This is a genomic window from Pseudaestuariivita sp. (assembly GCF_052825805.1).
In genome coordinates this window covers 338,092-394,300 of the sequence record NZ_JBRBVB010000002.1, presented here as the reverse complement: position 1 = coordinate 394,300, position 56,209 = coordinate 338,092, and the positions used below count along the sequence as shown (strand labels likewise).

General features: G+C 65.2%; 50 protein-coding genes and 2 tRNA genes (2 of these 52 running past the window's edge). 11 read left to right on the top strand and 41 right to left on the bottom strand.

Going from position 1 to position 56,209, the window contains the following annotated elements; all coding sequences use genetic code 11:
• A protein-coding gene (locus ACU0B3_RS02945; protein WP_446259312.1) for a GNAT family N-acetyltransferase crosses the window boundary here: on the bottom strand, positions 1-495 show its 5' portion. 324 nt of this gene lie to the left of the window's left edge; 495 of the gene's 819 nt are visible here — the first part of the coding sequence; it begins with the start codon at positions 493-495; its stop codon lies beyond the left edge, outside the window.
• 121 nt (positions 496-616) lie between these two features.
• Complete coding sequence (locus tag ACU0B3_RS02940) at positions 617-811, bottom strand: DUF3553 domain-containing protein (RefSeq protein WP_446259311.1); 195 nt, start codon at positions 809-811, stop codon at positions 617-619.
• A gap of 33 nt (positions 812-844) precedes the next feature.
• On the opposite strand from ACU0B3_RS02940, the gene ACU0B3_RS02935 reads away from it, so the two are divergent.
• Positions 845-1,441: a histidine phosphotransferase family protein gene (locus ACU0B3_RS02935; RefSeq protein WP_446259310.1), complete on the top strand. Its 597-nt coding sequence runs from the start codon at positions 845-847 to the stop codon at positions 1,439-1,441.
• A gap of 489 nt (positions 1,442-1,930) precedes the next feature.
• On the opposite strand, the gene ACU0B3_RS02930 is transcribed toward ACU0B3_RS02935, so the two are convergent.
• The 14 genes from ACU0B3_RS02930 to ACU0B3_RS02865 form a co-directional block, all read right to left on the bottom strand.
• Positions 1,931-2,104, bottom strand: coding sequence for a DNA gyrase inhibitor YacG (locus ACU0B3_RS02930; RefSeq protein WP_446259309.1), 174 nt, complete (start codon positions 2,102-2,104; stop codon positions 1,931-1,933).
• Positions 2,105-2,107: 3 nt separating this feature from the next.
• Positions 2,108-3,130, bottom strand: coding sequence for a ribonuclease E/G (locus ACU0B3_RS02925; protein WP_446259570.1), 1,023 nt, complete (start codon positions 3,128-3,130; stop codon positions 2,108-2,110).
• Positions 3,127-3,705, bottom strand: a complete 579-nt coding sequence (locus tag ACU0B3_RS02920) for a Maf family protein (protein ID WP_446259308.1) — start codon at positions 3,703-3,705, stop codon at positions 3,127-3,129. Before ACU0B3_RS02920 ends, ACU0B3_RS02925 begins: the two co-directional genes overlap by 4 nt.
• A gap of 3 nt (positions 3,706-3,708) precedes the next feature.
• Positions 3,709-3,927, bottom strand: a complete 219-nt coding sequence (gene infA, locus ACU0B3_RS02915) for a translation initiation factor IF-1 (protein WP_005978431.1) — start codon at positions 3,925-3,927, stop codon at positions 3,709-3,711.
• Positions 3,928-4,029: 102 nt separating this feature from the next.
• Positions 4,030-4,908, bottom strand: coding sequence for a carbon-nitrogen hydrolase family protein (locus ACU0B3_RS02910; protein ID WP_446259307.1), 879 nt, complete (start codon positions 4,906-4,908; stop codon positions 4,030-4,032).
• 2 nt (positions 4,909-4,910) lie between these two features.
• A complete protein-coding gene (locus ACU0B3_RS02905; RefSeq protein WP_446259306.1) occupies positions 4,911-5,495 on the bottom strand; it encodes an N-acetyltransferase family protein in 585 nt (194 codons plus the stop codon).
• Positions 5,492-5,884 (bottom strand): ketosteroid isomerase-related protein, encoded by a 393-nt coding sequence (locus ACU0B3_RS02900; protein WP_446259305.1) that lies wholly within the window; start codon positions 5,882-5,884, stop codon positions 5,492-5,494. Before ACU0B3_RS02900 ends, ACU0B3_RS02905 begins: the two co-directional genes overlap by 4 nt.
• A 9-nt stretch (positions 5,885-5,893) precedes the next feature.
• Positions 5,894-6,364, bottom strand: coding sequence for an arsenate-mycothiol transferase ArsC (locus ACU0B3_RS02895; protein WP_446259304.1), 471 nt, complete (start codon positions 6,362-6,364; stop codon positions 5,894-5,896).
• Positions 6,365-6,367: 3 nt separating this feature from the next.
• The gene (locus ACU0B3_RS02890; protein WP_446259303.1) at positions 6,368-6,847 is read right to left on the bottom strand and encodes a UPF0262 family protein; all 480 of its coding nucleotides are present in this window, start codon (positions 6,845-6,847) and stop codon (positions 6,368-6,370) included.
• A gap of 80 nt (positions 6,848-6,927) precedes the next feature.
• Positions 6,928-7,572 (bottom strand): hypothetical protein, encoded by a 645-nt coding sequence (locus ACU0B3_RS02885; protein ID WP_446259302.1) that lies wholly within the window; start codon positions 7,570-7,572, stop codon positions 6,928-6,930.
• Complete coding sequence (hisD, locus tag ACU0B3_RS02880; RefSeq protein ID WP_446259301.1) at positions 7,572-8,870, bottom strand: histidinol dehydrogenase; 1,299 nt, start codon at positions 8,868-8,870, stop codon at positions 7,572-7,574. Before hisD ends, ACU0B3_RS02885 begins: the two co-directional genes overlap by 1 nt.
• A 160-nt stretch (positions 8,871-9,030) precedes the next feature.
• Positions 9,031-9,489, bottom strand: coding sequence for a DUF2948 family protein (locus tag ACU0B3_RS02875; RefSeq protein WP_446259300.1), 459 nt, complete (start codon positions 9,487-9,489; stop codon positions 9,031-9,033).
• Entirely contained in the window at positions 9,486-10,754 is a 1,269-nt protein-coding gene (gene murA, locus ACU0B3_RS02870; protein WP_446259299.1) for a UDP-N-acetylglucosamine 1-carboxyvinyltransferase, read from the bottom strand. Before murA ends, ACU0B3_RS02875 begins: the two co-directional genes overlap by 4 nt.
• Positions 10,754-10,933, bottom strand: a complete 180-nt coding sequence (locus tag ACU0B3_RS02865) for a hypothetical protein (RefSeq protein ID WP_446259298.1) — start codon at positions 10,931-10,933, stop codon at positions 10,754-10,756. Before ACU0B3_RS02865 ends, murA begins: the two co-directional genes overlap by 1 nt.
• Before the next feature lie 130 nt (positions 10,934-11,063).
• Between ACU0B3_RS02865 and ACU0B3_RS02860 the strand changes: the two genes are divergently transcribed.
• Positions 11,064-11,138 (top strand) — tRNA-Thr (locus ACU0B3_RS02860).
• Between the two features lie 32 nt (positions 11,139-11,170).
• Here ACU0B3_RS02860 and ACU0B3_RS02855 read toward each other — a convergent pair.
• From ACU0B3_RS02855 to ACU0B3_RS02845, 3 genes are all read right to left on the bottom strand, one after another.
• Positions 11,171-11,881 carry a hypothetical protein gene (locus ACU0B3_RS02855; protein ID WP_446259297.1) on the bottom strand — a complete coding sequence of 237 codons (711 nt, stop codon included), beginning with the start codon at positions 11,879-11,881 and terminating at the stop codon, positions 11,171-11,173.
• Positions 11,882-11,960: 79 nt separating this feature from the next.
• Positions 11,961-12,036, bottom strand: a tRNA-Val gene (locus tag ACU0B3_RS02850).
• 65 nt (positions 12,037-12,101) lie between these two features.
• Positions 12,102-13,619, bottom strand: coding sequence for a methyltransferase domain-containing protein (locus tag ACU0B3_RS02845; RefSeq protein ID WP_446259296.1), 1,518 nt, complete (start codon positions 13,617-13,619; stop codon positions 12,102-12,104).
• Positions 13,620-13,727: 108 nt separating this feature from the next.
• On the opposite strand from ACU0B3_RS02845, the gene ACU0B3_RS02840 reads away from it, so the two are divergent.
• Positions 13,728-18,875 (top strand): hypothetical protein, encoded by a 5,148-nt coding sequence (locus ACU0B3_RS02840; RefSeq protein WP_446259295.1) that lies wholly within the window; start codon positions 13,728-13,730, stop codon positions 18,873-18,875.
• Positions 18,876-18,962: 87 nt separating this feature from the next.
• On the opposite strand, the gene ACU0B3_RS02835 is transcribed toward ACU0B3_RS02840, so the two are convergent.
• The 3 genes from ACU0B3_RS02835 to dusA all read right to left on the bottom strand — a co-directional run bounded on the left by ACU0B3_RS02835 (position 18,963) and on the right by dusA (position 21,898).
• The gene (locus ACU0B3_RS02835) at positions 18,963-19,970 is read right to left on the bottom strand and encodes a calcium-binding protein (protein WP_446259294.1); all 1,008 of its coding nucleotides are present in this window, start codon (positions 19,968-19,970) and stop codon (positions 18,963-18,965) included.
• A gap of 141 nt (positions 19,971-20,111) precedes the next feature.
• Complete coding sequence (locus ACU0B3_RS02830) at positions 20,112-20,900, bottom strand: hypothetical protein (protein WP_446259293.1); 789 nt, start codon at positions 20,898-20,900, stop codon at positions 20,112-20,114.
• Positions 20,897-21,898, bottom strand: coding sequence for a tRNA dihydrouridine(20/20a) synthase DusA (gene dusA, locus ACU0B3_RS02825; protein WP_446259292.1), 1,002 nt, complete (start codon positions 21,896-21,898; stop codon positions 20,897-20,899). Before dusA ends, ACU0B3_RS02830 begins: the two co-directional genes overlap by 4 nt.
• A gap of 196 nt (positions 21,899-22,094) precedes the next feature.
• On the opposite strand from dusA, the gene ACU0B3_RS02820 reads away from it, so the two are divergent.
• Positions 22,095-22,931, top strand: coding sequence for a DUF481 domain-containing protein (locus ACU0B3_RS02820; protein ID WP_446259291.1), 837 nt, complete (start codon positions 22,095-22,097; stop codon positions 22,929-22,931).
• A 281-nt stretch (positions 22,932-23,212) separates the two neighbouring features.
• Here ACU0B3_RS02820 and ACU0B3_RS02815 read toward each other — a convergent pair whose 3' ends face one another.
• The 8 genes from ACU0B3_RS02815 to ACU0B3_RS02780 form a co-directional block, all read right to left on the bottom strand.
• Entirely contained in the window at positions 23,213-24,268 is a 1,056-nt protein-coding gene (locus tag ACU0B3_RS02815) for a Gfo/Idh/MocA family protein (RefSeq protein ID WP_446259290.1), read from the bottom strand.
• 27 nt (positions 24,269-24,295) lie between these two features.
• Positions 24,296-27,373: an alpha-mannosidase gene (locus ACU0B3_RS02810; protein WP_446259289.1), complete on the bottom strand. Its 3,078-nt coding sequence runs from the start codon at positions 27,371-27,373 to the stop codon at positions 24,296-24,298.
• Positions 27,370-29,097, bottom strand: a complete 1,728-nt coding sequence (locus tag ACU0B3_RS02805; RefSeq protein ID WP_446259288.1) for an ABC transporter ATP-binding protein — start codon at positions 29,095-29,097, stop codon at positions 27,370-27,372. The genes ACU0B3_RS02810 and ACU0B3_RS02805 overlap by 4 nt, the downstream gene beginning before the upstream one ends.
• Positions 29,098-29,332: 235 nt before the next feature.
• Positions 29,333-30,244, bottom strand: coding sequence for an ABC transporter permease (locus ACU0B3_RS02800; protein ID WP_446259287.1), 912 nt, complete (start codon positions 30,242-30,244; stop codon positions 29,333-29,335).
• 3 nt (positions 30,245-30,247) lie between these two features.
• A complete protein-coding gene (locus ACU0B3_RS02795) occupies positions 30,248-31,255 on the bottom strand; it encodes an ABC transporter permease (RefSeq protein WP_446259286.1) in 1,008 nt (335 codons plus the stop codon).
• A gap of 125 nt (positions 31,256-31,380) precedes the next feature.
• Entirely contained in the window at positions 31,381-33,114 is a 1,734-nt protein-coding gene (locus ACU0B3_RS02790; protein ID WP_446259285.1) for an ABC transporter substrate-binding protein, read from the bottom strand.
• Between the two features lie 84 nt (positions 33,115-33,198).
• The gene (locus ACU0B3_RS02785; protein ID WP_446259284.1) at positions 33,199-33,888 is read right to left on the bottom strand and encodes an MBL fold metallo-hydrolase; all 690 of its coding nucleotides are present in this window, start codon (positions 33,886-33,888) and stop codon (positions 33,199-33,201) included.
• A gap of 9 nt (positions 33,889-33,897) precedes the next feature.
• Entirely contained in the window at positions 33,898-34,728 is an 831-nt protein-coding gene (locus tag ACU0B3_RS02780; protein WP_446259283.1) for a phytanoyl-CoA dioxygenase family protein, read from the bottom strand.
• Positions 34,729-34,857: 129 nt separating this feature from the next.
• Between ACU0B3_RS02780 and ACU0B3_RS02775 the strand changes: the two genes are divergently transcribed.
• Positions 34,858-35,718 carry an AraC family transcriptional regulator gene (locus tag ACU0B3_RS02775; protein WP_446259282.1) on the top strand — a complete coding sequence of 287 codons (861 nt, stop codon included), beginning with the start codon at positions 34,858-34,860 and terminating at the stop codon, positions 35,716-35,718.
• 153 nt (positions 35,719-35,871) lie between these two features.
• On the opposite strand, the gene recG is transcribed toward ACU0B3_RS02775, so the two are convergent.
• From recG to sciP, 4 genes are all read right to left on the bottom strand, one after another.
• Complete coding sequence (recG, locus tag ACU0B3_RS02770) at positions 35,872-38,013, bottom strand: ATP-dependent DNA helicase RecG (RefSeq protein ID WP_446259281.1); 2,142 nt, start codon at positions 38,011-38,013, stop codon at positions 35,872-35,874.
• Entirely contained in the window at positions 38,010-40,226 is a 2,217-nt protein-coding gene (gene ligA, locus ACU0B3_RS02765) for an NAD-dependent DNA ligase LigA (protein WP_446259569.1), read from the bottom strand. Before ligA ends, recG begins: the two co-directional genes overlap by 4 nt.
• A 193-nt stretch (positions 40,227-40,419) precedes the next feature.
• Entirely contained in the window at positions 40,420-41,133 is a 714-nt protein-coding gene (gene ctrA, locus ACU0B3_RS02760; protein ID WP_446259280.1) for a response regulator transcription factor CtrA, read from the bottom strand.
• A gap of 102 nt (positions 41,134-41,235) precedes the next feature.
• Entirely contained in the window at positions 41,236-41,520 is a 285-nt protein-coding gene (gene sciP, locus ACU0B3_RS02755; RefSeq protein WP_446259279.1) for a CtrA inhibitor SciP, read from the bottom strand.
• Between the two features lie 153 nt (positions 41,521-41,673).
• Between sciP and mnmA the strand changes: the two genes are divergently transcribed.
• Positions 41,674-42,810 (top strand): tRNA 2-thiouridine(34) synthase MnmA, encoded by a 1,137-nt coding sequence (gene mnmA / locus ACU0B3_RS02750; protein WP_446259278.1) that lies wholly within the window; start codon positions 41,674-41,676, stop codon positions 42,808-42,810.
• A 75-nt stretch (positions 42,811-42,885) separates the two neighbouring features.
• Here the strand turns inward: mnmA and ACU0B3_RS02745 are convergent, their stop codons facing one another.
• Together ACU0B3_RS02745 and ACU0B3_RS02740 are read right to left on the bottom strand one after the other, a co-directional pair.
• Positions 42,886-44,466 (bottom strand): thiamine pyrophosphate-binding protein, encoded by a 1,581-nt coding sequence (locus tag ACU0B3_RS02745; RefSeq protein ID WP_446259277.1) that lies wholly within the window; start codon positions 44,464-44,466, stop codon positions 42,886-42,888.
• Positions 44,466-45,914, bottom strand: coding sequence for a TrkH family potassium uptake protein (locus ACU0B3_RS02740; RefSeq protein WP_446259276.1), 1,449 nt, complete (start codon positions 45,912-45,914; stop codon positions 44,466-44,468). Before ACU0B3_RS02740 ends, ACU0B3_RS02745 begins: the two co-directional genes overlap by 1 nt.
• Before the next feature lie 256 nt (positions 45,915-46,170).
• Here ACU0B3_RS02740 and ACU0B3_RS02735 point away from each other — a divergent pair, with 256 nt between their 5' ends.
• The 4 genes from ACU0B3_RS02735 to ACU0B3_RS02720 all read left to right on the top strand — a co-directional run bounded on the left by ACU0B3_RS02735 (position 46,171) and on the right by ACU0B3_RS02720 (position 50,237).
• Positions 46,171-46,785, top strand: a complete 615-nt coding sequence (locus tag ACU0B3_RS02735; protein WP_446259275.1) for a class I SAM-dependent DNA methyltransferase — start codon at positions 46,171-46,173, stop codon at positions 46,783-46,785.
• Positions 46,786-46,809: 24 nt separating this feature from the next.
• Positions 46,810-47,637, top strand: coding sequence for a tRNA glutamyl-Q(34) synthetase GluQRS (gene gluQRS, locus ACU0B3_RS02730; protein ID WP_446259274.1), 828 nt, complete (start codon positions 46,810-46,812; stop codon positions 47,635-47,637).
• A gap of 112 nt (positions 47,638-47,749) precedes the next feature.
• Positions 47,750-49,159 (top strand): MBOAT family O-acyltransferase, encoded by a 1,410-nt coding sequence (locus tag ACU0B3_RS02725; protein WP_446259273.1) that lies wholly within the window; start codon positions 47,750-47,752, stop codon positions 49,157-49,159.
• A gap of 10 nt (positions 49,160-49,169) precedes the next feature.
• Positions 49,170-50,237, top strand: coding sequence for a hypothetical protein (locus ACU0B3_RS02720; protein ID WP_446259272.1), 1,068 nt, complete (start codon positions 49,170-49,172; stop codon positions 50,235-50,237).
• 18 nt (positions 50,238-50,255) lie between these two features.
• On the opposite strand, the gene ACU0B3_RS02715 is transcribed toward ACU0B3_RS02720, so the two are convergent.
• The 4 genes from ACU0B3_RS02715 to ACU0B3_RS02700 are packed head-to-tail and all read right to left on the bottom strand — an operon-like array spanning position 50,256 to position 54,545.
• Positions 50,256-51,464, bottom strand: coding sequence for a beta-ketoacyl-[acyl-carrier-protein] synthase family protein (locus ACU0B3_RS02715; RefSeq protein WP_446259271.1), 1,209 nt, complete (start codon positions 51,462-51,464; stop codon positions 50,256-50,258).
• 3 nt (positions 51,465-51,467) lie between these two features.
• Positions 51,468-51,746, bottom strand: coding sequence for an acyl carrier protein (locus ACU0B3_RS02710; protein WP_446259270.1), 279 nt, complete (start codon positions 51,744-51,746; stop codon positions 51,468-51,470).
• A gap of 30 nt (positions 51,747-51,776) precedes the next feature.
• Complete coding sequence (locus tag ACU0B3_RS02705; protein ID WP_446259269.1) at positions 51,777-52,868, bottom strand: UDP-3-O-(3-hydroxymyristoyl)glucosamine N-acyltransferase; 1,092 nt, start codon at positions 52,866-52,868, stop codon at positions 51,777-51,779.
• Between the two features lie 27 nt (positions 52,869-52,895).
• Entirely contained in the window at positions 52,896-54,545 is a 1,650-nt protein-coding gene (locus ACU0B3_RS02700) for a L,D-transpeptidase family protein (RefSeq protein ID WP_446259268.1), read from the bottom strand.
• A gap of 315 nt (positions 54,546-54,860) precedes the next feature.
• Between ACU0B3_RS02700 and ACU0B3_RS02695 the strand changes: the two genes are divergently transcribed.
• A complete protein-coding gene (locus tag ACU0B3_RS02695) occupies positions 54,861-55,427 on the top strand; it encodes a YcbK family protein (RefSeq protein ID WP_446259267.1) in 567 nt (188 codons plus the stop codon).
• A gap of 480 nt (positions 55,428-55,907) precedes the next feature.
• Here ACU0B3_RS02695 and ACU0B3_RS02690 read toward each other — a convergent pair whose 3' ends face one another.
• Positions 55,908-56,209, bottom strand: the end of a protein-coding gene (locus ACU0B3_RS02690; RefSeq protein WP_446259266.1) for a carnitinyl-CoA dehydratase. The gene runs 481 nt beyond the window's last position; 302 of the gene's 783 nt are visible here — the last part of the coding sequence; the start codon falls outside the window, past its right edge; its stop codon occupies positions 55,908-55,910.

Here is a 56,209-nt window from a genome sequence, read left to right as displayed (position 1 = left end):
CGCTGTGCCGAAGAGGATCTCGATCTGGTGCTCGGCCACGTAGCCTGCCAGCGCGCCCCAGAGCACGCGCATCGCGCTGCCGCCCCGGTAGTCCGGGTGCAGACAGGTGCGCCCCAGCTCCAAAAGACGCCGGCCCGAGGCGCAGAGCGGCGTGATGTCGAACTCGCCTTCGGTGTAGAACCCGCCCGCGCGCGCCGCCTGCTCCGCGCGCATCACGCGCGTTGCACCGACAATCGCCGGGGCGCCCGGTGTGCCGCGCGCCAGATCGCAGAGCAGCAGATGGTCACAAAAAGAGTCGAACTGGTCCCGCTCCCGCCGCGCGGCTTGGTCGACAAGCGGGCCCGTGCCGCCAAACTCCGCGACAAATACTTCGTAGCGCAACGCGTAAGCTGCATCGCGCTCCGCGTCAGTCTGCGCCCAGACCGCCTGGACTTGAGCGGCCTCCGGTTGGGCTACGGATGGACGCGTGCGCAGCGCCTGCGCGTCGACGCTCATGCTGAAGTCCGGGCCAAGATGTTGAGACCACAGCACTTAGGCGAACCTGCGACACTTTTACTTGCCTCAGAATTGCAATGCGAGACTTGTGCAATTATAGGTTGCATGCAGTACATACGAATTAATTAGTATCAGACGTATCGAATACGAGTTCCAGTGAAACGCGATCTGCCTGCATGACGACCTTGCCCTTCTCCCGGAAATTGATGGTCACCCGCCCGTCGACGTTCGACTGCACCTGCCCCACGCCCCATTCGGGGGCATCGGAGTTGCGCACGAGCATCCCGGGCTCGAGGATCGCCGCCAAATCGCTCACGCACACCACTCCCCATGACAAAAGGCGCTTTCCGTGACCCAGGCCACGCCCACACTCTCGGCCCTTCTGGCCTCCCGCATTTGCCACGACCTGATAAGTCCGATCGGCGCGATAAACAATGGCCTCGAGCTGATGACGATGACCGCCTCCGGTCCGGCCAGCCCCGAGATGGTGCTGATCCAGGACAGCTGTCGCAGCGCCTCGGCGCGCATCCGCTTTTTCCGTATCGCCTTCGGCCTTGCCACGATGAACCAGCGCATGGGCGCGGGTGAGCTGCGCAGCATCCTCGCCGACTTCACCGAAGGCGCGCGCCTTCGGGTCACCTGGGGCCCCGATGGCGATGCCGCGCGCGAGGGCGCCCAGCTGGCATTTCTCGGCATCCTGTGTTGCGAAACCTCCATGCCCTTCGGCGGCACGATCCGCGTCGACGAGTCGGGCGGACGGTGGAAGCTCAGCTGCGAGGCCACCAGCCTCCGCCACGATCCCGCCCTCTGGGCGGCGCTCGACGGCACGGCCGAGGTCGCAACGCCCGCGCATGTCCACTTCGCCGTCCTGCGCAGCTTTGCCGAAGCCGCAGGCCGCGCGATCACCTTCGAAGCGACGGAGACGTCGCTCCAGTTGATGATCTGAGCGCAAGAACATCTCGGCATTGCGCGTCTTCGTCACGCATCTGAAAGATCGTATTGTACGGTTGGTGAAACCCACATGTGGCGACAGCAACCAGGCCGTCGACATACCGCACCTGAACGTAGCGCGTCTCTCCATCCTCGAGGTAGGGAAACGAGTCCACCGTTGGCCTGAAAGCGAGAGGCGTGTGGGATTCGTAATCGTCTCCCAAGACTGAAATCACTTGATCACGCGTCATGCCGACAAAGACGCCGGGGATGTCCGTTTCTTTGACCTGAGCGGCTCTGGGAACGGAGCAACCTGCTCCGGCGCACTCCGTTTCGAGCGTTTCGGCCGCACATCCAGCCACCACTACCAAGACCGTTGGCAGGAAAACGGACTTCAATGACATCGCGCGCGCCCTTCGTTTGCGTGACCAAGCATGGTGCGCATTGTAACCTTAAATCTGCGAACCACGGTCGATGTAATAAGAACCCGATCCGCTGGAAGCCGTCACTGTATCTGGTCAGGCGCATCGTCCTCAGGCACGCCCTCTTCCTCCCCCTCGCGTCCCGGCACGACGTAGCGCTCTTGCATCCAGCGGCCCAGATCGATGTCGGCGCAGCGTTTGGAGCAGAACGGGCGATAGGCGCGGACCGTGTCTTCGCCGCAGATCGGGCATGCCATCGCCTACCCCTCCGGCAAGAGCGGCAGGGTCGGCACGCGCACCCGCGCGCGCTGCAGCTCGAGATGGCCGAGCGGCGTCCAGCCGGCCAGCGTCGTCTCGATCGTCTCCGCGCGCAGCGCCGCCTTGATCACGCTTTCGACCGTCTTGCGGTCCTTCTTCGGCATGGGCGCGAGGTCCACGACGACTTGACCGCCGAGCCCGCGCAGGCGCAGCGCCGCAGGCAGCGCGCGCAAGGCGGCGATGTTCGCCTTGGTCCCGGCGGCAAAGCTGGTGTCGGCGCCGGTGTTCACGTCCACCGTGGTCATCGCGCGGGTCGTCTCGACGAACATGTCCGCGCCGCCGGTCAGCGCCACGCGCGGGCTCTGGAGCGCGTCCAGCGCGTCAAGCACGCCGTAATCCTCGAAGGAGCCTGCTGCCGTCGCGACCTCCGCCGGGGCCGTCCAGTCGCGCCATGCGCAGACATGCGGTCCGTCGCCGGCGTGCAGCTCAGCCATCGCGTCCTGTGCGGCCAGCACCTCGCCCGCCAGCGCCTCCATCGCCAGGATGTCATCCGCGATCTCGGCATCCTCTGCCGCCTCGCAGGCGGATCGCAGGATCAGGCCGTGAGTGCCCTCAGTCGCCTCGTGCGCCAGCGCGCGCAGATCTTCGGCGCGGTCCTCGTCTCGGATGGCACGACTCACGTTGAGGCCCGGCGCGCCCGGCGTGACAATCGCGTAGCGGCTCTTGAAGAGCAGGCGCGTCGTGACCGGGATCGCCTTGCCCGGCTCGGCAAAGCCCGTCACCTGAACCTTGAGCATCTGGCCCGGCGCGATCCCCTTGGCTTGCCGCAAGAAGAGCCGCCCCGCCGGACTGTCGAGAAAGACGCCCCCCTGCCCCTTGGCCGGACGCTGCGCCTTGGCGCAATAGATCGTACCGGGCATGGGCGCATCGGGCGCGATCAGCAGATCGTCGAGCACGCCGTCCACCATCAGCGCCGCCGCCTCGCGCCCGCCGAGGTGGTCAAGGCAAATCACCCGCCCCTTCATCGCGTCCACACCGGGTGGCCGGCAGCTTGCAAGAGGTTCGCCGTCTCGTGCAACGGAAGGCCGACGATCGCAGTGAAGGAGCCGGAAATCCACGGGATAAAGGCCGCCGCCGGCCCTTGGATGCCCCAGCCTCCGGCCTTGCCGCGCCAGTCGTCGGTGGCGAGGTAGGCGGCGATCTCGTCTTCGGTCAGGACCTTCATGCGCACTTGGCTTTCGACCGGCTTGACCCAGGTCTGCGCGTCGTTCCTCACGGCAACCGTGGTGATGACCCTGTGCCTCCGGCCCGACATGAGCCGCAAAAAGCCGGCCGCCTCTTCGATGTCCGCTGGCTTGCCGAGGATGCGCCGCCCCACCGCGACGGTGGTGTCGGCACAGAGCACCACGTCGCCCGGTTCTGCGGAAACAGCGGCGACCTTCTCTTCGGCGATGCGGATGTTGTAGGGGCGCGGCAACTCTCGAGGACGCGGGTCCTCGTCGATATCGGGAGGGCGCACGTCATGTGGCACAACACCGATTTGCGCGAGCAATTCAAGCCGCCGGGGCGAGCCCGATCCCAGGATCAGCCGCGGCGTCACGGGTTACTTGAAGCGGTAGTTGATCCGACCCTTGGTCAGATCGTAGGGGGTCATCTCGACCTGCACCTTGTCGCCGGCCAGAACGCGGATGCGGTTCTTGCGCATCTTGCCTGCCGTATGTGCGATGATCTCATGGCCGTTTTCAAGCTCGACCCGGAACGTCGCATTCGGCAGGAGTTCCTTCACGACACCGGGAAATTCGAGCGTATCTTCCTTGGCCATGGTCTCTCCTTGGTATGGTTGCGCCGTCGGGCTTGCTTTCCTCGGGCGCGTGGGCGGTAAATGGGCCGGTTGGCGGTGTAAATCAAGGCAAAACTTGAACGATTAGCGCAGTTTGATTGGTGTGATCGGCGCCGGACCGGGCGCTTGCTCGTCCCAGTGGGCGCGGTTCAGCACCACGCCGTCCGCGCGGACATGGGCGATCTTGGCGAGGTCGATGTCGGCAAAGGTCCAGCCCGGCACGTCCATCTCGCCTTCCGCGATCACGCCTGTTGGCGGAAAGCCCGTGTCGGGCGGGCCAAAGACGCCGCCGCGCCCGGTGTTCATGTCGACCGCCGGAGACCAGTCAGCTGATCCAATGGTTGAAGACATGACCGTAACGCATTGATTTTCCAACGCACGAGCCTGCGCACCGATGCGCACTCGACTGTAGCCGGAGAGCGCTTCTGTGCAGGACGGCACGAGGATCACGTCGGCCTCGGTGACAGCGCGCCCGAGCAGCGGGAATTCGGCATCATAGCAGATGAGAATGGCGATCTTTCCAAGCGCAGTGTCGAATATTTTCATTCCGGGAGAACCCGTTACACGCCATTCTTCACGTTCGAAGCGAGTCATGATCTGCTTGTCCTGAAACCCACGGTCGCCTTTGGGGCCAAAGAGCCGTGCGCGGTTTGTGGGACGTTGCAGCGTATCAAAACAAGGCGCGGAGGCCGCGACGACATAAAGACCATGCTTTGCGGCGAGGTCTGCGTGCAAATCATCGACGTCAGCGAGGCGCTCGGAGACCGCGTGCAATGACGCTTCGAGGTCTCCGGCGATCTCGACGCCTTGCAGCGTCGCAAGCTCCATCGCGCCGTATTCGGGGAAAAGGCACAGGTCCGCGCCACCATCCTCGGCCGACTTCACCCATTGCGTGAGCTTTTCCGTGTAAGCCTGCCAATTGTCGAGAAAATCGAGCGGATAGGCAGCAGTTGCAACACGCATGGTCAAAGCCTCTTTGCCCAGAATTGCAAATCGTGAGACGTCTCGGCTTCGCCACCGATCTCGGTCCAGGAGAACGACGCAACGGCACCCTCGACCGGCGCGTAGCCGCGTTTTCGCCAGAACGGGTCGAGCGGCTTGTAGTCCGCTGGGCGGCGCGGGTCGGAAGGTTCTCGCACGACGCTGCAAAAGGTGGCATGTGTGAGGCCGAGGCTGCGGGCCTGCGCCTCGCGCGCGTCGAAAAAGGCGTGGCCGACACCCTGCCCGCGATACTGCGGCAAGAGCACGCTTTCGGCGCAATAGAATGTGTCATCGAGCGTCAGGTGTGAGCCCTGAAGCGCTGCGGCAAACTCATCGGCGTGGTGGCGGAGCGGCATGCCGGTTGCGGCGCCCACGATGCGCCCCTCATCGGTAGCCAGCGCGATCACCGCGCCATCGCTGGTGGCGTAATCCTCGAGGTAGCGCTCCTCATACGCCGCATCGCCGTCGTAGAGGTAGGGCCAGTCGCGAAAGACAGCGATCCTGAGGCGCGCGACATCGGGCAGAACGGCGCGCACCGCGGGTCCCGTGAGCACACGCGTGCGGATCACCCGCCCACCTGACGCGTCCAGTCGGCGAGGTTGTAGTAGGTCACCACGCGGGTGATCTTGCCGCCTTCGAGCGAAAAGAAAGAGCCTGCTGGCAGCTTGTAGGTCTGGCCTTGCGCCTCCGGCAATCCTGCGTCGGTTTTGAGGTAAGTGCCGTTGACGGTGTATTCGGCGGCGGCGCGGGTGCCGCCTTCGGCAGAAAAGATCACCATATCTGTGAGCTTCTCCGCGTAACAGACTGACATATGGTCACAAAATGCGCGGAAGGCTTCCGTGCCACGGCGCACTTGCCCTTCGTTCACATGGTGCGCGACGTCAGGGGCGAGGCACGCGATCATGCCGTCGATATCGCCGGCATTGAAGGCGTCGAAATAGCGTTGAATCACGTCCATGGCAGCTCCTCAGGGCGTTCCGAAGCGGTCGATCAGGCGGCCCCGGATCTGGTCGCGGGCGCCGCGGTACTGGGCGAGCTTGGCCTCGCGTGTCTCGCCCACACCGGTGGGATCCATGATCGGCCAGTATTCCACTTCAAGGTGGTAGTACCGCGTCAGTTCCAGCGCGCGGCGCTGGCTTGCGGGTGAAAGGGCGATCACCAAATCGAACGAACCCAGGTCGTCGCCCCATTGCTCCATCTCATCGAAGGAGCGCGAACGATGCCGGGAGAGCTCGACGCCGATCTCCTCGCAGACGGCGATGGCAAAGCCGTCAATCTCCAAGTCATTGTAAACGCCGGCAGATTGCACGTAGGTACCGGTGCCGTAGAGCTGCTTCATCATGCCTTCGGCCATGGGCGAGCGGATCGCGTTGTGGTCGCAGCAAAATAGGACGGAGGTGGGCAGTGTCTGGGGTTTGTCCGGGTCCTCGTCCTGCATCGCTCAGCCCCCGAAGTGCAGGACGCAGACGAGGGTAAAGAGGCGCCGGGCGGTGTCGTTGTCGATCTGCACCTTGCCGCTCAAGCGTTCCTCGAGGATGCGCGCGCCTTCGTTGTGGATGCCGCGGCGGGCCATGTCGATCGTCTCGATCTGGGCGGGGGCGGCGGTTTTTACGGCGTCGAAATAGCTTTCGCAGATCTGGTAGTAGTCCTTGACCACCTGCCGGAAGGGCGAGAGCGAGAGGTGAAATTCTGCAGCCGGATCATCACCTTGCGTCTTTACATCAAAGACGAGGCGCTTCTCGCGGATCGAGAGGTCCAGCTTGTAGGGGCCGTCCGGCACCGCGCGCCCGTCGCGGGGCGGCAGGGCAAAGGTGTTGTCCTCGAGGAGGTCAAAGATCGCGACCTTCCGCTCTTGCTCGATCTCGGGCGTGGGCGGGGCGAGGTTGCTGTCATCCAGCGCGATATGGGCGATGCGCGACATGGGCGGTGTCCTTTGGATCTTGCGGGTGGCCTAGCCGAGCGCGGGGCGCTTGGCAATCGCTACGCGCTGGCGGGCCTGCGTCAGGAGATGATGAGACCCGTGACAAGGAGTGCGATGCCGAGAAGGCGCGGGACGTGGTCGGGAAAGCTGTCCCGAAAGCCGCCGGCGAGCGGGTAGAGCTGCAGGATGAACGGCAGGAACACCATCTGGAAGGCCGGGTAGACCCCGTTCCAGCCGGCATCGGGCGGATCCAGAGCGGAGCCGAGGACGAGCGCAGTCGCGGCGAAGGGCCATCCGTAGGTGACAAACGCGCCGAGGCGGGTGTCGTCGGCGGGGCTGGAGAGGTCGAAGGGCGGTGCGAGCTTGGGTGTGCCTTCGGTTACGAACGCGAGCACTGCCCCAATCACCGCTCCGACCGCGAAGTTGAGCAATACCTGAGGGGGCGCGAGCCTCGGTCCTTCCCATTGGATCAGCGTCATTACTGCGAGATAGAACATCGCAAAAAGCCAGGCATAGAGCCAGCGCCGCAGATCTCGCAGCTTAGTGGCGCCGGTCAGCGTCGTGTTGCGCCCCGCTTGCGCGGCGTCGAGGCAGTCGGTCGCCAAAAGGACCAGGGCGATCCCGAGGAGCACGCGTGGCAGGCGGTCCGGCTGGTCCGGGAACACTGCAACCAGCCCGCCAAAAACCAGCGCAAGCGCCAGCCGGAAGAAGAGACGCGGCGCCATCAGTTGAGCTTGGAGAGGCGGGCTGTGACACTGAGGCCGTGTGCCTCGAGGCTTTCGGAGGCGGCGATGCGCTCGGCGGAGGGGCCGATGGCGCGGAGGGCGTCGGGGGACATCTTGGCCAGTGTCGTGCGTTTGACGAAGTCCATGACCGACAGCCCTGACGAAAAGCGCGCGGAGCGGGCGGTGGGCAGGACGTGGTTGGGTCCGCCGATGTAGTCGCCGATGGCTTCGGGCGTCCACTGGCCGAGGAAGATCGCACCCGCATGGGTGATCTCAGCCGCCAGTGCGTCGGGGTCCGCGACGCAAAGCTCGAGGTGTTCGGGCGCGATGCGGTCCGTGAGGGCTGCCGCCTCGGCGAGGTCCCGAACAGTGACGATGGCGCCAAAGTCCCGCCAAGAGGCGCCCGCGATGGCGCGGCGCGCGAGGGTTTCGAGGCGTTTGTCGACGGCGGCGGCGACTTTCTCGCCAAAGGCTGCATCGGTCGTGATCAGGATCGACTGGGCGCTTTCGTCATGTTCAGCTTGGCTCAGCAGATCGAGCGCGATCCAGTCGGGGTCGTTGTCTGCGTCCGCGATCACGAGGATTTCGGAAGGGCCGGCGATCATGTCGATGCCGACCTTGCCAAAGACGCGCCGCTTGGCGGCGGCGACAAAGGCGTTGCCGGGGCCGGTGATCTTGTCGACCGGCGCGATGGTCTCGGTCCCGTAGGCAAGCGCGGCGACGGCCTGCGCGCCGCCGATGCGGTAGATTTCGTCCACGCCCGCGGTCTGCGTGGCGTAAAGCACGAGCGGGTTGATGGCGCCGTCCGGGGTCGGCACAGTGATGGCGAGGCGCGGCACACCCGCCACCTTGGCTGGGATCGCGTTCATCAGCACCGACGAGGGGTAGGACGCGAGCCCGCCCGGGACGTAAAGCCCTGCCGCAGACACCGGCGTCCAGCGCCAGCCGAGGGTTGCGCCGGTCTCGTCCGTCCAGCTCTGGTCCTCGGGCAATTGCCGTTCGTGGTAGGCGCGGATGCGGGCGGCGGCGAGGTCGAGGGCGGCCTTGTCCTCTGCCGCGACCTTGGCGCATTCGGCGGCGATCTCTTCGGGCGTGAAGCGCAAAGACTTGGCCGTGAGCGCGATCCGGTCGAACTTTTCCGTCAGCTCCAGCACCGCCGCGTCGCCGCGCGCGCGCACGTCGGCGATGATGTCTGCCACCACCGCGTCGACGTCGGGGCTGTCCTCGCGTTTCGCGTTCAGGAGAATCTGGAAGCGCGTTTCGAAATCGGCGTCGGTGGTGCTGAAAAACTGCGGCATGGGCGTGTCCCTCTTTGCGCCGCGATGTAGCCCGGCGCGCAGGGGCTCGCAACCGTGCGTAAGGTGGGCAGGCGCGCGGTGAAAGCACGCATCGGCAGTGCCCACCTTACCGCTATGCGGCGCGGTCTACCTCTTCGGCAGTGCCCACCCTACCCGCGTTTCACTCGTGCGTCGGCGTCTTGCCCGAGGGGGCGGTGTAGGGGCGCGTGACGTCCTTGAGCCTCACGTCGAGCGCCTCGACCTCTGCCCGTATCGCGCCATCGCCTGCCAGCGTCAAAGTCACATGCCCGGTGCCGTCCTGGCCCGGCGTGAACTCGATGGCGAGGAGCGACAGCACCGTCTCACCATTCCCGCGCGTCACGCCCTGACTTGCCACACCCGTCACGTCCGAGATCACAAGGAGCGCGCGGGTGCGTTCGGTGGCGACGTCCCTATCCTCCCACCGGAAACGCCCGACCAGTAGCGCCAGCTGCCGGTCCTTGCGCCGGTAGGTCATGTCCGCAGCGGTGAAGACGGCGTCCTGCGCGAGCGCCGAAAGCACCTGCAGATCCTCTAGGTCGAGGGCCGCGATGTTCAGCGGGCGGGCATTGCCGTCCTCGAACCGGGCGTCCTGGCTCATATCCCGCGCACCCGCTCGATCTTGGCGCCGACGTTGCCGAGCTTGTCCTCGATCTTTTCGTAACCCCGGTCGAGGTGGTAGACGCGGTTCACAGTTGTCTGCCCTTCGGCGGCGAGGCCGGCGAGGATCAGCGAGACCGAGGCACGCAGGTCCGTCGCCATGACAGGTGCCCCTTTGAGCCGGTCGACGCCGGTGACCGTCGCAGTCCCGCCCTGCACGTCGATGTTGGCGCCCATGCGCACCAGCTCGGGCGTGTGCATGAAGCGGTTTTCGAAGATCTTTTCCTCCAGAACCGAGACACCGTCGGCGGTGCACATCAGCGCCATCATCTGCGCTTGCAGGTCGGTGGGAAAGCCGGGGAAGACCTCGGTGGTCACGTCCACTGCCGAGACGCGGCCATTCTTGCGTGCCACCTTGATGCCTGCGTCGGTCTCAGTGACCGAAACGCCCGCGGCGTCCAGCTTTTCGCAGAACGCCTCGATCAGCGAAATGCGCCCGCCGAGGCACTCGACCTCGCCGCCCGCGATGACCGGGGCGAGCATGTAGGTGCCAAGCTCGATCCGGTCGGTCACCACGGGATGCGTCGCGCCGTGCAAACGGTCGACGCCCTGGATTTCGATGGTCGAGGTCCCCTCGCCCGCGATCTGCGCGCCCATCTTTTTGAGGCACGACACGAGGTCGACGATCTCCGGCTCACGCGCCGCGTTCTTAAGCACAGTCGTGCCCTTTGCGAGCGTCGCCGCCATCACGAGGTTCTCCGTCGCGCCCACCGAAGGAAAGCGCAGCTCGTGCACCGCGCCCTTAAGCCCGCCACGCGCGACGGCGTGCAGGTAGCCGTCTTTGAGCTCGATCTCGGCACCGAGCGCCTCGAGCCCGATCGTGTGGATGTCCATGGGGCGCGCGCCAATCGCGCAGCCGCCCGGCAGCGAGACAACCGCGTGGTGCTCGCGCGCCAGCATTGGGCCGAGCACGAGGTTCGAGGCACGCATCTTGCGCACGATGTCATAGTCGGCGGTGTGGTTCGAGATCGTGTGCGAGGACATCGCCACCACCTGCCCCTGGCTGAGCGCCGAGACTTCGGTGCCAAGCGATGAGAGCAGCGCCGTCATGGTGCGGATGTCGCTCAGGCGCGGCATGTTGGTCAGCGTTAACGGCTCTTCGCTGAGCAGCGTCGCCGGCATCAGCGTCAGCGCCGCATTCTTGGCCCCGGCGATCGGGATCTGCCCCTCGAGCGCGCCGCCGCCCGTCACGATAATCGAATCCATCAGGTCTCTCGCTTGCTCGTGGAGGGCTCCGTGCCCTCCTGCCCCTCGGGTCGTGCCTTGGCGCGCGCTTTGGTCTGTGCCTTGCGCCGGCCGAGGTTGGTCTTGAGCGCGGCTTTCAGCCGGTCCTCGCGTGTCTGCGCGGGCTTTGCCTTGCCTTGTTTGTCGTCTTTTCCGCTCATGGGATCACCTGCTAGCGCAGGCGCGTCGCGGCGTCCAGAAGTGCGCGCCCGAGGTGCCGCGGATCGGCACGAATTTTCGCGCGCAAGCCGCTTGCACGGCCCGGCGTTTGCGTCTAACAGACCGCAGCGCGCTGCTGTAGCTCAGAGGTAGAGCACTCCCTTGGTAAGGGAGAGGTCGAGAGTTCAATTCTCTCCAGCAGCACCACTTGCCTAAGGCTACTTGGTTTGGTCAGATCGCTACTCGCCCAATTGCTTTTCTAAAGCCGAGCGTTTCTTTTGCTCGGAGGCCGCACGTGCTAAAGCGGCATTCAGTTCAGTCCCAAGCGACTGGATTTGAACGCGAGTTGCCGCATCGCGCGCTTTTGCATCGTCAAGAAGCGCCTGCAGTTGGCCAAGTTGTTCACGCAATGCAGAAATTTGATTCAGGAAAAACTCCGCTTCGCGAATAGCTTCAGTTGCCCTCTGTTCAAACGCATTAGCCCGTGCATTGGCGACGTCTCTTTCAGTTTTAATTTGCTCCAATTTGTCGGGGCTCGTTGTCAAATCGATCCGCTCAATCGCTTCAGTTAATTCAGAAGTCAAACGCCTGTTTTCGTCTTCTAGATTGATCATTCTTTGTCTTATGCTCGCGTGTTCTGCGGACAAGAACTCGTAGTCGGATATGGCCTCTTGCGACATATCGCGGAAAAACGTTTCGCGGAAGCGGACACCAGAGTCGTGGAGAAAGGCATGGAAACTCAGCTTCAGAAACCCGCACAATTCGAAATGGCGCGGCGACCCCGGGTCCATGTCGAAAGCTCGCAAACATGTTTGCGTGACAAAGCTTTCAACTTCGGTTTTCAGCCAAGTAGGTGAAGCAGCATCATTGGTCGCGCTCCACTTAGTGCCGTCTTCTTGCGCTGAACAGGTGCCTGCAAGAAAAATGAATGCCAATATTGAAAAGCGCATAGCGTAGCCTCGGTTACGGTTTTGGTAGGCTAGCAGTAAGGAAGCCGCCAAAGCAAAGAATGAGTTGTTAGGCAGTGGATGGTGGGTGATGAGAGACTCGAACTCCCGACATCTTCGGTGTAAACGAAGCGCTCTACCAACTGAGCTAATCACCCGGTGACGCTCGTCTAGCCAGCAGGGCGGCGGGGCGCAAGGGGTTTGGCGGTGCGGCAGGCGCGCGTCAGTGTGAGGGCGCCAAGAGGCCGAGCCGGCGCAGGTGCGCGAGGTACGCGGTGTTGAGCGCGGCGGCGCCACCGGGCGGCAGGGTGATCTTGAGTTCTGGGCGTTCTGTGGCAAAACGCTGCCAGGTGGCGATCAGGTCGTCTTGCGTGCGTGTGCCGTCGATCAGCGGGACTATGGTTTGTGCGATCGGGTCCAGCGTGACGGCGGTGTGCGACTGGCTGGTCACCCAGTCCTGACCTGCGGCAAGCTGCGCACGGGCGAGCGTCCAGACCTCGGGGCGATTGGTCTCGGCAGGCTGGCTTCGGTGGGGTGCGGTCGAGAGGTTGACGTGCCCGGCCATGGCAAGGCGCAGGGCGGCGCTTGCGAGGCGGTCCTGGCCGGCTTGGTCCTTGGCGTTTGCGATGAAGTCTTGGAACGGAATTGTGTCGGGCGTGCTGGCGCCGAGGGCGTCGAGGGCCTGGGCCAAGTCTGTGTCGTTGGTCTGGATGGCATGGCCGTCGGCGGTGCGCAGGTGGGTGCGGTCGGAGGCGGCTGATCGGTCGATCCGCAGAGTGGTCGAGAGGTGAAGGCCGGCAAGGCGGTTCGGGCTCGGAGCAATGTGGTCCGGCATGTGTGCCGCGTGTGCCAGAACGGATTGGCGGTGGGCCCGGCCAGTGGCGAGGTCCCGCAGGTGTGCGGCCGCGGTGAAATCGGTGCCAGACGTGACGGCGGTCAGGTCGCGGACATGCGACGCCGGCCGGGCGTCGCAGACGTAGGCGAGGCCATGTGTCTTTGCGGTGCTGACAAATTCAGGGAAGGCAAAGGGGCAGTTGTCCGCGGCCAGATACTCGGCCATCAGGTACGTTGTCGACGCGCCCACAAGCGCTGCGCTTTGCGCGCGCAGCTCTGCGCCGTAAGGCGTTTCGGCGTCCGAGGCTTGAACGACGTGTGCAAACCGGGCCTTGGCGGCGGCGACGCGTGCGTGCGGGGGCTCTGAGGGATCGTCCCCGGCGCGAAAGATGTCACGCACCAGCCCGCGGGCGTGCCATCCGGCGCGCACGTTGTAGCTGACATAGGCCAGCCCCGACGGCGCGAGGTGCCGCGCGATGAGCGCAAGTAGCGCTTGCTGCGTTGCCTCCGGCACCCAGCTGAAAACGCCGTGGCAAAGGATGTAGTCGAACGTGCCGGAGACGGCGCCAGGCGCGGCGATGTCGCCCTTCGTCAGCGTAAGGTTTGGCGCACCCACGGCATCCCTGAGCGCCCTGCCCTCCGCGACGTGCCGTGGGGAGAGGTCGATGCCGGTAAAGCTGGCCTCCGGAAAACGCAGCGCCAACGGGAGGAGGTTGCCACCCGACGCGCAACCAAGCTCGAGCACGCGCGCGCGCGGCACATCCGGCGCGGTGAGGCCGGCAAGCTGCGCCAAAGCCGCCAGATGCGCGGGCTGCGTTTCGGCAATCGGGTGCGAGACATAGGGCAGCGCCTCGTAGTCGGCTCCGGTGTCTATGGCGACCTCCCTCCCCTCTGTTTCCGCACCCATGCCAATCCGCGTGAGCGGCGCAAATCGTTGACTCACGCAAGGGCAACATGAAACATGCCGATAGGGACTTTTACCAATTCACATCACTTATTTTTCGGGGGACGTGCCATGTCCGGCAACCTTTTTCTGACCGCGGACGGCCTGAGAGGCGCTGCGCAAAACGCCAGCACAGATAATTGGGTGTCGCTGGGCGGCTATTCCTACGAGGTGAACCTCGACACGGGCGGGACCGCCGAGGTCGAGTCGATCACGCTCACCTTCAACACCGACGCGGCGCTTGCCTACTTTACCGGGCGCAACGGGGCGTTTGTCGAGGACCTCTTCATCTCGCAGATCGTGCCGGGCGGTGAGACGGGCGAGCAGGTCAAGATCGACCAAGCGCTGGTGGCGACGATCAACGACACGGATGAAGGCTTCAGCACGAATCTCGCCCTGACCGACCTCGGCAAAGTGGTGCCGCAGAAGGACATGAACGGCGGTGATTTGCCGTCGCTGACGGCCTCGGTGTCAGGTGATGAGGTTTCGGCCACGATCAACGAAGACCCTGCCAGCGAAAGTGTACGCCCGGTGGAGGGCGACGTGTCCTACTACCTGGCCATCGACGGGATCGCCGGCAGCGCCACCGATCCATTGGTGGGCGGGCTGCACGTGATCGAGGATTTCGACTACACTTTGACGTCGAGCGCATCCGGTGGCGGGAGTGGCTCCGGTCTGACGCCCATATTCACGGGGTCCGAGCTGTCGGTCAGCTTTGACCAGCTGACCGGGCTTGCCGAGATGACCGAGGCGCTGACGACGGGCGCAGCGATCCCGGAGGTGGCCATCGTCGGTGTCGCCAAGGATTCGGACGGCAAGGCGGTGATCGCGCAGGAGCTGGTGTTCGACACCGTGAAGCTGACGTCGCTCGACACAACGGGCGACGGCGCCACCGCTGCGTTCGCGTTCGGCGATTACGCCAGCTTTACACATGTGGAGAACGCGGGCACTCCGATCATAGAAGCGGCGCAGGTGCGCATGCCGGGTGACAGCGAACCTGAAGGGGAAGTCAGCGCCGATTGGTCCACAAGCCTGCCCACGCTGGCGGCAAACCCGGACCTGACGTATTTCCTGGAAATCGAAAACGGGCGCGGGGACAGCTCAACCAAGGGCCTTGAGCGCGCCTACGTGATCGACAGCCTCAACCTGTCGCTGAGTGCGGCGGACGGAACCGGCAGCGGGCCGGACCTCAACCTCGCGCTGACACTTGGCAGCGATCAGGGCGCAAATGTCCTCTTTGACGACGTCTTCAAGGGCGAAGTGGTCAAAGCGCGCATCGTCGGGCTCGAAGACGGGGACTTTGAAAAGAGGATCGTCACCTACGACCTCAAGGATATGGCCGTGACCTCGGTCACGGATACCGCGGATGGCGGCGTCGATCTGAGCATCGGCCTGACGGGCAACGGGGGCGTCACATTCGGGGCGTTCGATCTGACGACGCAGGCCGTGAACTCCAACAACCTGCTCGAGGCGACCGGACAGACCGGCTGGGACTTCCAGGCCAACGATGAGGTCGCTTTTGACAACGGCACGATTGCGGGTGCCAGCGATAGCACTGCAGCGGATTTGCCGTCGTCGGGGCTCACGTACTTCGTCAAGCTTGACGGCATTTCAGGGCCTGAAACGGTGGACGGCGCAGGCGGCTGGATCGAGGTGCCGGAGGCAGGCACGCTTTTGTCGGCCAAGGAGTCCGGCACTCGCGCGGCACTGGACCCGATTGGCCTGACGCTGGCCGCCTCCCCGGGTGTGGCCGCGCTCGGCGACGCGCTTGTGTCCGGCGCGGTCATAGACCACGTGCAGGTGCGCGGCGTCGACAGCGCGGGCCGTGTGGTGGATGCGACGGACCTCGCCAACGTGCTGATCTCCAAGCTGGAGCTCGGCAGCGCGGCACCCAAGGTGACGCTTGAGTTCAGCCAAGCTGTGTTCAACGACATAGGAACAGCGCCGCCGGACTTCACGCAAACGACCAAGCAAGGCGCGTCCGGGTTTGATATTGTGACGAACGAGACGCTGTCAAACACTCCCGGCGTGCCGTCCTCGGGGACCTCCCCGGGTCTCGCGACCCCGGACACCTACAAGCTCGCCTTCGAGACGGCGCCCGGCCAGCCGAGCTTTGCCGGGACCAGTGCCGGCCTCGATGTCGAGAGTTTTGACTACACGCTGGGGCGCGATGTCTCCTTCAGCGCCACTGGCTCTTCTGGCCCTACGGTCGGTGCGATGGATCAAACGATCCTCAACGTGACCTTTGCCGATGACACGGCGCTGACGGAATTCACCGCCGCCGCGGTCACGGGCGCGCGCCTGTCCGCGCTCGAGCTGGTAGGGAGCGCTCCTATTGGCACTGCTGGCGCGGACGTGCGCACCGTGCGCGCCAACGACCTGACCGTCACCGAGGTGACCGACACCGAGGATGAAGGCTTCACAGTCACGTTTGCCGTGAACGCCATCGGGGAGGAGATGATCCCCGTCCTGGCCAGCGGCGCGCTTCAGCCCGCGGTCAGCTTTGCCCATGTGCCCGGCGCGACCGGAGTGCCGGACTACGACGACCTCGTCTCTCCGGCCGGGACCGAAGGCGTCAAACACGCAACCGCCGACGCGACCTTCGTGCGCTTTGACGGGCTGCCCGGCGAGCCCGGGCTCACGGTTGACGGCGAGGCCGGGTTCTACGAGCTGGAGGGCTTTGACCTTGGCGCGGTGGCCGCGGCGCTTTCGGGCGGTGGCACCGCATCCGGGCCGGGGTCCTTCGACGGACTGCTGCTCAAATCCGTCTCCCCGGAGCTGCGCGCGCAGCTGATCGACGTGATGAGCGAGGGCGGATTTTTCGAGACCGTCGAGCTGCGCGGCACCGCTGGCGGCACGGTTGTCAAGCACATCGACCTGAGCCTCGTGCAGATCGCGCGGGTCGATACGGAGCAAACTCCGGACGACACGGACCTCAAGGCGACGCTTGAGTTCCGACAGATCGTGCTGCGCACGCTCGGGTTTGAAAACGGGGAACAGACGGACGAGGCCGCCTTCGGCTGGGACGTGACCCGCAACCAGCTGGTCGATCCCGGCCGGCTCGCGCTCGAGCTCGTGGACACGGACACCACCCCCAACGTGCTGGCGGAAAACACACCCATCGGCACCTACGCCGACGTCGACATGGCCTTTGGCGAAGGCGCGACCTTTTCCCTGTTGGACGGGCCGGATGGCGTCTTTGCCATCACCCGCGACACTGGCCAGATCGGCGTGATCGGCAACATCGACTTTGAAACGCTCGGGCCGTCGGTCGACGTCGTCGTCGAGGCGCGGTCCGAAGACGGCGAGTCCAAAGCGTCCAAGGTGATCACCTTTACCATCGAGGACGTGGCAGGCGCGCTCATCGAGGGCGACGACACCGATAACCTCCTGGACGCGACCGGTGCCGACGACACCCTGCGCGGTCTCGGCGGCAACGATACTTTGCGCGGTAACCTACAGGCGCAGCTGATCGAAGGCGGGGGCGGCGCCGACGAGATCTTTGCGCAAGCCGGCGATGACGTGGTCGACGGGGGCGCGGGCGCAGACCTGGCCCTCCTCGGCAATGGCAACGACCTTTATACCGACGACGAAAGCACCGGCGCCGATGGCAAGGACACGGTCGAGGGCGGCGACGGCAACGACACAATCCGCGGCGGCGCCGGCGACGACAGCCTGCTTGGCCAGAACGGCAACGACTGGCTCTACGGCGAGGACGGCAACGACTTCATCGCCGCGGCCAGCGGTCAGGACCTGATCTTTGGCGGCCTCGGCAACGACACGGTCTTTGGCGGATTTGGCGCGGACTATGCAGAGCTTGGTGGCGGGAACGACGCCTACACTGACACGGACGAAGGCGGCGAGGCCGGGCGCGACCTGGTGTTTGGCGGCGCTGGCCGCGACACGATCAAGGGCGGCGCCGGTCAGGACACGATCCGGGGCGGCGGGGACGGCGACGAGCTCTTTGGCAACAACGGCGGCGACTCGATCTTTGGCGATGACGGCGACGATACGATCTTTGCGCAGCTCGGCAATGACACCGTCGATGGCGGTCTCGGGCGCGACTTCGTGCGGCTCGGCCAGGGCGCTGACCTTTATGTCGACCGGGCAGAGCCGGGCGGCGCCGGGCAGGACACCGTCGCAGGCGGCGCGGGCAAGGACACCATTCTGGGTGGCGGCGGCAACGACAGCTTCATCGGGGGCGGCGGCGACGACGACATCTCGGGCGGCGCCGGCCGCGACACGCTGATCGGTGGCGCCGGCAACGACACGCTCCGCGATGCTGACGGCGGCGGCTTTATCGCGGCAGGTCAAGGCGCGGACCTGGTCGAGGTCTCCGGCGGTGCAACGACCGTGCTCCTCGGCGCAGGCAACGATGCGCTCGACGGGGGAATCTCTAGCTTTGCCCTCGACGCGGTCGGCGGGGTTGGCAATGACACGCTCGAAACGGGCGTGGGCAACGACACGATCGGCGCCGGGACAGGTGCGGATTTCATCAGAACGGACGACGGGAACGACTCGATCCAAGCCGGCGCGGGACGCGACACGATCTTTGCCGGTGATGGAGACGACACCGTGGTCGGCGGCAACGGGGATGACGACGTTCGGCTTGGCGACGGAGACGACCGGTTCCGCGATGCCTCAGCCAGCGGCGATCAGGGCAACGACACCGTCTTTGCCGGGGACGGAAACGACAAGATCTTTGGCAAGAGTGGCAACGACCAGTTCTTTGGCGAAGACGGCGAGGACGAGATCTCGGGCGGCGCCGGCAGCGACATCATCGACGGCGGGCGCGACGCGGACATGATCTTTGCCGGGTCCGGCAACGATACCGTCACGGACGGCGATGGCAGCGACCGGGTGTTCTTGGGGTCCGGCTCGGACGTCTTCGTGTCCGAGGAAGGCGGTTTTGAGTCGAGCGACAACGACACGATCACCGGCGGCGGCGGCGCGGACAGCTTTCTCTTTACCGGCCAGACTGGCGACGACCGGATCACGGATTTCGACGTGAGCCAGGACCGTCTGCTCATGGCGGAGAACCTGTTTTTGACCGGCGGCTCGGCGACGACGGCAGCGGAAGTGGCGAACAACTTCACCACCTACACCGGCGCAGGCGCGACCATCACTACCGACGGCGGCACGCTTTTCGTCAGGAACATTCGCAACGCGTCCGAGATGGAAACGGTCATCGAGATCATCGACCCCAGCCCGCTCTTCTAGGCGCTGCGGCATCACGGCCAAAGGCGCGCCGACCGGAGTCGACGCGCCTTTTGTGTTCTTGCCTGTAGACGTGAATTACGCGCGCGCCTAAGCGGCAGGCGCGATGGGCGAGTCCGTTGCGAGCAGCAGGATGTCGTCGGCGGTCAGGATGCCCCCTGCCCCTTCGACCACGGCCACCACTTGCGTGCCCATGCGGATCTCGGCGTCAGACATGTTCGAGCCGGTTGCGACCACCTCGAGGTCGTCCACACTTTCCTCGCCCTGCAGGACCACGACGAGGCTGTCGGCGCCCGGCGTGAAGTCGAGCACGCGAGAGGCGTCGTCGGCGTCGTCCACACGCGCGTAGAGCTCGAACCGGTCCATGTCCGCGCCGCCCGTCCCGATGTCGCCGTCGTCCAGCGTCAGCGTATCGTTGCCGCTCGAGCCGTTGAGCGTGTCGGCGCCGTCGGGGTTATCCGCATCGAAGAACTGGCCGAGGATCAAGTCGTCGCCGAGGCCGCCATCAAGCAAGTCCTCGCCTGTGGCGCCGCTGACCGTGTCGTCGCCGGTGCGGCCAAAGATCGTGTCGTTGCCTTCTTCGCCTTCAAGCGAGTCGTCGCCCGTGCCACCGTCGAGGAAGTCGTTGCCGACGCCGCCCGCAATTGCGTCCGACCCCGAGGCGCCTGTGACCACGTCATCACCGCCACCGCCCGCGATCTCGTCGTCGCCGCTGGCGCCGTCGATGTCGTCCGCACCGCTGTTGCCTGTGATCTCGTCATCGCCGGAGCCGCCGACCAGCTCGTCATCACCTGCACCGCCTGAGATCGTGTCGTCGCCTGCAAAGCCGAAGAGCGAGTCGTCACCGCCACCGCCGGAAAGGGAATCGTTGGCCGCACGGCCGGAAAAGCGCTCGTCCTCGTCCGTGCCGTTGAACGTGCGCGCAAGGTCGGTGTCCGGGTCTGGGTCTGGATCGGGTTCCGGGTCCGGGTCGGGCATGTCGGGATCAGGCATCATACCCATGTCATCATCGTCGTCGCTGCTGTCACCGTCCCCGTCAAAGAGGCCAAAGCAGTAGCCGAGAAACACGACGTTCAACAAACACAAGAGCGCCCACATGGCCGGTCTCCTTTGCAGCAGGGTTCACTCCTCAAACTGCGTCAGGCGCCACAATCCCGGCAAATTTTATTTGAAATTACATGGTTAACGGTCACAGGTCGCCGTCATCGCCGGGCATTGTCACCGCTTGTGCAACAAAACTCACGCATAACGTGTCCAATCGGCGATCCCCTGCGGCCATTCCGGGCGGAGATACGCCACCATCCGGCGCGTGGCGGTGGCTGAGTCGGGCGCCGTCCAGGGCGCGATCCCGTGCAGACACATATGGTGCAGCAGCAGCGTCTCACCCGGCTGCGCAGTGAGCGGAATCCGGGTGCAGGTGTCAAAGACCTCGCGCCGCGCGGCGTGGTACGCCTCCGTCAGATCGACCTGCGTGGGGGCCTGCGCGCCTTCCAGCAGCGGCAGCAAATGGCGCGCAATGATATGATGGCTGCGGTCCCACACCACCAGCGGGGCAGCACCCTCTGGCACAGGGTTGAGCGGCATCCCGAGGACAAAGGCGTGCGGCTCTTTCAGCATCCTTCGGCGCTCCGGCCCGACGGGCAAAAGCCCGTCCACATGCGCCGCGTCACGCCGGAAGCGGTAGCGGAAGGCGCCGTCGCTTTCCCCATCGCGGGGGCGCGGGTAGCCGGGGAACATCACCGAGAGCTGCGCAGGATGCAGCGGCGGCAGCACATGGCCAAGCGCATGCCAGAGATCGATCGCGGGACCGGTAAGCGGCGGACCATCCGGGAGCGCACCCGCCGGGTCCGTCGGGAGTGCGTCGACGCCGACGAACCATGTCCCCTCGCATTGGTATTGCGCCGCGTGAGCCGGATCTTTGAGCGCGGCTTTGGCGTGCGGCAGTGCCGCCTCCACCCAGCGGGAAACACGCGGATCCAAGGGCAAATGCACCCAGCCACGGCTGCGGAACGTCGCGGCGTCCGTCATGCGGATGCGGCGTCCTGCTCTTCACCCACCGCCGACAAAGCGCGCAGCAGGACTTCGGGACCCACACCATCACTATGCGCCTCGCTCGACAGCACTTGCCTCCACCGCCGCGCACCAGGGCGCCCGGCAAAAAGCCCGAGCATGTGCCGCGTCACTTGGTGCAGACGCCCGCCGGAGACCAGGTGCGCCTCGATATACGGCAGCATCTGATGGACGACCTCGACGGCCTCCGGGTCCGTCCCTTGCCCGGTCAGCATCCGGTCCGCCGGGCCAAGGATGTCCATCGGTTTGTGGTAAGCGGCGCGCCCGATCATCACGCCGTCGAGGCCGCTGGCAAGAAAGTGATTGATGGTCTCCCACGTCTCGATCCCGCCGTTGATCGACAGCGTCAGGTGGGGAAACGTGGTCCGCATCTCCTCGACCAGAGCGTAGTCGAGGGGCGGGATCTCGCGGTTCTCCTTGGGGCTGAGCCCCTGCAGCCACGCCTTGCGCGCGTGGATGATGAGATGGCGCGCCCCCGCCTCCGACACGCGTGTGATGAAGTCCGGTAGCACGTCACGCGGCTCCTGCTCGTCGACGCCGATGCGGCACTTGACGGTGATCGGCACGGGCGCGGCGCTAACCATTGCCGCAACGCACTCCGCCACACGCGGCGCGTCGCGCATGAGGACGGCGCCAAAGGTGCCCGACTGAACGCGGTCTGAAGGACAGCCGCAGTTGAGGTTGATCTCGTCATAGCCTGCCTCGGCACCAAGCCGCGCGGCTTCCGCCAGCTCCGCCGGATCCGAGCCGCCGAGCTGCAGCACCAAGGGGTGCTCGCCAGCGTGCTCGAGCAGATGCAGCGCCCCGCCCCGCACCAGCGCCGGCGCGGTCACCATCTCGGTATAAAGCACCGCGCGTTTCGAGATGATCCTGTGCAGCGCCCGGCAATGCCGGTCGGTCCAGTCCATCATGGGCGCGACGGAAAGCGCGTGCGGGTGCGGGGTGTGCGGGGTCATGGGCTGCATGTGCGCCGGGGCGCGGGTGGAGGCAAGGGGCTTGGGTGCCTGCACCTTTCATCTATGCGCATTGCTCTTTTTATAGCTAATTATTTTGAATTTCTCTTGCGCAAAGTGAGCCTCTATATCCCGGCTCAGCAGAGATGCTCTGACCTCGGTCGAGGCCAGCTCCTCATTCCTTGGAAAGGATTGACCCATGAAAAACGCATTTAAACTCGGCACCAGCCTTGTTGCCTTCACCCTGCTCGTCGGCGTCTCGCCGGTTGCGGCGCAGTCCATCGTCGGCGGCGAAAGCGTCGCGGCAGAGCGCAATGAAGCGCTGACCGACGCCATCGCGGACGACGCTGAGCGCGAGCTCGCGCGGTTCGGCAACGAAGGCCGCCCGCAAGGCTTTACCGGCTCCTTCGCGCTGCGCGCCTCGGCGGCGACCGGCAACAGCGACAGCGTGGACGTGGGTGTCGGGACCGACCTGAACTATGTCTGGGGTCCGAACGGGATCGAGCTGCAGCTGAACTACGCCTATGGCGAGACGGACGGTGAGAAAACCGAAGAGAGCCTCTACTACGGCCTCGAGTACACCCGTGATTTCACGCCCGCCGTCTACGGCTTTGGCAAAGTGCAGGGCTCGGTCGATGCCTTCTCGGATTTCGAGAGCGACACGTTCCTCAGCTTTGGTGCCGGCTACCGTATTCTGAACGACGACAGCACGCAATGGTCGGTGCAGGCCGGCCCGGGCTACCGTGTGGCCGAGATCGACGACGCGCTGCGCGGCGACATCAGCGAATACGCGATCGGCGTGAGCTCGGACTACGCGCAGCGCATCACCGAGAATGTGTACCTCACGAACGATACCGACGTGATTTGGTCGGAGAGTGACACGGCGGTGTTCAACGATCTGGCCCTGAGCGTGTCGGTGACCGAGCAGCTGGCGCTGCGCACCTCGATCCTGACCGAGTACCACTCGGAAGTGCGCAAGGGCATGAAGAACACCGACAACACCTTTGGCGTGTCGCTGGTGTACGCGTTCAACTAAGGCGCAGCCCTGTGTGCCGGTCCTGCGCTTGTTGGGTGCGGTATGCGGGGTGGAGGCAGAGCGGGCGGTCCTTTGGGGCCGTCCGTATTTTTGCTCAGTGAACACTGGCTCTTAAACACCCGCTCAATTCAATACGCCCGCCTGACGTTTACGTCAGGCCGCGTCATGCCGTAGGCATGCCTCTAGCATGACCCGCCCCCGTCAAACTGAAGGTTTGCCTTTGGCAAAACGGGCGGCGCGATGCGCCACCCCGCGGGACGGCGCGTGCGGTTCCCTTTGCTCTACCCGCTCAAGCGGCCGTTCGAGTCCAGTTTCACGGCTTCACCTGTGGCAGCAGCGCGGGCCACTGCTTGGACCACAGCCAACGAGCGCAGGCCCTCTTCGCCGGAGACCAGCGGTGCGGCGCTGCCGTGGATGACTTCAGCGAAATGCGTCAATTGCCGCTCGAGGGGGTCGTGCATCTCGGCCTTGAGGGAAGTCGCTCCGATAGGGGACCACCAGTCGGGCGTCTCGGCATGACGCCAGAGGCGCAAGTCCGGCAGCGAGAGGCTGCCGGTGGAGCCGCCGATCAGGTAGCAGCTTTCTGGTGTCGCCGGGTAGACGGGGTTTTCTGAGGCCGTGAGCTCCCAGCTCCAGGGCGCGGCGATGGCGTCGGAGACCGACAGCGTGGCGACGGCGCCGCTGGCGAAGGTGAGGATGGCGGAGGCCAGGTCCTCGTTGTCATAGCCGCGCCGCGCGGGCGCGGCCACGGCGCGGACCTCCACCACGTCTCCGCAGAAATGCCGCATCAAGTCGACGTCGTGCACGAGGTTGACGGAGATCGGACCGGCGCCGGGCTTTTTGCGCCAGGGGGCGGCGTCGAAATAACTGTCCGGTTTGTAGAACCAGCAGGTGGCCTGCACCGCGCGGATGACGCCGATGTGGCTGGCCTCGAGCGCGGCCTTGGCGGCGGCGATCCGTCCGTTGTGGCGGCGGTGGTGGCCGACGAGGACAGGGGTGCCGGTGGAGGCGGCCGCATCGAGCAGGGTCTGCGCCTCGGCGGAAGTCACTGCGATGGGCTTTTCGATGAGCATGGGCAGATGTGCCTCTGCCAGCTGGGTGCCTTGAGAGACGTGCAGCGGCGTGGGCGTGGCGAGGATCACGCCGTCGGCGGTGCCGGCCTCGATGAGGGCCTCAAGCGTGTCAAAGACGGGGGCGTGCGTCTCGGCGGCTTGGCGGCTGTCCGCGTTTGCCTCGACGATCGCCGCGCATGTGAGGCCCGGCACCCGGTGCAAAGCCTCCACGTGGCGTTTGCCGACAAGGCCGTAGCCGACCACTGCGATGCGCGTCTGTGTCATGTGCGTCCCCCTGCCCTTGGCGCAGGTCTAAGACGTGGCGGGCACGCAGCGCAAGGAGACGATCTGGTAGGGCGTGAGGGTGAGGGTCACGGTGCCGTCTGTGATGGGCAGCGCGCGCAGCGGGTCCTCGAGGAGGGAGACCTCGGTCACGCTGGCCATGGGTTGCGCGAAGGAGAGTGTGACCGGGCCGCGGCGGCGCTGTGCCTCGTAGAGACGGACGATGAAGCCGTTGCCGTCTTCAGCGGGTTTGAGCGTTTCGATGGTGACGTGGTCCACATCAGCCGTGACGGGCGGCGGGACCGGCGTCTTGGGTGTCCCGGCGATCAGTTGCAACGGGGCGTTGAGGCGGCGGGCCTCGGCGCGCACCAGCGGCAGGTCGGCGGCGTGGGGCAGCAGGGAATAGGTGAACCTGTGCAGGCCCTGGTCGGCGCCGGGGTCGGGGTTTGTGGAGGATTTGACCAGCGTCAGCCGGATCGCGTTCTCGCGGATGTCGTAGCCGTATTTGCAATCGTTGAGGACGGCGACGCCGAAGCCGGTCTCGGAAAGGTCCGCCCATTTCTGCGCGGGCACTTCGAAGCGGGCGTAGTCCCAGGAGGTGTTGCGGTGCGTGGCGCGCTCGATGTCGCCCCACTGGATGTCGTAGCGCGCGCGGGAGGCGTGCACGTCGACCGGGAAGGCAACTTTCAAAAGCGTGTGCTGCTCGGCCCAGTCGACCTCGGTTTCAAAGTCCACACGTGGGCTGCCCGCCGCCAGCCGGATGGTCTGGCGGATGGCGCTGTCGTTGTAGCTCCACGTGAGGCGGAGGGACGCGCGCAGGGGGCCTTCTTCGAGCACCTCAATCCGGGCGGGGGTGTGGACACGCTCGCAGCGGTCGTCGTGGAAGACGTCGATGTCCCAGGCGTCCCAGCTGATCGGGCGGTCCTCGAAGAACCACAGCTGGTTGCCGTCCTGGTCGGGTGCCAGCACCTCGCGCCCGGTGGGCCGGTGCAGGACGCGGGTCAGCGCGCCGGTGTTGTCGATCTCGAGCCTGAGATGCGCGTTTTCGAGCGCCACGCCCCGGCGCTGGCGCGTGAGTGTCACCGTATCGCGCGGCGTACATTGACCCAGCGGAGCCAGGCCGTAGCCAGCGACGGGATCCACGGCGATGAGCGTGCCCCCCGTGACCTCTTGCGCGGTGTGATCGCGCGCGACCGCCTTGGGCACCAGCAGCAGCGTCTGGGAGGACACCGGCGCGGGGTTGAAGAGGCTGTGCCCCTGCCCGTTCAGCATCTGCGCCATGGCCGCGCGCTGCACCCTCTCGGTGATCTCCGCCATCTCGGCAAAGTCGGCGCGCGCTTTGACAAAGACCGCGGGGATCGACGTGCCGGTGAGGATGTCATGGAACTGGTTGAGGCAGAGCATCCGCCAGGCGCGCGTGAGATCCGCACGCAAGCCGTCCGGGGCGCCCATGGGATAGGCCATGACAAGCGCGGCCTCGGCGGCGTGCAGCGCCTCTTCGGTGCGGCGGTTGGCGCGTTTGATCCAGGCTTGCGTCGTGAGCGTGCCGCGGTGGCCTTCGAGGTAGAGCTCGTCGTTCCAGACCGGCAGGCGGCGCGCTTGTTTGCGGATCGCCTTGAGCGCGGGGCCGAGCCGGCCCATCTGCACCTGCGGCGCGCCGGGCATGGCGGCAAAGGCGCGGGCCTTGGCCACCAGATCCTCGTTCGGGCCGCCGCCCCCGTCGCCGTAGCCGTAGCAGATCAGGAAGTCGCGCATGTCGGGGCCTGAGGTGGCGTTCTCGACGGTGCCTATGACTTCGGCGGCGCTGAGGTCGGATTTGTAGTTCGTCGGGAACGGCAGGTGCTGCACCTCGCGCGGGGTCGTCAGGAACTGCGCCAGCACGCGCGTGCCGTCGATTCCCTGCCACCAGAGCGTCGAAGAGGGCATGCGGTTGTACTGGTTCCAGTTGAGCTTGTTGGTGACGAAGTATTCGAGCCCCGCCAGCTTCATCAGCTGCGGCAGCGACCAGGGAAAGCCGAACGTGTCCGGCAGCCAGAGCACAGGCGTTTCCACGTCGCCGAAGGTGTCGCGGTAGTACTGCCGCCCGAGCAGGATTTGCCGCACCAGCGCCTCGGAGCCGGGGATGTTGCAGTCGGGCTCGACCCACATGCCGCCCATGACCTCCCACCGGCCTTCGGCGACGCGCGCCTTGATGGCTTCGAAGATGTCGGGAAAATCCTCTTCGGTGTAGGCGTAAAGCTGCGGCTGGGAGTGGGAGAAGGTGAAGTCCGGGTCCTGCTCCATCAGGCGCAGCACGTTGGAATAGGTGCGCGCGTTCTTTTGCCGGATCTGCGCGATGGGCCAGAGGTAGGCGATGTCCATATGCGCATGGCCGATGGCGTGCAGGCGTTCGGGGTTCGGCGCGCCGGCGCTTTCGAGCCCGTGCTGGAGATGGCTCAGCGCGTGCGGCACCGACTTGCGGAAACGCGCGCCCAGAGGGTCGCGGGTGTCGAGCGCCAGAAAGGCCGCGTCGAGCGTTTGCAGGATGCGGTCACGGTGCCGGTCCCCGCGCTCGAATGTCTTGGCCACGTCCAGCGCACATTCGGCAAGCAGCAGGAATTCGCGCAGCGCGCTGTCGATGTCCACGACGTGACAGGTGTGGATCTGCAGGCGCGCGGTGCTGGTGGGATCGGGCGGCCAGCCTGTGAGACCGGTCCAACCGTGCAGCATCAGTTGGTGCGGTTTGCCGTCGGCGAGCGCGGGATCGAGCCGGATCGTCCGGTGATAGCGGTCTGCCGAACAGAGCACCTCTCCGTCGATGCTCAAAAGCGCCTCGGGGTGGGTGAAGATGTCGCCCGCCACACCCAGCGGCAAGTGCAGCGCGGGACAGGTGAAATCCGTCGGCACCGTGAACGCTGCCCGCAGCACGAAATGCGTGTCCTGCCCGACCCAGTAGCTGTCCCAGGCGACCGTGCCACGATCGACACCGCTGCCCGGGCGCGCCTCGGCGTCCTCGAGCTCTTCAAAGGTGAACTCCGGCAAAGGCGCACGCGCCCGATGCACATGGGGTGCGATCAGGGCGATGCGTTTGGCAATCTTCTCCGCGGTGAAGCGCAGATTGTGATTCATTCGCCGACTTTCAGCTCGAACCCGGGCACGTTGCCGCGGAACACCGTCTGCTCTGCCGCACCGCCCGACGCCAGCGCCTCGAGCCCCTTTTGGCCGTCCTCGGCGGACCCCCAGTCTCGGGTCAGGTCCGGCCAGGGAATCGAGTCGATCAGGAGCCGCGTGTAGGGATGCTGCGGGTCGCCAATGACTTCGCCCGGTGGTCCCGCCTCCACCACCCGGCCATGGTAAAGCACCATCACGTAATCGCTCACGTGGTAGGCCGTGGCCAGATCGTGCGTGATATAGAGGATCGAAATCCCGTGCTTGTCCTTGAGATCGTGGATGTTCTTGAGGATCGTCGCGCGCAAGCTGGCGTCCACCATCGAGACCGGCTCGTCCGCGATCAAGAGCTTGGGCGAGAGCATGAGCGCACGTGCCACAATCAGGCGCTGGCGTTGCCCGCCCGAAAGCTGGTGCGGGTAGCGGCGCAGTACCAGCGAGGGGTCGAGGCCGACGGCCACGCAGGCCTCTTCCATCGCTTGCTGGGTGTGCGCCTCAGACTTGGCAAAGCCGAACTGCTTGAACGGGAACTTGAGCGCGTGATCGACCCTGTAGAACGGGTTGAAGCAGGCGTAGGGGTCCTGGAACACCGCCTGAACGTCCTTGCGGAACTCCAGCGCCTCGTCCTTGCTGAGGCGGTTGATGTCTTTGTCCCGGAAGGTGACCGTGCCGCGCGTCGGCGGGTTAAACCCGAGCATGAGGCTACCCATCGTCGACTTGCCCGAGCCGGATTGCCCCACGACGGAGATGATCTTGGGGACCTCCCCGTCGAGCGAGAAGGACAGCGGGTGCAGCGCCGTGACGCTCCCGTACTCCTTGACCACCTTGTCGAACTGGAGGAGCGGCCCGGGCGCGCCGCGCAGCACTTCGGGCGTGCTTTCGATAAAGCTCTGGCCGCCCACCAGCGGCACCGAGGAGATCAGCTCGCGCGTATAGGGATGCTTGGGCGCTTCGAGGATTTGCTTGACGGTGCCGTATTCGACCAGCTCGCCGAGCTTCATCACCGCCAGATCGTCCACCGACTGGGCCATCAGCCCCATGTCGTGCCCGATCAGGATGAGTCCCGCGCCGATGCTTCCCTGCACCTGCCGCAGCGTCTGCATGACCTGCCGCTGGGTGATCACGTCGAGGGCCGAGGTCGGCTCGTCCGCGATGATGAGGTCGGGATTGAGGCAGACGCCGATGGCGATGCAGACACGCTGCTTCATGCCCCCCGAGAGCTCGTGCGGGTAGAGCTGGCCCACGGTTGCAGGCAGGCCGACGCTTTCGAGCACTTCGCGCGAGCGGCGCTCCAGCGTCTCGCGGTCGGTCTTGCCTTCGTGCGCGACGATCCCGTCCCAGATCTGGTCCTCGACCCGCATCACCGGGTTAAGCGAGTTCATCGCGCCCTGCGGGATATAGGCGATCTTCTTGAGCCGCACGCGCCGCATCTCTTCGTCCGAGAGGTTGAGCACGTTGGTCTGAGAGAGCGAGTTGAGGTGAATTTCCCCTGCGGACACGAAGCCGGGCGAGGCGAGCATGCGCATGGCCGCGAGTGCCGTGGTGGTCTTGCCGGAGCCGCTTTCGCCGATGAAGCCGATGCGCCGTCCCTCGGGCACCGACAGCGTCATCTGCGAGACCGCATGGACGACGCCCTTGGAGGTGGGGAAGTCGATGGAGACGTCTTTGATGTCGAGGATGGTCATCGGGCGGTCCTCTTTTTCGCATCCCTTCCCGGACTTGATCCGGGACCTTTGTGTGTGTCTGTCGTGAGGTCCCGAAGCAGGCCCGGGACGGGTGCGAGAGCTGATATCAATGCCGCCGTTTGAAAGGTGCCAGCCCCCGGCCGCGGGTGGGGGCATAGCCCCCGCCCATGGGGGCGGTCGGGGGCTGTCCAGCCAAAGGCTGGACCGGTGCAAACTACTAGCGAAGCACTGTCCATCACAGTTTCCTCAGCCGGGGATTGGAGACTTCATCCAAACCAAGGTTGATCAGCAAAAGCCCAATAAACATCACAGCGAGCAAGGCCGTCGGCAGGCCCCACCACCACCAGAGGTTCTGGATCAGCGCGCCCGAGTTGATCGCCTCGTAGATCGTGCGCCCCAAAGTCGGGATCCTCTGAGGACCAAGGCCCAGCACTTCCAAACCCACGGCCGTCACAATCGACGTCGTCACATTCGCGATGAAGGAGCCAAAGAGGTACGGCACCAGGTTCGGCATCATCTCGCGGAACATGATGTGGGAGGTCGAGGCACCCGAGAGCCGCGCCATCTGCACATAGCCGCTCTCGCGCATCGACAGGACCTGCGCCCGGATCAGCCGGGTCGGCGACTGCCAAACAAAACCCGCGATCAGCACCGCCATCATGGTCAGGCTGACGTCTCCAAAGGCCGCCTGAAAGACCACAAGGATCAAAAGCGGCGGGATCGTGATCATCACGTCTGACAGCACGCGGATCACATCATCCGTGCGACCTCCCAGAAAGCCCGCCGAGAAGCCGAGAAAGATGCCGATGCTCATCCCGATGATCGAGGCCAGAAGGCCCACCAGCAGAGAGTTCGGCGCCCCAATGATAATGAGCGCCAGAATGTCCCGCCCTGCCCCGTCGGTCCCGATGGGATGCGCCAGCACCCCCTCCTGACCGCGCAGGTTCTCGAACCCGATGGGCGGCAGCTTCAACGGCGCAGAGCCCGTGAACACCATCTCGGTGTCCCAGAAAAGCCGCCCTAGGATACCCAGCGCGATAATGCCCAGCAAAAGCCCCGCGCCCCACATGAGCTTGGGATTGCGCCAGGGATTGTCGAACCGCTTCATCCGGCGGATTTGGGCGCGTGTGAGAGTTGTCTCTGCCATGATCTACTTCCCGTGCCGGATGCGTGGGTCGATCAGCGGGTAGACCAGATCGACGATAAAGACCGAAAGCGCCGTCATTAGGATGATCACGTAACTGACGCCCTGAATGACCGGGAAATCCTGATCGAGGATCGCGTCATACAGAAGCTTGCCCATCCCGTTATAAGCAAAGATGCGCTCCACCAGCACCTGCCCCGCGATCAGCAGCCCAATCTTGAGCGCAAAGGCCGTGATCTGCGGCAGGATCGCGTTGCGGATCATGTACTTGTAAAGGATGTACCGGGGTCTCAGGCCCTTGGCCTTGGCCAGCGTCGTGTAATCCTCGCCCTGCACCGTGATCATCAGACCGCGCATCCCAAGCGCCCAGAACCCGAAGGTCACGATCACGATGGAAAGCGCTGGCAGAAAGCCGTGGTACATCACGGAGGTAGCAAAGTCCCAGGTCCACCCCGGCTCCACCGTCAGCCCGTAGGCGCCCGTCAGCGGGAAGAGCCGCAGTTTGGCGGAAAAGACGTACATCAAAAGAAGCGCCGAGAGGATCGGCGGGATCGAGGTGAACACCATTGCCGTCGGGATCGCCACCTTGACCAGCTTGGGAGAGCGCTCCCACACCATCAGCGCGCCCAGAAGGTTGCCGATAAAGAACGTGATGGTGATCGAGATCAGCATCAGCCCCAGCGTCCATGGCAGCGCGTTGGCGATCAGCACCGAGACGGGCGTGGGAAAGTTCGCGGTCGACAGGCCAAAGTCGAACTTCAGGACGCCCCACATGTACTTGAAATATTGCACGATCAGCGGCTGGTCGATCCCGAGCTGCGCGCGCAGCTGCGCCAGCACCTGATCGGAATTGTCGACCGAGCCTGCCCCCGCCGCCATCCGCCCCAGCGCGATCTCGGCAGGGTCCACCGGCGACAGGCGCGGGATGATCCAGATCAGCGTCGCGGCGATAAAGATGGTCAGGAACAGGGTGATGAACCTGTTGACCAGGTAGTCGCGTGGGATACGCCCCATGCGCTGTCCTCCGTCTGTTGGCGTCCGCCCGGCTTATGGGTGCCAGGTCGGGTCTTGGGGTCCCCGGGCCACGACGACGTGCAGCCCGGAGCGAGGGTCAGGGAGAGACCCCTAGTGTCGTGCGATCACTCGGCCTTGGTCAGATTATGAATGATCTGATGCGTGTGACCCCACCAATGCGCCGGGTGGTTGTAGGCGTTCTCCGCCGTCGGCCAGCCGGTCCAGTAGGTGGTGTTGAACGGCAAAAGCTTGGCCGCCTGCACCAGCGGGATGAACGGCATCTCCGCATCGAGGTGCTGGTAGGCATCCGCCACCAGACCCGGAAGGGACGGATCGTCGCCCGCAAGGCCCGCCATCGCATTCACCGTCTCGGTGTAGGCCGCTGCAGCCTCGCTGTCCCAGCGCGCAGTGTTGTTGAACCCAGGCGAGCGTTCCCCCACCGGCACCACGCTTTCGTTGGTGTAACGGCGCATCGAGGTCCAGGGCTCGTTCACCGACCCGCAGGAGAGCCAGCTGTAGGACATCTCGTATCCGCCGAAGGGCAGGACTTCACCCCAGAAGACGCCGTTCTCGACCGGGACCGCCTTGGCGGAGATACCGGCGCGGTTCAGCTGCTCGACCACCACGTCGATGGTGCGCGTGTACTCGGTCGAGGCCGAGTTGACGTGGATGTCAACCGAGAGTTCTTCGCCGTCCTTCTCGTAGATGCCGTCCGAGCCAAGCGTGTAGCCCGCCGCCTCGATCGCCATCTTGGCCGCGTCCACATCGGCCGAAGCAGAGAGGCCGAGACCCGCCGCCTTCACCGCGTCCGCGAAGGGCGCCATGGAGCCGTAGGCAGCAAACATCGTCTCGGAGGGCACGGTGGTCCCTTCATAGGCGACATTCACGATCTGGTTGCGGTCGATGATGTCCGCCACCGCCTTGCGCATGGCCGGGTCCGACCAGGGCGCGATGGTGGTGTTGATCTCAAGCTGACGCGCGCAGGGATCAGGCCAGGCGTAGGGATAGCCGTCGTGCCAGGCGATCACGTTCGGGTTCTGAGCCTGCACGGCCTCGAAGGTCCCGATGGAGACGCTTTGCGACGCGTCGATCTGGTCGGTCGCCATCAGCTGCGCGCGGCTTTCCTCGCCGCCGGTTTCGAGCCAGATCAGGCGCTGCGGCTCGGGCAGATCGTTGAAGCCAGACTTGGCACCCCACCAATCGTCGTTGCGGTCCCAGATCATCCGGTTGGTCGCGCCCGACGCATAGGTGTAAGGCCCGGTGCCGATCGGCGGATAGAAGGCAAAGCTCGCCGGGTTCTCGGCCGCCGACCAGACATGCTCCGGCATGACCAGGAAGGAGCCGAAGATGCGCACGCCAAAGTTCTCGGTCGGAAAACGCGGGTTGCCGGTCTTGAGCATGAACTTGACCGTCAGGTCGTCGACCTTCTCGACGCTGGCGACCTGCCCGCGGATGGTCGCAGCCTCGCGCGCCGAGAGCTCCTCGTTGCCAAGCACCATGTTCACCGTAAAGACGACGTCGTCGGCGTTGAACGCCTCGCCGTCGGACCACTCGACACCCTCGCGCAGGGACATGGTCCACTCGGTAAAGTCCTCGTTCGCCTCGATGCCGCTCGCCAGCCACGGGTCAAGCTCACCGGTGGTGTAGTTGAGGATGAAAAGCGGCTCCCACATCGCCTGGTGCGCGCCGTGCATCCGCTTGGTGCCGGCGGTGAACCAGTTGAAGTTCTCGGGGTCCTTGATCGTCCGGTCGAGGTCAAAGATGACCGTGTCCGCGCGGTCCACACTCTGAGCGAATGCGGGCGCAAACCCCGTCAGGGCCACGGCGGATGCCATGAGCGCTGCTTTGGTAAATCGCATGTTGCGTCTCTCCATGTTTGCAGTCTCCCCCCTATGGAAGACCAATGTGTGCCGGGCTTGGGTGCCCGATCTCAAGTCCCGGTTTCACGCGCCGGAACGTGCGTAGTCCATCACCAGAACCCGTGTGGACCCCGGCAATGTATCCCTGGTGATTTCGGCCTCGCAGCCGAAGGCAAAATCGACGTCCTTGTCCTCGTCGAAATGACTGAGGAACGCCTCGATCCAGTGCAGATTGCGCGGCTTATAGGCCAGCGTGCGAAAATGCATCGGGATCACGACCTTGGGTTTTGTGATATCGATCAGGCGCTTGACCTCTTCGAGCCGCGTGACGAACTGCCCGCCCGCCAGTGTCAAGAGGACGTCGACCCCCTCGAAGAACGCCACCTGCCGGTCGTTGAGATCGTTGCCGATGTCGCCCATGTGTCCGACCTGCATTCCGTCCACCTCAAAGCGGTACATCGCATTCGCGCCCGGCTCGTGCAGCGGGTGGTCCTCGACTTCCATCGCCTCGATGGCTTTCACCTCGACGCCCGCCACCTCCATCACCCCGCCCGCGCGCACGGCGTCGAGCGTGTTGAGGCAGACGGGATTGCCCTTGATGAGGTCCGACCGGCAATGCGCGCTGTCATCGTCCGAGGAGGTGAGCACCAGCTCCGCCGGGTCCTCCATCGGCGCGTAGCCGAGCTCTTCGGGCGTGTAAGGGTCACAGACGATGCGGAACCCGTCGCTGCGGGTAAGCATGAAGGCCGCCTGTCCGTACCACTTTACGCGCATGTCATGGCCTCAATTGTTTCCGACAACGTGGGGAGAACTGGTCTGAGTGATGTCATTGTTCTCGGGACGTGGATGATGCACCCAGCGCCCCGACCGATCGACACCCCGGCAGAGGATCGCCTCAACGCCCTTGGCCCAGCCTTGATCGGTGATCTGCACCTCCGGCGGGCAGTAGCGCAGCGTCAGCCCGCAGCGCCGCCGGTCCGAGCGGTTCGCCACCGAGCCATGCACCAGCATGTCCGCGTGCAGCGACACCTGCCCCGCCTTCAGCGCATTGGTGAATGGGTCGCCCATCGCATCGGTGATCGCGATCCCTTTGTGAAAGACCGAGCCCTCGCCCATTTCCGTCTCCGCGATCACTCCCTGATCGTGGCTGCGTGGGATGAACTGCATCGCGGAATTGTCAGCATCCGCGTCGTCGATGGCGAGCCACACCGTGACGGTGCGCGCCGGGCTCAGCGACCAGAAGCTCGCGTCCTGGTGCCACGGCACCGCCTTGGGATCATGCGGGCGTTTCGACAGGATCGCGCTCGCCCAGCACAGGATGTCCGGTCCGATGATGTCCTGCACGAGGTCCAGAATACGCGGGTGGTTGGCAATGTCCCAAAGCCCCGCCAGCCGCGCCTGATAGCAGTTGATGCCATAGGCGCCAGCCTCGCCCAGATCCGCCATCCAGCGGTCCACCTGCGCGCGGAGCGCAGCAACTTCGCCGGTGCTCAGCGCGTCGAACGGCTGCACATACCCTTCGAGGTTGTAATGCGCCACGTCAGCGGGCGTCAGTGTCCGTGCCAACCCGGGCAAGCCCGGTTTGAACGACAAATCGAGTGCGTCAGACCGCATTTGCCGTTTCCTCCCTGCCTACAAATTAGACACTTCCCCAACGGCAGCCAGTGGCGCGTTTTGACAATTTTTTGTCCCCCCTTGATTTTTTGACTGCTCTGAACCCGTGATTGCGGCTAGTTTGACGTGATGAAGACACGCCGCTTTGTCATCGAATCCTACCTCGCGCCGGGGGACGCCTTTCACATCGCACGCAAGGACCTCGACGCACGGCGTCCGGCCTTTGCGCACACGCATAATTACTTTGAGCTGTTCCTGATCGAGCGCGGCGCGACGCGCCACCGCATCAACGGCCGGTCCGAGACGCTCGAACGTGGTGCGCTCGTGTTTGTCAGGCCCGAAGACCGGCACGCCTTTCAGGCCTCGCACGCCGCCGGCTGCCGCATCTTTAACGTCATGTTCCGCACTTCCACCGCCGCACATCTCGAAGCGCGGTACGGCAGCGAGCTCGGGCAACGGTTTTTCTGGAGCCTTGCTGCAGCGCCGGACACCTACCAACTGGCAGGTCTGGGGCTGGAGCGCGCGCTTAGCGCCACGACCGATTTGATGCAGGCGCCCCAGTCCCTCGCCGGAATCGAGCAGTACCTGCTTTACATGATGAGCCGCGTGATCGACCACACCAGCCGCGCCGCCGAAGACGTGCCGCGCTGGCTTGCCGCCGCCTGTCACGCCGCGCGGGCGCCCGATGTCTTCCAGAAAGGCGCCGCTGGTTTCGTCGAGGCGGCAGGCCGCGGTCATGCCCATGTCTGCCGCGCGACGCGCAAGCATTACGGCGTCTCGCCAACGACACTCGTCAACCGCATCCGCATGGAGCACGCCGCGCAGCACCTCGGCACCACCGATCTACCGATCTCGGAAATCGCGCTGACTTGCGGGATCGAGAACATCAGCCACTTTTACAAACTTTTCCGCGAGGCGTACGGGCACACGCCCCGCCAATACCGCAAGCAGCACCAGATGGACCCCGTTCAGCCGGTGCTGGCGCCCTAAGTACGCGACGGTTGGCTCGCTATAAATTCGCTTAACTTAAAGCGCCCGCTTGAAAGGCACTGTCAGGCCGCGCCGTCCCGCCCCCGAGGGGCGGCGCGTGCATAACAGTTGCTAGTGCAACCCGCCAACGGCCTCTTGAATTCAATTCTGAACCTACCCCACCGAAATCAACCGGATCGCTTGATCCTGCTCCATCAGCCACAAAAGAAACCGCACCGCCCGGCCCCGGTCGCTGGTCAGGCCCGGGTCTTTTTCGAGCAACGCCCGTGCATCCTTTTGCGCCGTCGCCATCAGCCCCGACTGCCGCTCGAGATCGGCGATGCGGAACCGTGGCACGCCTGACTGCGCCGTGCCGATCAGATCGCCGGCGCCGCGCATCTCGAGATCGACCTCGGCAATCTTGAACCCGTCCTCCGTCTCGCGCAGCGTCTTGAGCCGCCGCTCGCCGCCCTCGCTCAGCGGCGCCTTGTAGAGCAGCAGACACGTCGACGCCTGATCCCCCCGCCCTACACGACCCCGAAGCTGGTGCAGCTGCGCGAGGCCAAAGCTCTCCGCTCGCTCGATGACCATGATCGTGGCGTTCGGCACGTTCACCCCGACCTCGATCACCGTGGTCGCGACCAGCACCGACGTCTCACCAGCGACAAACCGCGCCATCGCCGCGTCCTTCTCCGCGGGCGGCATCTGGCCATGCACCAGACCCACAACCCCCTCGCCAAGCGCCGCGCGCAGGCTCTTGAAACGGTCCTCGGCGGCGGTCATGTCGACGGTCTCGCTCTCCTCGACCAGCGGGCAGACCCAATAGGCTTGCCGGCCCTCCCCGATTGCCTGCCGCAACCGCGCCACGACATCCTCGATCCGCGCCGTCGGCACGAGGGCGGTCGTGATCGGCTTGCGCCCGGGCGGCTTTTCATCGAGCACCGAGACGTCCATGTCGCCGTATTGCGCGAGGCTGAGCGAACGCGGGATCGGCGTTGCGGTCATCACCAGCACGTCCGCCGCCGCGCCTTTCCGCCCCAGCTCGAGCCGTTGGCGCACGCCAAACCGGTGCTGCTCGTCGACAATTGCCAGCCGCAAATCACGGAACACCACGTCCTGCTGGAACACCGCATGGGTGCCGACGAGAAGCTGGATATCGCCGCGCTCCAGCGCAGTCAGCTTGGCCTGACGTTCGCGCCCCTTGTCGCGCCCGGTCAAAAGCTCGAGCACGACGCCCGCGCTTTCCGCCAGCGGCTGCAGCCCTTCGAGGTGCTGACGCGCGAGGATTTCCGTCGGCGCCATCAGCACCGCCTGCCCGCCAGCCTCCACCGCGGTCAGCATCGCCATGAGCGCAACCAGCGTCTTGCCCGAGCCGACATCGCCTTGCAGCAGCCGGTTCATCCGGCGCGGGCTTGCCATATCCTCGGCGATCTCCTTAACCGCTCGCGCTTGCGCGCCGGTCATGTCATAGGGAAGCGTTGCCAGTACTTTGCGCTGCAAAGCTGACGTGCCACGTGAACTTTGCCCCGGCCCGCTGCGATGTGTGCGGCGGGCAAGTGCAAGCGTCACCTGATGCGCCAGGACCTCATCATAGGCGAGCCGCATCCGCGACGGGTGTTCGGCAAACAGGTCCGCCAAACGGGCCGGCGCGTGCACCGCCCGCACCGCTTCCGCCCAGTCCGGCCAGCCGTGCTGGGCCTTGAGCGGTGCGTCGATCCACTCCGCCCCTGCCTCCGGCACGCGAGTCAGCGCGCTTTGCACAGCTTTCGTGATTCCCTTTTGCGTGACGCCCGCGACCAGCGGATAGACCGGCTCGAAACTGGGGATCCTGTACGCCTCGGCCACCGGAACAACGTGATCGGGGTGCACGATGTTGATCTGGCCATCAAAAAGCTCTGCCTTGCCCGACACGAGCCGCCGCGCGCCTTCGGGGAGCTGCCGCGCGAGGTAATCGCCGCGCGCGTGAAAGTAGACGAGCTGAAGCGACGTGCCGCCACCCTCGACAAAAATCCGATAAGCGCCGCCCTTGCCGCGCGCCGGCACATGCGCGCCAACCTCGACCTCGACCGTGACAACGCGCGGGAAATCAAGGACTTGCAGGTCAGACACCCGCGCCCGGTCGATGCCGGAATACGGCAGAGTAAAAATCAGATCGCGCGGTTTCGCGACGCGCAGCGCCTCGTAAGCCTTGGCGGTCTTCGGTCCGATCCCCTCGAGCGTTTCGAGCCCTGCAAAAAGCGGGAAGAGCGCCGGCGGACGGCCCTTTTCGACGGGTGGGCCGTCATCTTTTGAGGCAGATGAATGCGCTTCGGTCATGTCCCGTTAATGAGGGCGAGCCAGGCAGTCTCGTCCAGCGTCTCGACGCCGAGCTCTGCCGCCTTGGCCGCCTTGCTGCCTGCGCCGGGGCCAGCGACGAGAATGTCGGTTTTGGCCGAGACCGATCCTGAGACCTTGGCGCCGAGCGCCTCTGCGCGCGCCTTGGCTTCGGCGCGGGTCATTTGCTCGAGGCTGCCGGTGAACACCACCGTTTTGCCGGACACCGGAGAGGCTTCGGTACTGGGAGCCGATTCATCCTTTACATCAAGATGTGCCATCAAATCATTGATCGCGCTGCGCTCTTGCGCTTCACCGAGAGCGTCGCAGAGGGCCAAAGCTACCGTCGCGCCGATGCCGTCGATGCCGATGAGGTCTGACCAGGCGGCTTGGGCATCGGCGCTCGCCGCGCCCAGGGCCGCGTCTCGCACGGGCTTGATCCGGGCGCGGCGCCCTTCGGCGGCAGCGGCGCTGCGTTCGGCGCGTTCAGCCTCGTCGGCCCGGCGGAAGGCTTCGGCAGCGGGCTGTGCGGCGTCGACCGTCTCGAAAAGCGCGACGGGCGTGCCGAAGGCACGTGCGAGGTCCTGGGCGGCAACCTCTCCAACGTGGCGGATGCCGAGCGCAAAGAGGAACTTTCCGAAGGCCACATCGCGCGCGGTGTCGATGGCGTCAAAAAGGTTGGTCGCGGATTTCTCGCCCCACCCCTCGCGGTTCTTGAGTTGCTGGAGGCCGGAGCCGTAGCGCTCGCGCAGGGTGAAGATGTCGGCGGGGCGCGCGATCCAACCGTCGGCGTGGAATTGCTCGACCTGTTTGGCGCCAAGGCCGTCGATGTCGAAGGCCGCGCGGGAGACGAGGTGCTTGAGCCGTTCGACCTGTTGGGCGGCGCAGATGAGCCCGCCGGTGCAGCGGCGCACGGCATCGCCGGGCTCGCGCCGGGCGGGGCTGTCGCAGACGGGGCAGACTTCGGGGAAGACGTAGGGCTCGGCGACCTCGGGGCGCGCGGACAGGTCAACGTCGGCAACTTTGGGGATGACATCGCCCGCACGGTAGACCTGCACGAGATCGCCCACGCGGATGTCCTTGCCGTCGCGAATCGAGGCGCCGTTTGCGTCGCGGCCGGCGATGTAATCCTCGTTGTGGAGGGTCGCGTTCGAAACGACGACGCCGCCGACTGTGATCGGCGTGAGGCGCGCGACGGGGCTGAGCGCGCCGGTGCGGCCGACCTGGATGTCGATGGCCTCGAGGCGGGTCCAGGCGAGTTCGGCCGGAAATTTGTGCGCGATCGCCCAGCGGGGCGTGGTGGAGCGCAGGCCGAGCCGGTCCTGCAGCGCGAGGTCGTCGACCTTGTAGACGACGCCGTCGATGTCGTAGCCAAGGTCCGGCCGCTGCGTGCCTATCGCGTTGTAATGGCTGACAAGTTCGGAAACGTTGGCGCAGGTCCGCGTGAGCGGGTTGGTCGAAAAGCCAAGCTCTGACAGCCGCGCGATGGCGCCGCTTTGCGTGTCTGCGAGGGGGTCCGAAAGCGCACCCCAGGCGTAGGCGAAAAAGCGCAGCGGGCGGCTTTGCGTGATCGCGCTGTCGAGTTGGCGGAGGCTGCCGGCGGCGGCGTTGCGCGGATTGGCGAAGGTCTTGGCGCCGGTGGCCTCCTGCCGCGCGTTGAGGTCGGCGAAATCGGCGTGGCTCATGTAGACCTCGCCGCGCACTTCGAGGAGGTCCGGGGCGCCGTCGAGCTGGTGCGGGATGTCGTCGATGGTGCGGGCGTTGGCGGTGACGTCTTCGCCGATCTGGCCGTCGCCGCGGGTGGCGGCCTGCATGAGCGTGCCGTTTTCGTAGCGCAGCGAGAGGGAGAGGCCGTCGATCTTGGGCTCTGCGGTGTAGTCGAGCGGATCACCCGTGGCGAGGCCGAGGTAGCGGCGGATGCGGGCGTCGAAATCGGCGATGTCCGCAGCGTCAAAGGCGTTGGCGAGCGACAGCATCCGCTGTGCGTGGGTGACTTTGGAAAAGCCTTCGGCGACGGGTGCGCCGACCTGGTCGGAGGGACTGTCGGCGCGTTTGAGGTGGGGAAAGGCAGCCTCGATCGCGGCGTTGCGCCGTTTGAGCGCGTCGTAATCTGCGTCAGAAAGGGAGGGCGCATCGTCGCGGTGGTAGGCGATATTGGCCGCGATCAGTTCCTTGGCCAGCGCTTCGAGGGCGGCTTCCGCCTCTGCCTCGGTCATGTCGGTGATCGTTTCGGAAGTCTCGGCCAAGTCCGCCCCCAAACAGCATTGCGCGCGAGACATGTGATAGGGTGCGGGGCGAGGTCCGTCCAGTTGCTGAGAGCGAATTGGCTGTGCCTTTAACTCGGGCCCATGCTCAGGCCCGGGTCCGGGCTCACAGGCGCCGGACCCCTCGGGAGCAGTGGCTTGCGCGTTACGCGCTGACGGCGAGGCGCTGTGTTTCCGCGACCGGCTCGGGGTCGCGCAGAACGTAGCCCCGGCCCCAGACGGTCTCGATGTAATTGTCGCCGCCGGTGGCCTCGCTGATCTTCTTGCGCAACTTACAGATGAATACGTCGATGATCTTGAGCTCCGGCTCGTCCATGCCGCCGTAGAGGTGGTTGAGGAACATCTCCTTGGTCAGGGTGGTGCCCTTGCGCAGGGAGAGGAGTTCGAACATCTGGTATTCCTTGCCGGTCAGGTGGACCGGCTTGCCGTCGACGCTGACGGTCTTGGCGTCGAGGTTCACCGTGATCTGGCCGGTGTTGATGACCGATTGCGCGTGTCCCTTGGAGCGCCGGATGATGGCGTGGATGCGCGCGATCAGCTCTTCACGGTGGAAGGGCTTGGTCAGGTAATCGTCGGCGCCAAAGCCGAACCCCTTGATTTTGCTTTCAGTATCGTCCGAGCCGGAGAGGATGAGCGTCGGCGTGTCGATCCGCGCCATGCGCAGCTGGCGCAGCACCTCGTGGCCGTTCATGTCCGGCAAGTTCAGATCGAGCAGGATCAGGTCGTAATCATAGAGCTTGGCCAGGTCGATCCCCTCCTCCCCCAAATCCGTCGCGTAGACGTTGAGGTTGGCATGGGTCAGCATCAACTCGATGCTCTTGGACGTTGCCGGATCGTCTTCGACCAAAAGGACGCGCATCGCATTTCTCCACTGTCAGGGCGGTTGCCTGCGAGTATGACCCCCAAGAAGTTAACCAGCCGTTACCGTTATCGGAAAATTACGAGAACAACTTAAAGTTGTCTACACTTTTGCGCTGCGGTACTTTTGCAGGGCCGTCGAACGCAGCGCTTCCTCGCCGTGTTCCTCGGTCAGGCGCACCCAGGCGGCGAACTCCTCGTTGGACAAACCGTAAAGCTCGAGCGCCTCTTCCTGGCTCATCAATCCGTAGGCGACGCCGCGGATCACGGCGGCCTTGCGGGAGGCGACCCAGCGGCGCGTGCCGGCGGCAGGCAGGTCCGCGCGGGTCATCGTGCGCCCGTCGGGCAAGGTCACGGCGCGCGAGCCATCGACTTTCTTGAGAAACATGTCTGTCCTTTCCGCGCCGCGGAGGGCGCCTCGTTCGGGGGCAGTCATGGCGGCAAGGCTTTAACGGGCGGTGAAACGCGGCCTTGAGAGTGTCTTGCATTTTCCCCATATTGTGTGCTTTACGACGCCCTTCACCCAAGACCGGAGCCTGCCATGCCGCTTGATGCGCGCTTCAATTCGCTGGGATTCGCCAAGCCGCCGTCCGAGACGCGCGTGGTCGTGGCGATGTCCGGAGGGGTCGACAGCTCGGTTGTGGCCGCTGAGCTCGCCTCCGAGGGGTATGACGTGGTGGGTGTGACGCTGCAGCTTTACGATCACGGCGCGGCGCTGGCCAAGAAAGGCGCCTGCTGCGCCGGGCGGGACATCCATGACGCGCGGCGCGTGGCCGAGGAGATGGGCTTTCCCCACTACGTGCTCGATTACGAGAACGTCTTTCAGGAGGCGGTGATTGACGAGTTCGCCGAAAGCTATCTTGGCGGCGCGACACCGGTGCCGTGCATCCGCTGCAACGAACGGGTGAAGTTCAAGGACCTGCTCGAAACGGCCAAGGACCTTGACGCCGATTGCATGGCGACGGGGCATTATATCCAGCGCAAGATGGGTGCTGGCGGGCCGGAGCTGCATGCCGCGGCGGATGCGGCGCGCGACCAGAGCTATTTTCTGTTTTCCACCACGCCCGAGCAGCTGAGCTATTTGCGGTTTCCGCTGGGGCATCTGGCGTCCAAGGCGGAGACCCGAGCGCTTGCGGCGCGCTATGGCCTGCCGGTCGCCGACAAGCCTGACAGCCAGGACATCTGTTTCGTGCCGGATGGCAACTACGCCAAGGTCATCGAAAAACTCCGCCCGGGCTCTGCTGAGCCGGGGGAGATCGTGGATTCCGAAGGCCGTGTGCTCGGAGAGCATCGCGGCGTGATCCATTACACCATCGGGCAGCGCCGGGGGCTTGGCATCGGCGGGCTCACCGAGCCGCTCTACGTGGTCAAGCTGGACGTGGAGACGCGTCAGGTCGTTGTGGGTCCCAAGGCGATGCTGGCGACCCGCACCATTCCCGTGAAAGAGGTCAACTGGCTGGGCGATGGCGCGTTCGAGGATGTGGCCGAGCGGGAGATCGCTGTGAAAGTGCGTTCGACCCGCCCTCCGGCGCCCGCCATCCTGCGCGCCAAACCGGGCAGGCTGGCGGAAGTCGAGTTGCTCTCGCCCGAAGAGGGCGTGTCGCCAGGACAGGCGTGTGTGTTCTACGATCCGGGCAGCACGCGCATCCTGGGCGGCGGCTGGATCTGGCGCGGTTAGGCGGGTGGATGGGTGCAAGCACCCATCCTACGGGGCGCGCTGATATGTAGGATGAGGTGCTTGCACCCATCCCGGTCAGCCGATGTCAGCGGTCACGTGGATCAGGGTTGGACCGTCTGCTTTGAATGCAGATTTCACCGCCGCCTGCATCTCCGAAAGCGTGGCCGGTTTGACCGCCGCCGCCCCCCAGGCCCGCGCCAAGGCGCAGAAATCCGGGTTGCGCAGTGTGACCGCGTTGGGCGCGATCTGCGCGCGCACCATGCTGTCCTCGATCTCTCCGAGCTTGGCGTTGTCCCAGACAAAGATCGGCAGCGGCAGGCCCAGCTCGACCGCCGCGCCAAGCTCCTGGATGGTGTATTGCAGGCCGTAGTCCCCCGCGATGGCCAGCGTCGGCTTGCCCTTCCGCCCCATCGCGCCGCCGATCGCGGCGGGCAGCGCGTAACCGAGCGTGCCGAACCCCGTCGGGTGGTGCCAGTGGACGGGGCGGTCCATGTCCCAGACCTCCTTGGTGGCGTAGGCAAATTGCGTCATGTCCGAGTAGATCATCGTGCCGTCCGGCAGTGCGTCCTCGAGCGCGTCCGCCACCCTGAGGATGCCCGGCCGTTCGGTGTCGACCTCGCGCCGCCACGTCTCCTTTTGCGCGGCCACCTCCGCCGGGTGCCAGGTGCTCGCCCCCTCTCCCAATGCGCTTTCAAGCGCCTCAAGCCAGGCACCTGCTTCGGCATGGTGGAGGTGATCTCCCGGCGCGGCGGCGGCGAGCACCTCGGCGTCGATGTTCACGACCTCCATCGGGCAGGCATGTCCCAGCGCATCGCGCCACAGGTCGCCCTCGCTGAGGTCGGTCCCGACTGCGACAACCAGATCCGCCTGGCCAGCGATTTCCGCGCTCGAGGGACGCGCGAGGTAGCTGCCGAAGTGCAAGGGCGCCTCCGGCGCGATCACCCCGCGCCCCGCATAAGTGACAAACGACGCTGCCTGCGCCTTTGCCACAACCCTACGCGCAGCCTCCGACGCGCGCGACGCACCACCGCCAAAGATAAAGAGCGGCTTGCCTGCCGCAGCAATCCGCGCCGCCACCTCTGTGACCGCCCGAGCCTCCGGCAACCGCGCCCTGTGCGGCGCGCTGTGCGCAGCAGCTGGCGCCTCCGCCACGCCCTCCAGCAGCTTGATCGGCACCGTCAGGTGCTTGGGGCGCTGGCGCTGGACTTCGGCCTCGACAAAGGCGCGGTCGATCAGCGCGTAGGCGGCCTCGGGTGAGCGCGCCGTCTCGGACCAGTCGCAGACCGCCCGTCCCGCCGCCTCCTGATCCAGCATCTGGTGCAATTGCCCGCGCCGCGCCGCCGTCTCGTCAAGGCAGGACGAGATCACCAGCACCGGCACGCTGTCCGAATACGCCTGTCCCATCGGCGTCATGATGTTGCAGAGCCCCGGCCCGGTGATCACGTAGGCCACGCCCATCTTGCCCGTCGCCCGCGCATAGCCGTCCGCCATGAACCCCGCGCCCTGCTCGTGCCGCGCGAGCACGTGGGTGATCCCGGCCTCCTCGATCCCGCGGTACATCTCCTGATTGTGCACGCCGGGGATGCCAAAGATCACCTCGACCCCGCGCTCCTTGAGCATATGGGAAATTTGTGCGCCAAGCGGCATTGCAGGCATCAGGCCCTCCAGAAACGTGCGGTGAACAGGACAAAGACGGCCATCAGCTCGAGCCGTCCGACAAGCATGGCAAGGGTCAGGATCACCTTTTCGGTGTCTCCGAGCCCCGCAAAATTCCCGGCGGGCCCGATCTGATCGCCGAGGCCCGGGCCGATGTTCGACAGCGCCGCTGCCGCGCCTGAGACGGCCGTCACGATGTCTTGACCGGCAAGGCTCAGCGCCACGGACACCCCGCCCAGCGTCACGAAGTAGAGCACGAAGAACGCCATGACCGAGTTCAGCACGTCCTCGTCCACGGGCCTTCCGTTGTACTTGGGGGTAAAGACGCCGTGCGGCGCGAGGATCCGGCGCACCTGCGCGCGGATCGAGGCAAAAAGGATCTGGTAGCGGAACACCTTGACCGAGCACGAGGTCGAGCCCGCGCAGCCCCCGATCAGCCCGGTGAAGAAGATCACCGCGACCACGAACGGCCCCCACAGCTGGTAGTCTGTCGAGGAATACCCGGTGCCGGTGATGATCGACGTGGTGTTGAAAAGCGCCTGGCGCAGGGCTTCCTCCGAAATCCGCTCGAACCGGAGCACATAACTGAGCGTGATCAGCGCCGTGATCGCAAAGACAAGCGACAGGAACGTGCGCACCTGCGGGTCCTGAAAAAGCGGGCGCGCGGTGCCGGCGGTGATCTGCACGAAGCGGACATACGGCATGGCGGATGCCAGCATGAAGACCACCGCCACATACTCGGCAGCCCCGGCGTAGGCGCCGAACGAGGCATCCGCGTTGGCGAACCCGCCTGTCGAGAGCGTCGTCATGGCGTGCACGGCGGCATCGAACGGCGCCATCCCGCACAGGGCATAGGCGAGCGCACAGGCAAACGTCAGACCGATGTAGATCGTCGAGATGCGCGCCGAGATCTCGGTGGCCCGCGGCAGGATCTTCCCAAACGTGTCGAACCCCTCGGAGCGAAAGATCTGCATGCCGCCGACCCTGAGCTCGGGCAGGAACACCATGGCGACCACGATGATCCCGATCCCGCCGAGCCACTGCAGGATGCCGCGCCAGAGCAGCAGCCCCTTCGGCAGATCATCGAGCCCGGTAAAGACCGTGGCGCCCGTCGTGGTCAGTCCCGACATCGCCTCGAAATAGGCGTCGACGAACCCGGCCCCGGTCGCGCCAAGCATGAACGGGATCGCGCCAAACAGCGGCAGGGCAAACCAGACGCCTGTGGTCAGCAGGAACGTTTGTTGCAAGCTGAGCCCCCGTCCCACTCCGTTCGAGCAGGAGATCGAGATCACAAGCCCGCAGAACACCGTCAGGATCGCGCTCTCGGCAAAGACCGGCCAATGCCCGCGCCCCTCCCACAGATCGACCACGAGCGGGAGCAGCATCGTTGCGCCCAGCACCGAGACCAAGAGGCCAATGACATATCCCACCGGGCGGATGTCGAACATCGCCAAGCCGTCGCGCAGCCGCGCAGTCCTGTCAAGCGATGGTCGTGTTGCCAAGGTTGGATTGGGGGCCAGCCCCCAAGCCCCCGGGATATTTCCCGCCAGAAGAAATACGGACCGGGTTCCAGCTTCTCTGGTTCGAAAATACCTCGGGGGGCCGTTCATTTGACGCCATTGGGTCAAGCCCAATGGACGGCGGGCTGGCCCCCATGTTGCGCGACGCTTGCGGTGTCGTGCAGCGGTGGGTTAGCGTCGCGACATGACCAAGTTCCTCGACGAAGCGTATGACCTCGACGGCGTTCAGGCGACGCAGGAGCTCTATGCGCGCTGGTCGGCGACCTATGATGCGGAGGTGGCCGAAGCAGGCTACGCGACGCCGCCGCGCTGTGCGGAGGCGCTTAGGGCGGCCATGGCGCGCAGTGATCTGCCCATCCTCGATTTCGGCTGCGGGACGGGGCTTTCGGGCGTGGCGCTGCGCGCGGCGGGGTTCAGCGTGATCGACGGCTGCGACATCTCGGCTGAGATGCTCGCGGGCGCGGCGGCGCGGGAGGGGGTTTACCGCAACTTGACGGCTTACGATCCCGCAGGAGACCTGCCGTTTGCGGCGGGCGACTACCATGCCATCGCGGCCATCGGCGTGATCGGCGCAGGTGCGGCGCCGGCAGAGGTGCTCGATACGCTGGTCGATCACCTGGAGCCGGAGGGGCTCTTGGTCTTTTCCTTCAACGACCACACGCTGGCCGATCCCGTCTACGAAAGCGCGCTCAACCGGCATCTGGACGCGGGGCGGGTCACGCTCCTTTCAAAGGAGTACGGGCCGCATCTGCCGGGCAAGGGGCTCAATTCCTTTGTCTACGTGATCCAGCGCCAGTGACGGGTGCACCGTGAGCCGAGCGCTTTGACCCGGGTCACGCGGTTTGCGCCCTCGCCCACGGGTCCGTTGCACCTCGGCCATGCCTATTCGGCGCTGGTTGCGGCGGAGGCGGCGGGCGACAACGGCATGTTTCACCTCAGGATCGACGACCTTGACCAGAACCGGTCGCGGCCAGCGTGGGAAGCGCAGATCTTCGACGATCTGGCGTGGCTCGGGCTCACATGGCAGGTCCCGGTGATGCGCCAGTCGGAGCGAACGGCGCGGTATGCGGCGGCGCTCGACGCGCTCTGGGCGCGCGGGCTGCTTTACGTCTGTACATGCACGCGCCGCGACATTGCGGAGGCGGCCTCCGCCCCGCAGGAAGGCGCGCCGCACCATGGGCCAGACGGGCTGATCTATCCCGGCACGTGCCGGAACGCGCAGCCGCGCACGGGGTCAAGGCCGGAGGGCGTCTTGCGTCTTGATTGGAATGCGGCGGACCTGCCGAACCTGAGCTGGCGCGAGCACGGCGCCACGCAGACGGTCACCACAAGAGAGCTGAGGGAAGAGGTCGGAGACATCGTCGTGGCGCGCAGGGACATGGCGGCGAGCTATCACCTGGCGGTGGTGCTCGACGATGCCGATCAGGGCGTCACGCTGGTCACGCGCGGCGCGGACCTGGCGCCCGCCACCAAGATCCACCGGGCGCTGCAGCACCTCTTGAACCTGCCCGTTCCGGGCTACGCCCATCACCGGCTGGTGCGCGACGAGACCGGCAAGCGGCTGGCCAAGCGCGACGACGCGCGCAGCATCGCCGCGTTTCGTGCCGAAGGGCACACACCGGCGGAGATTGCGCGCATGGCCGGCCTCTGACGGGGTCACAAAGCCTGCTCAATTGTGCCACTTTGAACGTGTAGGTCGCACTAGCCTGTGCGCTTTGGCGCGCGGCTGAGGTCTTGTTTGGTCACCGCGCGCAGGGGTTTTCGTGCTTTTCACCGACCTGATATTCTGGGTGTTCTTCGCTGTCGTCGGCACGGCTTACGTGCTTTTGCCGCACAAGGCGCAGAACCGGATGCTGCTGGTGGCCAGCTACGTCTTTTACGGGGCGTGGGACTGGCGCTTTCTGAGCCTGATCGTGCTCAGCACCTTTGTCGACTACGTGATCGGGCAGAAAATCCATGCGGAAAGCGCGGAGGTCCGGCGCAAGCGCCTGTTGATGATCTCGGTGGCGGTCAACCTCGGGATGCTGGGGTTCTTCAAGTATTTCGGGTTCTTTACCGACAGCTTCCAGGCGCTCGCGCGCACGATCGGCTACGAGCCCGACCCGCTGACGCTGAGCATCATCCTGCCTGTCGGCATCTCGTTCTATACGTTCCAGACGATGAGCTACACGATCGACATCTATCGCCGGCGTCTGGCGCCGAGCAATGATTTCCTCGATTTCGCTCTGTTTGTGGCGTTCTTTCCGCAGCTTGTCGCGGGACCGATCGAGCGGGCCAGGAATCTGCTCCCGAACATCGCGATGCCGCGTGTGCTGACGTGGGAGAACCTTGGCCGCGGCGCCGTGCTGTGCCTTTTCGGTCTGATCAAGAAGGTGGTGATCGCCGACGGCATCGCGCCGTCGGTCGATGCGGTCTTTGCCAATCCCGATCCGACGCAGCTCGACGTGCTCTTTGCGATCTATCTCTTTGGCATCCAGATCTATTGCGACTTTTCGGGCTACACCGACATTGCGCGCGGTGTCGCGCTGATCCTCGGCTTCCGGCTCATGCGCAACTTCGAGCAGCCGTTCTTTGCCACCAACCCGCAGGAGTTCTGGAGACGGTGGCACATCTCGCTGTCGACCTGGCTCAAGGATTACCTCTACATCTCGCTGGGCGGCAATCGCGGCGGGGAGCTCAAGACCTACCGCAACCTGATGGCGACGATGGTGCTGGGCGGGCTCTGGCACGGGGCGGCGTGGAACTATGTGCTGTGGGGCGCCTACCAGGGCGCAATCCTTGCGATCCACCGGGCGGTCTTTGGCACGAAGGAGGCCGTGCGCACGGGCGTGATGGCCGTGGTGCAGCGCTGGGTGGTCACACTGCTCTTCTTTCAGGTGGTCTCGTATGCGTGGATCCTCTTTCGCTCGACCTCGGTGGAGCAGATCGTGGACCTCAGCCAGCGGCTCTTTGCGGGGCCTGCGGGCATGACGTTGCCGATGCCACCGCTTGCGACGCTGCTGGGCGTGATGTTCCTCTTTGTCTGGGACCTCCTGGCGGAGTGGACCGGGAAGGCGGCCTTCTACCAAACCTGGCCGATGGTGATCCGCGCAGGGCTTTATGCCGGGATGGTGTACCTTTTGGCCTTTGGCGCGACGACGCAGACGTCAGCCTTTATCTACTTCCAGTTCTGAGGAGACAGAGATGAAGCGCACCGCCCTCCTCGTCTCGCTCACCGTCGCCTTTCTGGCGCTGCTCGATTTTGGCGTGGCGCAGGCGCTGCGCTGGGCCGAAGGGTCCGGGCGGCTCGGGAGCCTCGTGCAGTATTTCGAGTACGGACGCTCGGTGCCGGGCAAGCACGCCCGCTGGGCAGAGGCGCCGGGCACGCCGGGCAACCTCTACGAGGTGGCGTGGCGGCCTGACATCCTGGCGATGTCGAAAGCGGAGTTTGCGCAAGGCGCCGCGGACGCCAGCGTGCAGGTGCGCAGCTACAGCATGTCGTTTGTCGAGAACATCCTTGGCGCGGCAACGGCGCAGTCGGACACCCTCCGCGTCGACAGCCATTCCGGGCCAAGCGCGCCGCCGAACTTTACCTACGGCATGTTCCTCGAGGACCGCGCCAACCGGCGCGCGGGCGAGGTCGTGGTGCTGGGCTTCGTCTCATCTGCGGTGCCGGGCATGGCCGCCTTCACCAACGCGACGTGGATTTTCGAGCAGCCGGCGCCCTTTACCTACCCGGTGTTTGTGCCGGGTGAGAGCGGGCTTGTGACCGTGGCGCCGGTTGTCGGAAGCCTTGCGGAGCTCGAGGACCCGGCCCAGGCGCGCCTCTGGCAGATGCAGCAGGCGCGCTACGATCCGTTTTACTCAGCCATCACGCATGGGGCGACCTGGCTCGACGCCTCCCCCTTTGCGCGGCTGGTGCGGCGCGCCTGGGCGACCGCGCATGTGGAGAACGTGCGCGCCGATGTGCTGCACGGGCAGGCTTATCCTTACGAGGAGGTCCTGCGCGGGATGGTGACGGAGTTCGCCGCCACCGCACGCGCCGACGGGCAGGAGCCGTGGGTGTTCTTGATCCAGACGCGCGATCCGCGCGATGCGGACCTTTTGGCACTGTTGCAGGAGACGCTGGAGGCGGAGGGCATCAACTATCTGGCCTCTGCTGAACACATCGACCTGCGCGATCCGACGAACTTTATCTCGGACGGGCATTATACGCCGGAGGTCGATGCGATGTTCGGGCAGATGTTTCTGGAGGCGGTGGGGGCGCGGTAACTTCACGCCGTTCGATTTTCAAACCCTGCGCAAAGCCAACACCGCATTCAGCCCGCCAAAGGCAAATGCATTGGAAAGTGCCACGGTGACCTCCGCCTCACGGGCCTCGTTCGGCACAACGTCGAGCGCGCATTCAGGATCCGGCTCTTCGTACCCGATGGTCGGCGCGACCACGCCATCGCGCAGGGCCATGATGCAGGCGAGCAGCTCCACCGCGCCGGTGCCGCCGATGCAGTGGCCGTGCATCGACTTGGTCGAAGAGATCATCACCTTGTCCGCCTGCGGGCCGAACACATCGGCGACGGCGGCGCATTCGGTCTTGTCGTTGGCAGCCGTCCCGGTTCCGTGGGCGTTGATGTATTGCACGTCCGAGGCGTCGATGCGCGCGTCCGCGAGAGCGCCTGCGATGGCCCGCGCGGCGCCTTGCTTGGACGGCATCACGATGTCGGCGGCGTCCGAGGACATGGCAAAGCCGATGACTTCGGCGAGGATGTCGGCGCCGCGGGTGCGGGCGTGCTCGAACTCTTCGAAGACAAAGACGCCCGCCCCCTCCCCCTGCACCATGCCGTTGCGGTTGGCCGAAAACGGCCGGCAGGCGTCCTTGGACATCACCCGCAACCCTTCCCATGCCTTGACCCCGCCAAAGCACAGCATGGCCTCGGACCCGCCGGTGATCATCACGTCCGACATGCCCGTGCGCACCGCCTGAAAGGCTTGCGCCATCGCGTGGTTCGAGGACGCGCAGGCGGTCGAGACAGTAAAGGACGGGCCTTTGAGATTGAACTCCATCGAGACATGCCCGGCAGCCGCGTTGTTCATCAGCTTGGGGACCACGAAAGGGTGCACGCGGTTCTTACCGTCCTCGTAGACCGAGCGGTAATTGTCATCGAGCGTGTTCATGCCCCCGCCCGAATTGCCGAGCACGACGCCCGCCCGCGCGGCAAGCTCACCGGCAAAGGTCAGCCCCGCCTGCCCGATTGCCTCGCGCGCGGCGATCAGCGTGAATTGCGTGAACCGGTCGTAAAGCGCGATCTGCTGGCGGTTGAAGACGGTCTCCGCGTCGAAATCATGCACCTGCCCACCGATGCGGATGCTGAGGCGGTCGACGTCGCGGATGTCCAGCGGACCGATCCCGCAGCGCCCCTCGCGCATCGCTTCCAGCGTCTGCGGCACATTATGGCCAAGCGCGTTGATCGTGCCCGCCCCGGTGATGACGACGCGGCGCATCCCTCAGCCCTGCTCTGTCACCAGCTTATGCACCTCGCGCGCGATGGTGGCGACCGACGAGATGTCGAAATCGCTCGCCTCGGGCGCGTTGGCGTTGAAGGGGACCTGGATGTCGAAGGCTTCCTCGATGGCGAAGATGCTCTCCACCAGCCCCAGCGAGTCGATCCCCAGCTCTTCGAGCGTTGCCTCGGGCGTGACATCGCCGGGTTCGAGCAGCGCCTGCTCGGCGATAATCTCTCGCACCTTTTGCTGGACTTCGGGCAAGCTGGGCAAAGCGGTCATCGGCGCGTCCTTCACGTCGTTGCCGCCGATTTAGTCACTCGGCCCGTCTTTGAAAACCGCCTTTTTGAGACGCGCCACATCCGCCATCAGACGCGGCAGGCGGCGGGAGGCTTTGTAGGTGGCCGTGTGCGTCTCCATCTTGACCGCCGGGTAACCCATGACGGCCCGCCCCGCCGGCACATTCGCCAGGACAGAGGAGGCCGCGGCGATCACCACGTTGTTCCCGATGGTCAGGTTGTCGGCCACGCCAGCCATACCGGCGACGACCACGTTGTCACCCAGCACGGAAGAGCCTGCGATGCCCGCGCCCGCGCACAAAAGGCAGTTGCGTCCCAGCACGACGTTGTGGCCGACTTGCACGAGGTTGTCGATCTTGCACCCCGCCCCGACCCGCGTCGGGCGCACGGTGCCCCGGTCGATGCAGGCGTTGGCGCCGATCTCCACATCGTCCCCGATGACGACGCCGCCGAGGGAGTGGATGCGCGCCCAGGCTTGCGCCTCGGCGGTGACGCTGTCTGACATGGCGCCGCGCACCTCCTCGGCGTTCGACGGCTCGGGCGTAACGAATGAAAACCCGTCCCCGCCCACAACGGCGCCCGGCTGCGCGATGAAATTGTCGCCGATCTCGACCCGTGCTGCGATGCGCACACCCTCGCGGATCAGCGCCTTGGCCCCGATGACGGCCCCTGCCCCGATGGAGACCTGCGGCCCGATCACCGAGTTCGCGCCGACCTTTGCGCCCGCACCGATCACCGCCAGAGGCCCGACACTCACACCGTCGCCGAGTTGCGCGGAGGGATCGACAAAGGCAGTTGGGTGCAGGCCCGGCGGGTACCCCTCCCCGAGGTCCATCATCGCCGACGCGCCTGCCAGAGCGTACCGGGGGCGTTCAGAACAGATCGCCCCCTCAAGCCCAAGCGCCTGCCAATCCGTGCCAGCGGGCAGCAAAGCCGCGCGCGCCTTGCCCGACGGGACCGCCTCGATGAAGGCCGGCTGCATGGCGAGCGCCAGGTCTTCGGGCCCGGCGTCCGCAGGCTCAGAAATGCCGGTGATCACGAGATCAGCGGCGCCAAAGACCTCTGCCCTCAGCGCCGCGCCGATGTCTGCCAATGTGGTGCGCATATCTGCTCCGCTGTGACGCGCCGAGGCTTACCCTTGAACTGCGCCCAGCGAAACCCCGGCGTTCTGCAGCGCCCGGAAGACGCGCGCGTCGCGGCCGTAGATGTCCCGGCGGAACCGCAACTCGCCTTTAGCGGTCGTGAAGGCCGTCCGGTAGACGATGTGCACCGGCACGGGCGCCTCGAGGTTCACCCGCCGCTCCGCGCCTGTGCGCAGCACCGACTGGAAGTAACCCTTGGGGTCCGCCTCTTGCGCCGAGAGCAGCGCGTAGCCGAACTCGAAAGGCTCGGCGAGCCGGATGCAGCCATGGCTGAACGCCCGCACTTCACGACCAAACAGGTTCTTGGCCGGCGTGTCGTGCAGATAGATGTTGTGCTTGTTCGGGAACATGTACTTGACCAGCCCCAGCGCATTTGTCCGCCCCGGAGGCTGGCGCATGTTGAACGGGAACGAGCTGGCCGAATACTGCGCAAAGTTCACCGCGCCGCGGTTCACCACACGCCCCCGGCTGTCGGTGATCTCCAGATGGCTCACCGCGTAGGGGTTGGCGCGCAGCTTGGGCAGGTACTCCCCTGTTGCGATCGAGCGCGGCACGTACCAGGACGGGTTGATCACCATATGATCCATCTCGTCCGAGAATTCGGGCGTCTGCCGATCATACGTGTCCTTGCCGACCACCGCGACGGTCTCGAACGTGACCTTGCCGCCGTCGATGATCTTGGCCGTGAAATCTGGGATGTTCACGAGGATGTGCCGCGCGCCCAGCCCCTCCGGACGGTTGAGCCACCGCTCGCGCTCCATCGCCACCAGCACCGACTGCATGCGGCGCTCGAACGGCACGTTGACCTCCGCCATCGTGCCCGCGCCTGCAACCCCGTCCGGCGTCAGGCCGTGTGCCTCTTGGAACGCCATGACGGCCGATGCGAGCCGGTCGTCATAGACAGCCGAGGCCGAACGTGTGCCGTACCCCATCGCCGCCAGACGGTTGCGCAAGGTGGCGACCGCGGCGCCGGTCTGGCCGGGTTTGAGCGAGTTTGCCTGCACCTTGGGGCCCCAGGCCCCGCGGTCCAGCTGGTGCTGCATCTGTATCTTGGCCTTCATCAGGCGCGTGTACTCGGGAGAGGCCGGCGGCAGCGACGCGATAAAGGCGTGCGGAGCCGAGGTCGCGATCCCGGTCAGGTAGTCCGCACGGTCCCGCAAAGGCACCTCGCGCGGCATGAACTCCGCGTCGATCCTCTGCGGGTCGAGCGCGCCCGTCTGCATGTCGGCGGCATAATCGACAAAGGCCCGCGACAGGTCGACCTCGAGCGCGGCGCGCGCCTCGGCGCCCTGTACCGAGCGCATCCGCGACATAAGCGTGCCCAGCCCGTATGTCTGTGCAGGCAGCCCGTGCATGGGCGCCGCACGCACGGCGGCGATAAACGCCTCGCGCCGGGCGGCATCATCGGCATCGGTGCCGACCCAGATCGGCTCGAACTTGTTGGACTTGTAGAATGCGGCCAGCGCGTCATCGCGCGAAGCCGCCTCGGCAATCGCCTGTTTGAACGCCGTGACTTCCTGGAAAACGGACCCCTCGGCCTGCGCCGCACCGCTCAGAACCACGGCACTTGTCATCATGCCCGCACATATCGCGCCGAAACGCGCCGCCCGCCGGGTCACCCGCTCTGTAAAACGTCTCATCTCAAATCCCGCTCTTTGTTCTATCGGCAAAACACCGCTGCTCCCATCATCCGCGACCACACCGCGCTGTCCATTCACAAACGCGAAAACAGGGCAAAAAGTCGTTGCGCATTTGACTCAGTGGCAAACCAATCGCACCGGGCCGCCACAGTTCCCACTTTTTGAGCGCGAATCTGCCGATTACGCTTGATCGCTAAAAAGCACCTGGAAACGAGGTTGGTGGAATGCCGCGAATCTGGCATACCGACCGGACATCTGGGGATGATTGGCAGAAGCCGGGATAAACCCGGCACCAGGCAAGCGACGAGGCTCGCAATGACAAGACAGAACGGCGGTTTTACGCGCCGTGGCATCCTGGGCGCATTTGCTGCGACCATGGTTACTGCGGCACCAACGTACACAAACGCGGCTGGGTTCCTTCGGGGGTCCGGTGATATTCGGCGGATCAAGATGTATTCCGGGCGCACCGGGGAACGCATCGACATGATCTACTGGGTCGAAGGCGACTATATCAAGGACGCGGTCACCGAGGTGAACCGCTTCATGCGCGACTGGCGCAACAACAAGACCTACAACATGGACCTGCGCACAGTCGACATCATGGCCGCAGCCCATAACCTGCTCGATACCAATGAGCCGTACATGCTGCTCTCTGGCTATCGCAGCCCGGAAACCAACGCGATGCTGCGCTCGCGGTCCAAGGGTGTGGCCAAGAATTCGCTGCACATGCGCGGCCAGGCGGCAGACCTGCGGCTCAATTCCCGGTCGGTCGGTCAGATCGCGCGGGCAGCAGGGGCCTGCAACGGTGGCGGCGTCGGCCGCTATTCGGGCTCCAATTTCGTGCACATGGACTGCGGTCCCGTGCGCGTCTGGGGGCGCTGAGCGCCCTCTTCCCCGGTCGGGGGAACTATGTCTCAGGCGCAAACAGACGCGCTTTACGAGACGACCCAAGACCGCACTACTGAAGAACCCAAGACTTAAGACCCAAGACTTCTTCACCACGCTACAGCGAAAAAGACGCAGGGCTCCCTGCGTCTTTTTTGGTTTCTGGTCAGAGGTTTGCGCGGCGCTCTTCATGCATCGGTTGAAGTTTGGTGATTCCTCGGTCGGCTGAAGGCTGGGTTTGCAAAGATCTCAAAGAACCAAGTGCCTCCAACGCTCCAAATCGGAAAACTAGAGACACAACCAAATCAGAACCTAGTGTCAGATCAGAGCACCCGCCTGACGGGCACCGTCAGGCCGCGCCGACCCGCCCCCATGGGGCGGCGCGATTGCGCCACCCCGCGGGACGGCGCGTGAACCACCGTTTCAACTGCGTTTTATTGATGGTCCAATTCGCGAAATATAGGCGCCCGCCCCAGCCTATTTCCCCTTCCAAACCGGATCACGCTTCTCGGCAAAGGCGCGCGCGCCTTCGAGCTGATCTTCCGAGGAGTAAAGCCTGTCCACGGTCGCGAACTGCCGTTTGGTGATCCGGTTCATCGCGTCCTGAAACGTCAGCGCCTCGGCCTCGCGCACGACCTCCTTGATCGCCGCATTCACGAGAGGCGGACCCGATGCAATAAGATCGGCAGTCTCCCGCGCCGCCGCCATCAGCTCATCCGCCGGCACCACACGGTTGATCATCCCCCAGCGCGCCGCCTCTTCGGCCTCGAGCCAGCGCC

Excerpts from the sequence above, each read along its gene's own strand:
- ACU0B3_RS02930 (WP_446259309.1), bottom strand. The coding sequence starts at position 2,104 with ATGGCATGCCCGATCTGCGGCGAAGACACGGTCCGCGCCTATCGCCCG.
- ACU0B3_RS02925 (WP_446259570.1), bottom strand. The coding sequence starts at position 3,130 with ATGAAGGGGCGGGTGATTTGCCTTGACCACCTCGGCGGGCGCGAGGCG.
- infA (WP_005978431.1), bottom strand. The coding sequence starts at position 3,927 with ATGGCCAAGGAAGATACGCTCGAATTTCCCGGTGTCGTGAAGGAACTC.
- ACU0B3_RS02910 (WP_446259307.1), bottom strand. The coding sequence starts at position 4,908 with ATGCGTGTTGCAACTGCTGCCTATCCGCTCGATTTTCTCGACAATTGG.
- ACU0B3_RS02900 (WP_446259305.1), bottom strand. The coding sequence starts at position 5,884 with ATGGACGTGATTCAACGCTATTTCGACGCCTTCAATGCCGGCGATATC.
- ACU0B3_RS02895 (WP_446259304.1), bottom strand. The coding sequence starts at position 6,364 with ATGCAGGACGAGGACCCGGACAAACCCCAGACACTGCCCACCTCCGTC.
- ACU0B3_RS02890 (WP_446259303.1), bottom strand. The coding sequence starts at position 6,847 with ATGTCGCGCATCGCCCATATCGCGCTGGATGACAGCAACCTCGCCCCG.
- ACU0B3_RS02885 (WP_446259302.1), bottom strand. The coding sequence starts at position 7,572 with ATGGCGCCGCGTCTCTTCTTCCGGCTGGCGCTTGCGCTGGTTTTTGGC.
- hisD (WP_446259301.1), bottom strand. The coding sequence starts at position 8,870 with ATGCCGCAGTTTTTCAGCACCACCGACGCCGATTTCGAAACGCGCTTC.
- ACU0B3_RS02875 (WP_446259300.1), bottom strand. The coding sequence starts at position 9,489 with ATGAGCCAGGACGCCCGGTTCGAGGACGGCAATGCCCGCCCGCTGAAC.
- murA (WP_446259299.1), bottom strand. The coding sequence starts at position 10,754 with ATGGATTCGATTATCGTGACGGGCGGCGGCGCGCTCGAGGGGCAGATC.
- ACU0B3_RS02865 (WP_446259298.1), bottom strand. The coding sequence starts at position 10,933 with ATGAGCGGAAAAGACGACAAACAAGGCAAGGCAAAGCCCGCGCAGACA.
- ACU0B3_RS02855 (WP_446259297.1), bottom strand. The coding sequence starts at position 11,881 with ATGCGCTTTTCAATATTGGCATTCATTTTTCTTGCAGGCACCTGTTCA.
- ACU0B3_RS02845 (WP_446259296.1), bottom strand. The coding sequence starts at position 13,619 with ATGGGTGCGGAAACAGAGGGGAGGGAGGTCGCCATAGACACCGGAGCC.
- ACU0B3_RS02840 (WP_446259295.1), top strand. The coding sequence starts at position 13,728 with ATGTCCGGCAACCTTTTTCTGACCGCGGACGGCCTGAGAGGCGCTGCG.
- ACU0B3_RS02835 (WP_446259294.1), bottom strand. The coding sequence starts at position 19,970 with ATGTGGGCGCTCTTGTGTTTGTTGAACGTCGTGTTTCTCGGCTACTGC.
- ACU0B3_RS02830 (WP_446259293.1), bottom strand. The coding sequence starts at position 20,900 with ATGACGGACGCCGCGACGTTCCGCAGCCGTGGCTGGGTGCATTTGCCC.
- dusA (WP_446259292.1), bottom strand. The coding sequence starts at position 21,898 with ATGACCCCGCACACCCCGCACCCGCACGCGCTTTCCGTCGCGCCCATG.
- ACU0B3_RS02820 (WP_446259291.1), top strand. The coding sequence starts at position 22,095 with ATGAAAAACGCATTTAAACTCGGCACCAGCCTTGTTGCCTTCACCCTG.
- ACU0B3_RS02815 (WP_446259290.1), bottom strand. The coding sequence starts at position 24,268 with ATGACACAGACGCGCATCGCAGTGGTCGGCTACGGCCTTGTCGGCAAA.
- ACU0B3_RS02810 (WP_446259289.1), bottom strand. The coding sequence starts at position 27,373 with ATGAATCACAATCTGCGCTTCACCGCGGAGAAGATTGCCAAACGCATC.
- ACU0B3_RS02805 (WP_446259288.1), bottom strand. The coding sequence starts at position 29,097 with ATGACCATCCTCGACATCAAAGACGTCTCCATCGACTTCCCCACCTCC.
- ACU0B3_RS02800 (WP_446259287.1), bottom strand. The coding sequence starts at position 30,244 with ATGGCAGAGACAACTCTCACACGCGCCCAAATCCGCCGGATGAAGCGG.
- ACU0B3_RS02795 (WP_446259286.1), bottom strand. The coding sequence starts at position 31,255 with ATGGGGCGTATCCCACGCGACTACCTGGTCAACAGGTTCATCACCCTG.
- ACU0B3_RS02790 (WP_446259285.1), bottom strand. The coding sequence starts at position 33,114 with ATGCGATTTACCAAAGCAGCGCTCATGGCATCCGCCGTGGCCCTGACG.
- ACU0B3_RS02785 (WP_446259284.1), bottom strand. The coding sequence starts at position 33,888 with ATGCGCGTAAAGTGGTACGGACAGGCGGCCTTCATGCTTACCCGCAGC.
- ACU0B3_RS02780 (WP_446259283.1), bottom strand. The coding sequence starts at position 34,728 with ATGCGGTCTGACGCACTCGATTTGTCGTTCAAACCGGGCTTGCCCGGG.
- ACU0B3_RS02775 (WP_446259282.1), top strand. The coding sequence starts at position 34,858 with ATGAAGACACGCCGCTTTGTCATCGAATCCTACCTCGCGCCGGGGGAC.
- recG (WP_446259281.1), bottom strand. The coding sequence starts at position 38,013 with ATGACCGAAGCGCATTCATCTGCCTCAAAAGATGACGGCCCACCCGTC.
- ligA (WP_446259569.1), bottom strand. The coding sequence starts at position 40,226 with ATGACCGAGGCAGAGGCGGAAGCCGCCCTCGAAGCGCTGGCCAAGGAA.
- ctrA (WP_446259280.1), bottom strand. The coding sequence starts at position 41,133 with ATGCGCGTCCTTTTGGTCGAAGACGATCCGGCAACGTCCAAGAGCATC.
- sciP (WP_446259279.1), bottom strand. The coding sequence starts at position 41,520 with ATGTTTCTCAAGAAAGTCGATGGCTCGCGCGCCGTGACCTTGCCCGAC.
- mnmA (WP_446259278.1), top strand. The coding sequence starts at position 41,674 with ATGCCGCTTGATGCGCGCTTCAATTCGCTGGGATTCGCCAAGCCGCCG.
- ACU0B3_RS02745 (WP_446259277.1), bottom strand. The coding sequence starts at position 44,466 with ATGCCTGCAATGCCGCTTGGCGCACAAATTTCCCATATGCTCAAGGAG.
- ACU0B3_RS02740 (WP_446259276.1), bottom strand. The coding sequence starts at position 45,914 with ATGTTCGACATCCGCCCGGTGGGATATGTCATTGGCCTCTTGGTCTCG.
- ACU0B3_RS02735 (WP_446259275.1), top strand. The coding sequence starts at position 46,171 with ATGACCAAGTTCCTCGACGAAGCGTATGACCTCGACGGCGTTCAGGCG.
- ACU0B3_RS02720 (WP_446259272.1), top strand. The coding sequence starts at position 49,170 with ATGAAGCGCACCGCCCTCCTCGTCTCGCTCACCGTCGCCTTTCTGGCG.
- ACU0B3_RS02715 (WP_446259271.1), bottom strand. The coding sequence starts at position 51,464 with ATGCGCCGCGTCGTCATCACCGGGGCGGGCACGATCAACGCGCTTGGC.
- ACU0B3_RS02710 (WP_446259270.1), bottom strand. The coding sequence starts at position 51,746 with ATGACCGCTTTGCCCAGCTTGCCCGAAGTCCAGCAAAAGGTGCGAGAG.
- ACU0B3_RS02705 (WP_446259269.1), bottom strand. The coding sequence starts at position 52,868 with ATGCGCACCACATTGGCAGACATCGGCGCGGCGCTGAGGGCAGAGGTC.
- ACU0B3_RS02700 (WP_446259268.1), bottom strand. The coding sequence starts at position 54,545 with ATGAGACGTTTTACAGAGCGGGTGACCCGGCGGGCGGCGCGTTTCGGC.
- ACU0B3_RS02695 (WP_446259267.1), top strand. The coding sequence starts at position 54,861 with ATGACAAGACAGAACGGCGGTTTTACGCGCCGTGGCATCCTGGGCGCA.